Here is a 40,439-nt window from a genome sequence, read left to right as displayed (position 1 = left end):
GTGCGCTCGGCCGGGTGATCGGGGTCCAGCGGCACGTAGGCGCCACCGGCCACGCTCACCGCGTACATGCCGATCACCAGATCGAGCGAGCGGCGCATGCCGAGCGCGACCATGGTGTCCGGGCCGACGCCCTGGGCGATGAGGTGGCGGGCCAGGCGGTTCACCTGCGCGGTGAACTCGCGGTAGGACAGACTTGTCCCCTCGAACGTCACGGCGGTCGCGTTCGGGCTGGTCGCGGCCTGTGCTTCGAACATCGACACCAGCGTGGCGGCTTGGTCGACCGGGTGCTCGGTGGCGTTCCAGTCGGTGACCACCTGGCGGTATTCGGCCGGGGCCAGCAGGTCGACCTCGCCGATCGCGCGGGCGGGCTTGGCCACGACCGCGGTCAGCATCCGCACCAGGCGCTGCGCGAGGGCGGCGATGGTGTCGGCGTCGAACATATCGGTGGCGTAGGCGAATTCGGCGGTCATGCCGTCGGCGGAACCGTCGGCACGGTGACGATCGGCCAGATTCAGGTGCAGATCGAACTTGGCGGTGACCACATCCAGCGGCACGCCCGCGACCTCGAGGCCGGGCAGTTCGAAGGACGCCTCACCGGTGTTCTGGAACGACAGCATCACCTGGAACAGCGGGTGGCGGGCCTGCGAACGAGCCGGGTTGAGGATCTCCACGAGCCGCTCGAACGGCAGATCGGCGTGGCCGAAGGCCGCGAGGTCGTTCTCCCTGGTCTGCGCGAGCAGCTCGGTGAACGGCTGGGCCGGGTCGACGGCGCTGCGCAGGACCAGGGTGTTGACGAACATGCCGATGGCGTCGTCGAGCACCGCTTCACCACGACCGGCGACGGCGGTGCCGATGGCGATGTCGTCGCTGCCCGACAGGCGGGCCAGCAGTGCGGCGAACGCGGCGTGCACGACCATGAACAGGCTGGCGCTGTGTTCGCGGGCGAGCGCGTTGAGTCCGGCCGACAGGGCCGGGTCGATGGAGAACTCGTGCACGCCACCGCGGTTGGACGCGACAGCGGGGCGGGCCCGGTCGGCGGGCAGGTCGAGCTGGTCGGGCAGCCCGGCCAGGTTCTGCGACCAGTAGGCCACCTGCTGGGCGATCATCGACGACGAATCCGCTTCGGAGCCCAGCGTTTCGCGCTGCCACAGGGCGAAGTCGGCGTACTGCACGGGCAGCGGGGTCCAGCCGGGCGCCTCACCGCGCGAGCGGGCGGCGTAGGCGATCATCACGTCGCGGGCCAGCGGGCGCACCGACCAGCCGTCGCCGGAGATGTGGTGCACGACGAAGACCAGCACGTGGGTGTCGGGGTGCGAGCCGTCCATGGAGCCCGCGATGCGCAGCAGTTCGGCACGCACCGGGACCTCGGCGGTCACGTCGAATCCGGCGAGCACGAGTTCGCTGATGCGATCGCGGATCTCGTCCTCGCCGACGGTGATCGGGTGCAGCGAGATCGGCAACTGCCCGGCGGGCAGCACGACCTGCACACCCTGGCCGTCGGCGGTCTCCGGGTAGACGGTGCGCAGCACCTCGTGCCGGTCGACCACGTCGGCGACGGCCTGGCGCAGGGCATCGATGTCGAGGTCGCCGGTCAGGCGGACTGCGAGGGGGATGTTGTTGACGCCGGTCGCGCTGTCGAAGCGGTTGAGGAACCACATGCGCTGCTGAGCGAGCGAGAGCGGGATCTGGTCCGGACGCGCACCGGCGACGAGCTCGCGACGGCTGCCGCTGCCCGCGTGGACCTCGACCTTGGTGGCCAGCGCGGCCACCGAGGGCGCCTCGAACAGAGCGCGCACGGGGACGCGGGTGTCGAGGGCGGCACCGAGGCGGGCGACCACCTGGGTGGCGATGAGCGAGTTGCCGCCCAGATCGAAGAAGTCGTCGTCGAGGCCGACCGCGCGGTCGCCGGTCAGGCCGAGCACCTCGGCGAAGGTGGCGGCGACGATCTCCTCGATCGGCGTGCGCGGCGCACGGAACTCGCGCGCCTCGAACACCGGCTCGGGCAGGGCGCGCCGGTCGAGCTTGCCGTTGGCGCTCAGCGGCATCTCGTCGATCACGACGAACGCGGCCGGAACCATGTAGGACGGCAGCTGCGCCGCGAGATGCGCGCGCAGAACGTCGATGTCGACGGTCTCGCCCACGGCGGGGACGACATAGCCGACGAGCTGGTCACCGGTGCGAGCGTCCGAACGCACGACCACCACGGCCTGCGTCACGGTGTTGTGCGCGGTGAGCGCGGCTTCGATCTCGCCGAGCTCGATCCGCAGACCACGCAGCTTGACCTGGAAGTCGGTGCGGCCGAGATAGGTGATGACGCCGTTCCCGTCGCGGCGGACGAGGTCACCGGTGCGGTACATGCGCTCGCCGTCGATCCCGAACGGATCGGCGACGAAGCGGTCGGCGGTGAGATCCGGCCGACCGAAGTAACCGCGTGCCAGCTGGGCACCAGCCAGGTACAGCTCACCGGCGACACCGGCGGCCACGGGGTGCAGGCGCGAATCCAGGACGTAGGCCTGCGAGTTCCAGACCGGCGCACCGATCGGGACGGCGCCGTCGACCTGGTCGGCGACCGGGCCGTGCGTCGCGTGGACGGTGAACTCGGTGGGGCCGTACAGGTTGAACAGCGCCGCGTCGCTCACCTTGCGGAATGCGACGACCGTATCGGCGGTGAATGCCTCACCCGCGATCAGCAGGGTGCGCAGCGAGGACAGAGCTCCGCCCTCGACCGCGGCCTGGTCGATGCTGCCCGCGAACACGGTGAGCATCGACGGCACGAACGAGGTCATCGTGACCCGTTGCGCGGCGATGACATCCGCGAGGTACTGCGGGTCGCGGTGACCATCGGGGCTCGCCACGACGATCCGGCCGCCGGTGCTCAGCGGGCCGAACAGCTCCCACACCGACACGTCGAAGGTGGCGGGCGTCTTGAACAGCACCACATCGTCGGCGCCGATGCCGTATTCGCCGGTGATCCAGCGGATCTGGTTCACCACGGCCGAGTGCGGCACGGCCACACCCTTCGGGCGACCGGTCGAGCCGGAGGTGAAGATGACGTAGGCCGGGTGCCGCGGGAGCAGCGGAACGATCCGCTCGGCATCGCTGACCGGAGTCTGCGGGTACGCCGTGAGGTCGATCGCGTCGATGACCAGCGTCGTCGGGGCGGCGTCCACGGCCGCGTCGTCGTCGAGTCCGAACCCGTCGCGGGTAGTGGTGAGGACGGCGACCGGGGCTGCCGTCTCCAGGACGTAGGCGATGCGGTCGGCGGGCTGGTCCAGGTCGAGCGGCACGTAGCCACCGCCTGCTTCCTGCACCGCGTAGGCCGCGACGACCAGGTCGATGCTGCGGCGAAGGCCGAGCGCGACGAGGGATTCCGGGCCGACGCCCGCTTCGATCAGGCGATGCGCCAAACGGTGCACGCGAGCGGCGAATTCGGCGTAGGTCAGGGTCTCGCCGGTGGCGGGGTCGACCATCGCGACCGCAGCGGGGGTGGCCAGCGCCTGGCGGGCGAACTCGTCCACCAGGGTGCCCGCGCCGGGCAGCTCGTGCGCGGTGTCGTTCCAACCACGCACGGCCAGTGCGGTTTCGGCGGAGTCGAGCAGGGCGATATCGCCGACAGCGCGGTTCGGAGCAGTCGCGATCTCGGCGAGCAGACGGGCGAAGCGGGCGCCGAAGCGGTCCATGGTGGCCGCGTCGAACAGGTCGGTGGCGTAGATCAGCTCGGCGACGATGCCGGACGCGTCACCCGGCTTCTCGGTGAGCACGACCTGCAGGTCGAACTTGGCCACGTCGATCGGCAGATCGACGCCGCTCACGGTGAGGCCGGGCAGTTCCAGGCTGGTCTGGCCGGTGTTCTGGAAGGCCAGCATGACCTGGAACAGCGGGTGGCGGGCCTGCGAGCGGGCAGGGTTGATGATCTCGACGAGACGTTCGAACGGCAGATCGGCGTGACCGAAGGCGGCGATGTCGCTCGCGCGGACCGCACCGAGCAGGTCGGTGAAGCTCGCGTCGCTGTCGATCTCGGTGCGCAGCACCAGGGTGTTGACGAACATGCCGATCAGGTCGTCGAGCGCGCGCTCACCACGGCCCGCGATGGGGGTGCCGATGGCGATGTCGTTCTCGCCGGACAGGCGCGAGAGCAGCAGTGCCAGCGCCGCGTGGGAGACCATGAACAGCGTCGCGCCGCGGGTGCGGGCCAGCTCGGTCAGGGCCGCATGGGTTTTCGCGTCGATCTCGAAGGTGTGGGTGGCGCCGCGTCCGCTGGCGACCGCGGGGCGCGGCCGGTCGGCGGGCAGGTCGAGCTGCTCGGGCAGGCCGCGCAGGGTCGAACCCCAGAACGAGATCTGCTGGGCGATCACCGATTTCGCGTCGTCCTCGTCACCGAGCACGGCGCGCTGCCACAGCGCGAAGTCGGCGTACTGGACTTCCAGCGGGCGCCAGGCCGGTTCGGCGCCTTCGACGCGGGCGCTGTAGGCGGTCATCACGTCGCGGGTCAGCGGGCCCATGGAGAAGCCGTCGGCCGAGATGTGGTGCACGACAAGGGCGAGCACGTGTTCGGTGGGGCTCACCTCGAACAGGGCCGCGCGGAACGGCACCTCGGCGGTGACGTCGAACGCGGTGCGTACGAGCTCCGAAAGCCGTTGCGGCAGTTCGGCGGCGGTGGTCTCGATCGGCGCGAGGTCGGGGATGACCTTGCCGGTCGGCACGATCACCTGGTAGCCGGCGCCGGAAACCTCCGGGTAGTAGCTGCGCAGGGACTCGTGGCGGGCGAGCACGTCGGCCACGGCCACCTGCAGCGCCTGGCGGTCGAGCAGGCCCGACAGCCGGACGGCGGCGGGGATGTTGTCCACCGCGGACTCGGGGTCGAAGCGGTTGAGGAACCACATGCGCTGCTGGGCCAGTGACAGCGGCACCCGCTCGGGGCGCTGCTGCGGCACCAGCGGCGCGCGGCGTTCGGCACCGGAGTGCGTCTCGGCCCGCGCGGCCAGCCCGGCGACGGTGGAGGACTCGAACAGTTCGCGCACGCCGATATCGGTGTCGAGCGCGGCCGACAGGCGGGCGGCGACCTGGGTGGCGGTCAGCGAGTTGCCGCCGAGCGCGAAGAAGTCGTCGTCCAGCCCGACCCGATCCACACCGAGCACACCGGCGAAGGTGGCGGCGACGATTTCCTCGACGGGGGTGGTCGGGGCGCGGAACACCGCGGCCTCGAACACCGGCGCGGGCAGCGCCTTGCGGTCGAGCTTGCCGGAGGCGTTGAGCGGGAACTCGTCGAGCACGACGATGACCGAGGGCACCATGTACGCGGGCAGGTTGCTGCCCAGTTCCTCGCGAGCGTCCTCGATGTCGACGGTGCGGCCGGTCGCGGGGATGACGTAGGCGACCAGCTGGTCGCCGGTGTGCTGATCGCCGCGCACGACGACCACCGACTGGGCGACCTCGTCGAGGCCGGTCAGCGCGGACTCGATCTCGCCGAGCTCGATGCGCAGACCACGCAGCTTCACCTGGAAGTCGGTGCGGCCCAGATACTCCAGCTCGCCCTGTTCGGTCCAGGCGACGAGGTCACCGGTGCGGTACATGCGCTCGCCGTCGTCGCCGAACGGGTCTGCGACGAAGCGATCGGAAGTCAGGTCCGGACGGGCGACATAGCCACGCGCCAGCTGGACACCGGCGAGATAGAGCTCACCCGCGACACCGACCGGGACGGGGCGCAGGCGCGCGTCGAGGACGTAGACCTGGGTGTTGAAGACCGGGGCACCGATCGGCACCGTGTCCACGTCGGTGTCGACGACCTCGTGGAAGGTGACGTCGACAGCGGCCTCGGTGGGGCCGTACAGGTTGTGCAGGGCGGCGCCGGTCAGCTCGCGCAAACGGTGGGCGGGCTTGGGCGGCAACGCTTCACCGGAGGCGAACACCATCCGCAGCGACGCGCAGCGCGCGGCCGCGGCGTCGGCGACGAACACGGCCAGCATCGACGGCACGAAGTGGGTGACCGTGACGCCCTCGGTGTGAACGATCTCGGCGAGGTACGCCGGATCACGATGACCGTCCGGCTTCGCGACGACCAGCTTCGCACCGATCTGCAAGGGCCAGAAGAACTCCCACACCGACACGTCGAACGTCGCCGGAGTCTTCTGCAAGACCACATCGGCCTCGGTCAGACCGTAGGCCTCCTGCATCCACACCAAACGGTTGACGATCGCACCATGGCTGACCGCCACACCCTTCGGACGACCCGTCGAACCCGACGTGAAGATCACATACGCCGTGTTCTCCGGACGCAGCGGCGCGATGCGCTGGGCATCGGTGACGCGGGTATCGGCGTAGCCGTCCAGGTCGAGCAGATCGATGCGGACCTGCGCGGTGTCGATCTCCAGATCGGTGCCCGAGGTGAGCACACACACCGGATCCGCCGTCGCCAGAATGTATTCCGTGCGCTCGGCCGGGTGATCGGGGTCCAGCGGCACGTAGGCGCCACCGGCCACGCTCACCGCGTACATGCCGATCACCAGATCGAGCGAGCGGCGCATGCCCAGTGCCACATAGGTTTCCGGGCCCACGCCGCGATCGATCAGCCAGCGCGACAGGCGGTAGACCCGCTGGGCGAACTCGGAATAGTTCAGCGTCTCGGAGAGACTCCGTGGGGGGCGGTGGTCGGGCGACGGGTGGGCCGGATTCGTGCCCTCGAAGGACAGGGCGGTGGCCTGCGGCGTGCGGGCAACCTGGGCCTCGAACATCGAGACGAGGGTGGCCCGCTGATCGACCTCGTGCGCGGTGGCGTTCCACTCGCGCACGACGAGTTCGCGTTCGGCGGCATCGAGCAGTTCGATATCGCCCACCGCGACAGCCGGTTCCGTGGTGATCGCGGTGAGCACCCGGATCAGGCGATCGGCGATGCGGTGCACGGTGGCCGCGTCGAACAGGTCGTTCAGATAACCGGCGCGGATGCGCAGCTGGGTGTCGAGCTGGGCGATCAGCGACAGCGGGTAGTGGGTGGCGTCGGCGGCGTCCAGGCCGGTGACGGCCATGCCGTCGATGTCGGCGGCCTGGGCCTTGATGCCCTCGGCGTCGACCGGGTAGGACTCGAAGACGACCAGCGAGTCGAACAGGCCACCGATTCCGGCCGCCGACTGGATCTCGGCGAGGCCGATGTAGTGGTGGTCGAGCAGGTCGGCCTGCTCGCCCTGGGTGCGGGTGAGCACCTCGCGCACCGATTCGGCGGCGTCGAAACGCACGCGCACCGGGACGGTGTTGATGAACAGGCCGACCATGGATTCCACGCCGGACAGCTGCGCGGGACGACCCGAGACGGTGGTGCCGAAGAGCACGTCGTCGCGGCCGGTCATCCGGCCGAGCACGATCGACCAGGCCACCTGCAGGACGGTGTTCGGGGTGACGCCGAGGTCGGCGGCCAGCGCCACGAGCCGCGCCGTGGTGGGCTCGTCGAGGTCGAACAGGTACTCGTCGGACAGGGCGGCGATCTCGCGGCTCGCGTCGGGGCGGGCCAGCATGGTCGGCTCGGTGACGCCGCGCAGCGCATGCGACCAGGCTTCGACCGAGACCGAATGGTCCTGACGGCCGACCCATTCCAGGAAGTGCCGGTAGGAGCGGACGGCGGGCAGCGCGCTCGCGTCGCCGTGCAGGGCGTAGAGGGCGAGCAGGTCGCGCATGACCAGCGGCGTCGACCAGCCGTCCAGCAGGATGTGGTGGTTGGACACCACGAAACGCCATTCGTGCTCGGCGATCTGGATCAGCGTGAAGCGGATCAGTGGCGGGTTCGCCAGGTCGAAGCGGGCGGTGCGGTCGGCTTCGACGAGATCGGCGTATTCGCCGGTCTCGATGCGGTCGTGTTCGGCCCAGGCCACGCGGGTGGTGTCGAGGACGACCTGCACGGCGTTGCCGTCGTGGTCGGTGACGAACGCGGTGCGCAGGGTTTCGTGGCGGTCGAGCAGCGCCTGGGCGGCGGCACGCAGACGGGTGGCGTCGACGCGACCGGTGAGCGTGAGGACGGCCTGGGCGGTGTAGACGTCGACCGAGGTGGCGGCCAGACGGGCGTGGAAGAACAGACCTGCCTGCAGCGCGGCGAGCGGCCACACCTGGGTCAGCTCGGGGTAGCGCTTCTCCCAGGTGTCGATATCGCGCTGGGTGGAGCGAACCAGGGCGAAGTCGGACGGCGTGTGACCGCCCGCATCGGCCGAATTGGCATGCCGGGCGACAGCTTCCAGCGCGGTGATCCACAGGTCGGCGAATTCGCGGACCTCGGCCTCGGCGAGCAGGGTGCTCGGGTAGCCGATATTGGCGCTGAGCTTGTCGCCGACGACGATCGCGTTGACATCGAGGGGCGCCATCGCGGGCATGTCGGCGTCGTAGGCGCCACCGAGGGCGGCCAGCTCGGGCGCGGGAATCCAGCCGAAGCCGCGCAGGGCGTCGGGGACGTCGCTGTCGGCGACGCGGCCGAGGTAGTTGAAGCTGATCTGGCCGGGCAGCTGCGTGGGCAGTTCGACGGCGGTCTCGGCGTTCATGTACCGCAGCAGGCCGTAACCGATGCCCTTGTCGGGCACCGCGAGCAGCTGTTCCTTGACCGCCTTGACGGCCTGTCCCAGCGCTGGACCACCGGCGAGCGCGGCATCGATGTCGATGCCGGCCAGGTCGAGGCGGACGGGGAAGATGGCGGTGAACCAGCCGACGGTGCGCGACAGGTCGGCGCCGGGCGCGACCTCTTCCTCGCGACCGTGGCCTTCCAGGCGTACGAGCAGCGCGTCAGTGTTCGGGTCGGCGCGGTGGCCGTTGCCGAGCGCGCCGGGACCGGTGCGGGTGGAACGCCACTTGGCGGCGGCCAGCGCCAGCGCGGTGAGCAGACCGTCGTTGACGCCACCGTGGAACAACGCGGGGACGGTGGTGAGCAGGGCCTTGGTGACCTCGGCGGACACCTCGACCGGCAGCTTCTCGATGACGCCGGAGACGTCGAGGGCCGGGTCCATGGGCCGCGCGGTGAGCAGCGGGTCCGGGGTGGCGACGACCTCACGCCAGAAGTCGAGTTCGGCGGCGCGGTCGGCGCTCTTCGCCTCGTCGGCGAGAGCATGCGCCCAGGCCCGCATGGAGGTGGCGGGGGCACCGAGTTCCGGCTGCTGACCCGAGGAGAGCTGACCCCACGCGGAAACGAAGTCGGGCACCAGGATGCGCCACGAGACACCGTCGACGACGAGGTGGTGAGCGACAACGATCAGTCGACCCGCGCGACGGGCATTCGACGCACCGGTCGCGGCCGCAGCGGATTCGCTGGCGCCCTCGACCTTTTCAGCGGCAGCGTCGCTCGCCGCAGCAGCGTCGGTGTGAGGGTTGTTCAGGTCCGGCTCGAGCCACACGAAGCGCACGACGACGCCGTTGGCCGGGTCGAGCCGATCGAGGCTGGTGTCCAGCGCGGCGGAGGCGATTTCGACAAGTTCGGCGTCCGAGACGTTCGGGTCGAACGTGGTGTGGTCGATCAGCGCGGTCGCGTCGACAGTGCCGGTGGGGGCGGTGTCGACGACCCAGCGGCCGTCGACCTGATGCAGACGCGAGCGCAGCATGTCGTGGCGGTCGATGACCGCGCCGACGGTGGCGGCGATGCCCGCGCGGTCGATGCCGACCGGCAGTTCCAGCGCCATGGTCTGGTTGAACCGGTCGAACGAACCGGGACGCTCGGCCATGAACCGCACGACCGGGGTCAGCGGCATCTCGCCGACGCCACCGCCCGGCAGCTCGGCGAGAGTGATCGCGGAAGCCGCTGCAACATCGGCGGTCTCGGCGACCGAGGCCAGCCCGGCGACGGTGCGCTGTTCGAACACGTTGCGCGGGGAGAACAGCACGCCGCGCGCCTTGGCCCGGGAGACGAGCTGGATGGAGACGATCGAGTCGCCGCCGAGGGCGAAGAACGAATCGTCCACACCCACGCGTTCCACACCGAGCACCTCGGCGAAGACCTCGGCGATGGTCTGCTCGATCGGGTTGCGCGCGGCCCGGAAGGTGACCTCGGTGGCGAACACCGGCTCCGGCAACGCCTTTCGGTCGAGCTTGCCGACCGGGGTGAGCGGCACGTGGTCGATCACCATGATCGACGACGGCACCATGTACGCGGGCAGACGATCCTCGACGTGCGCGGTCAGCGCCGCGACATCGATCGAATGGCCCGGCGCGGCAACCACATACGCGACCAGCGAGACGGCGCCCGCGGTGCTCTTGTGGCCGACGGTGGTGGCGAAGTCGACGGTCTCGTGCGAGGCGAGGGCGGAGTCGATCTCGCCCAGTTCGATCCGGAAGCCACGGATCTTGACCTGGAAGTCGGACCGGCCGACGTACTCGACGGTGCGCTCGGCGGTCCAGCGCACCACGTCACCGGTGCGGTACATCCGCTCGCCCGGGATGAACGGGTCGGCGACGAAACGGTCGGCGGTGAGCCCGGCACGGGCGTGGTACCCACGGGCCAGCTGGATGCCCGACAGATACAGCTCACCCGCGACACCCACCGGTACCGGCTGGAGCTGGGCGTCCAGGATCAGTGAACGCATGCCGCGAGTCGGCCCACCGATGGTGACCAGCTCGCCCGGCACCAGCGCGGCGCTGATGTTCGTCATGATCGTGGTCTCGGTGGGGCCGTAACCGTTGTGGAAGGCGCGAGTCGTGCCGTCCGCCAAAGGAACTGCCCACTTCGACACCAGGTCGGCGGGCACCGCTTCGCCACCGGCGACCAGCACGCGCAGCGAGTCGAGCCCGCTGGGGTCGAAGGTCGCCAGGGCGGCGGGGGTGATGAAGGCGTGCGTGACCCGCTCGGTGCGGATCAGCTCGGACAGCTCGTCGCCGCCGTAGACGCCGGGCGGGACGACGACCAGCGCACCGCCGCGGGCCAGCGCCAGCAGCAGTTCGAGGATCGACGCGTCGAACGAGGGCGAGGCGAAATGCAGTGCGCGCGTGTCGGAATCGAGGGCATAGCGCTGGGCCTGCTCCTCACCGAAGTTGGCGAGACCGGCATGGGTGACGACGACGCCCTTGGGCACGCCGGTCGAACCGGAGGTGTAGATGACGTAGGCGGGCTGCTCGGGCGTGGTCGCGCGGACCAGTTCGGTGTCGGCGATCGGCCCGCCGTCGAAACGAGCGAGGTCCAGCTCGTCGAGTACCAGCCAGCCGGCGGCAGAAGCATCCGCGGCAGCGCTGTCGAGTGTCGGCGCGGTCGCTGCCTGGCCGTCCGGCGCCGTTGCGGATTCCTGCGCACCAGCCGTTGCGTGCGGCGTGGATTCGATACCGGCCGCATCGCGCGGCGCGATGTCCGGAAGTCCGCCCAGCACAGAGGCGACGGTGATGCCCAGCGGCGAACCGGAGTCGGTGACCATGTGGGCGATGCGGTCGGCGGGGTAGGTCGGGTCGACCGGGACGAAAGCCGCGCCGGTCTTGGCGACGGCCCACGCTGCCAGCACCGAGTCGGCCGAGCGGGGGACGCCGATCGCGACGAGGTCCTCGGCGCCGATCCCCTCGGCGATCAGCAAGCGCGCCAGGCGGTTCGAGCGTTCGTCGAGCTCGGCGTAGGACACACTCGTCCCCTGGAACACCACGGCCGGGCCCGTCGGGTTCTGAGCGACGGCCTCGGACAGCAAGCTGCGCAGGGTGCGGGCGGGTACCGGCGGTTCGCCGACCCGGAACACGAGGTCGGCCCGCTCGGCGGCGTCGAGCACATCGATCGCGCCGACCGTGATCGAGGCATCGGCGGCGATCGCTTCGAGCACTCGCTGCCAGCGCACGGCGATGCCGGCGACGGTGTCCTCATCGAACAGTTCGGTGGCGTAGTTCAGTGCCAGCGCCATCCCGCCGTGGCCGGGTTCGCCCAGCTCGGAGAGGGTGAACTGCAGGTCGAAGCGGGCGACGCTCTCGTCGAGGTCGAGCGCCGACACTGCCAGGCCGGGCAGTTCCAGGGTGGTGCGGTCCAGGTTCTGGAAGGCCAGCATCACCTGGAACAGCGGGTTGCGCGACTGCGAGCGCTCCGGTGCGAGGAGTTCGACAAGGCGCTCGAAGGGCACATCGGCGTTGCCGTAGGCGTCGAGGTCGGTCTTGCGGGCCTGCTCGAGCAGGTCGGTGAACGTCTCGGCCGGGCGCACGCCGGTGCGCAGCACCAGGGTGTTGACGAACATGCCGACCAGGTCGTCGAGGGCCTGCTCACCGCGGCCCGCGATGGGGGTGCCGATGGCGACGTCGTCGGAGCCGGACAGCCGGGCCAGCAGCACCGCGAGGGCGGTGTGCATGACCATGAACAGCGACGCGCCCTGGCGACGGGCGATCTCGTCGAGCGCGGCGACGAGTTCGGGCGAGAGTTCGCGGTGCACGGTGGCACCGCGCAGCGAGGCGATGGCCGGACGCGGGCGGTCGAACGGCAGGGTCAGTTCGTCGGGGACACCGGCGAGCTGGGACTGCCAGTAACCGACCTGGCGCGACATGAGCGAGTCGGCGTCGTCCTCGGTGCCGAGTACTGCGCGCTGCCAGATCGCGAAATCGGCGTACTGGACGGGCAGCGGTGCCCAACCGGGGGCAGTGCCCTGGGCACGGGCCGTGTACGCGCGCATCACATCTCGGGTCAGCGGCGCGATCGAGAAACCGTCGGCGGCGATGTGGTGCACGACCACGACCAAGACGTGCTCGGCACCCGCAGCCTGTTCGTTGTCAGCGGTGCGACCTGTGTGGCCTGCGGAGGCGACCCGGAAGAGGCGGGCGCGCATCGGAACCTGTTCGGCCACATCGAAACCGGTGGAGACGAACTCGGTGACGGTCTCGAACAGCTCGTCCTGAGCGATCGCGATCGGGCGAAGGTCCAGCGAAATGCGTTCCGCCGCGACGATCTGCTGCACCGGGGTGCCGCCGTGCTCGGGGTAGCGGGTGCGCAGCGATTCGTGCCTGCGGACCAGGTCGGCCAGCGCGAGTGCCAGTGCCTCGGTGTCGAGTTCACCGGTGAGCCGGATCGCGACGGGCAGGTTGTAGGCGGCCGAGGTGGTGTCGTACTTGTTGAGGAACCACATCCGCTGCTGCGCGAACGACAGCGGAACCAGTTCCCCTTCGGCGCGCTCACGGGCGACCAGCGCCGCGCGAGCGGTACCGCCGGTGTGCGATTCCACCCGTGCCGCGAGGGCTTCCACGGTGGACGCTTCGAACAGCGCGCGCACCGGCACCGTGGCGCCGAGCGCCGCACCGATGCGGGCGACGACGCGGGTGGCGATGAGCGAGTTGCCGCCGAGGTCGAAGAAGTCGTCGTCGACACCGACGCGATCCAAGCCGAGCACATCGGCGAAGACCGCGGCCACGGCTTCCTGCACCGGTGTGACCGGTGCGCGGAAGGCCCGCGCCTGCACCGCGGGAGCAGGCAGCGCGCGGCGGTCCAGCTTGCCGTTGACCGTCAGCGGGATCCACTCGAGGCGCACGAGCGCCGCCGGAACCATGTAGGCGGGCAACTGTTCGGCCGCACCGCTACGGATGGTCTCGAGGTCGGGTTCGAGGTCGCCCTCGGCGACCACGTAGGCGACGATCCGCTGGTCACCCGGCTGATCCTCACGCACGATGACCGCGGCCTGGGCGATGCCCGGCTGCGCGAGCACGGCGGCTTCGATCTCACCGAGCTCGATGCGGAAGCCGCGAACCTTCACCTGGTCGTCGGCGCGGCCGAGATATTCGAGTTCGCCGAAACGGTTCCAGCGCGCGAGGTCGCCCGAGCGGTACAGGCGCGAGCCACCCTGGTTCGGGCCCGCGAGCGGGTTGGCGACGAAGCGGGTGGCGGTCAGGTCCGGGCGACCGAGGTAGCCACGCGCCAGCTGCGGTCCGGCGACATACATTTCGCCCGCGACACCCACCGGCACCGGCCGCAACCGGTTGTCGAGGACGTACACGCCCAGACCCGCGATCGCCCGGCCGACCACCGAACCGGCAGCGGCGGCAATGGTTTTCGCGTCGAGCGCACGGAACGACACGTGCACCGTGGTCTCGGTGATGCCGTACATGTTGACCAGCGTCGGCGAGCTGTCACCGTGGCGCGCGACCCAATCCGACAGGCGGCGCAGCTCGAGGGCCTCGCCACCGAACACCACGTAGCGCAGGGCCAGCGGCTCCAGGCCCGGTCCGGCGTTGCGGTCGGCCTCGGCCAGCTGGTAGAACGCCGACGGTGTCTGGTTGAGGACCGTCACCTGCTCCACGCGCAGCAGTTCCAGGAACTGTTCGGGCGAACGCGAGGTGTAGTAGTCGACGACGATCAGCGAGCCGCCGAACAGCAGCGGCCCCCACAGCTCCCACACCGAGAAGTCGAAGGCGTAGGAGTGGAACAGCGTCCACACATCACGCGGGCCGAAGCCGAAGTCGCGATCGGTGTTGGCGAACAGGCGCACCACATTGCGGTGCGCGACCGCGACACCCTTGGGGCGGCCGGTCGAGCCGGAGGTGTAGATGACGTAGGCGACATTGTCCGGCGAGAGCGGGGCGAGCCGGTCGGCGTCGGTGATCGGGGCGTCGTCGGCGTCTTCGATATTGCCGGTTTCCACGGCGAACCCGTCGAGCACCACCGAGGGCAGGTGCTCGGGCACCCGCACCTGGACGGTGGAATCGAGGACGACGCTGGTGGGGCGAGAGTCCTCGAGCACGTAGGCGATGCGCTCGGCCGGGTACGTCGGATCGACCGGCACGTAGCCCGCACCGGTCTTGACGACGGCGAGCAGCGCGACCACGAGATCGAGCGAACGCGGCAAGATCACCGCGACCAGCGATTCCGGGCCTGCGCCGTCGTCGATCAACCTGCGCGCCAGCACATTCGCACGGCGATCGAGCTCGGCGTAGGTCAGCGACTCGACGCCGAACTTGGCGGCGATCCGGTCGGGGTAGGCGGCGGCCGCGGCGTCGAACAGGTCGACCAGGGTCGTGTGCTTGTTGCCGAACAGGCCACGCCGGTAGCCGGCGGGGGTGCTGGCGTCGTGGATGACCGGCAGACCGATGGCATCGACACCGGAGGACACCCAGCGCTGCGCGACATCACGCTGTTCGGCCTCGCCGAGCAGGTCGATGTCGCCGACGATCACGTCGGGGTTCTCGGCCACGCTGCGCAGGATGCGGACCAAGCGGTCGCCGAAGGCGGCGACGGTTTCGGCGTCGAACAGATCGGTGGCGTAGTTCCACGACAGCGCGAGCGAGCCGTCGGCGGCCTCGCCCACGGTGAGCTGCACGTCGAATTTCGCCGTGCCCGGATCGAAGTCGACGACCTCGAGATCGAGGCCGGGCAGTGCGATGGTGCCCGCGTCGGCGGCGGTGGCCGCCTCGAAGGTGAGCGCCACCTGGAACAGCGGGTGATGCGCCTGTGAACGGGTGGGGCTGAGCACGTCGACGAGGCGCTCGAACGGCACATCGGCGTTGGCGAAGGCGGACAGGTCGACCTTGCGGACCTGATCCAGGAGGTCGCTGAAGCTCGCGCTCGAGTCGACCTCGCTGCGCAGCACCAGGGTGTTGACGAACATGCCGACCAAGTCGTCGAGCGTGCGCTCGCCGCGACCGGCGATGGGGGTGCCGATGGCGATGTCGGTGCTGTTGGACAGGCGCGCGGCCCAGGTGGCCAGTGCCGCGTGCATCACCATGAACAGGGTGACGCCGCGGGCGCGGGCGATCTCGGTCAGCGCGTGGTGCAGTTGCGCGTCGACCGAGAAGCGGTGCAGGTCACCGGCATTGGTGGCGACCTCGGGGCGCGGCCGATCGGCGGGCAGCTCGAGCTGATCGGGCAGATCGCGCAGTTGCTCGGTCCAGTAGGCGAGCTGGCTCGCGGCGACCGATTCGGGATCGGACTCCTCACCGAGGACCTCACGCTGCCACAGGGTGTAGTCGGCGTACTGGACCTCCAGCGGCGCCCAGGCGGGGTTCTCGCCGCGGGTGCGCTCGGTGTAGGCGATCACGACGTCGCGCAGCAGCGGACGCAACGAGAAACCGTCACCGCTGATGTGGTGCATGACCAGCACGGCCACGTGGTTCCGGTCGTCGACGCGCAGCAGGCTCGCGCGGAACGGGACTTCGCGGGTCACGTCGAAGTGCACGCTCGCCAGTTCGATCACCCTGGCCACCACGTCGCTCGCGGCGACCGGCTGGGCGGCCAGCGCGACACGGACCTCGTCGGCGGGCCGGATCTGCTGGTAGCCCGCGCCTTCCTCGACCGCACCCGCGGCCACATCGGCCGCCGGGTAGAAGGTGCGCAGGGACTCGTGCCGGGCGACCACGTCGGCGATGGCCGCCTCCAGCGCGGCGACATCGAGGTCACCGGTGAGACGGATCGCGACGGGGATGTTGTTGACCGCGGTGCGGTTGTCGAAGCGGTTGAGGAACCACATCCGCTGCTGTGCCTGCGACAGCGGCACCAGCTCGGGCCGCGGGCGGGGGGCCAACGGGATGCGGCCACCACGACCGGTGTGCGTTTCGACCCGAGCCGCCAGCGCGGCCACCGTCGACGCCTCGAACAGCGCGCGCAGCGGCACCTGGGTATCGAGCGCCTCCGACAGCCGGGCCGCGACCCTGGTGGCGACCAGCGAGTTGCCGCCGAGCTCGAAGAAGTCGTCGTCGAGGCCGACCTGACCGGCGCCGAGCACCTCGGCGAAGGTGGCGGCGACGATCTGCTGCACCGGGGTGACCGGCGCCTGGAAGGTGCGCGCGGCGAACACCGGCGACGGCAGCGCCTTGCGATCGAGCTTGCCGGAAGCGTTGAGCGGGAACGCGTTCAGCACCACGTACGCGGCGGGCACCATGTAGACGGGCAGCTCCGCGCCGAGTGCGTCCTTCACCGCGTCGGTGTCCACGGTGGCGCCGGTCTGCGGGACGACGTAGGCGACCAGCTGATCGCCGGTGTGCTCGTCGGCACGGACCACGACCACCGACTGGGCGATCTCCGGCAGCGCCGTGAGCGCCGCCTCGATCTCGCCGAGCTCGATGCGCAGACCACGCAGCTTCACCTGGAAGTCGGTGCGGCCCAGGTACTCCAGCTCGCCGGTCGGCGTCCAGGTGACGAGGTCGCCGGTGCGGTACATGCGCTCGCCGGGCTCGAACGGGTCGGCGACGAAACGGTCCATCGTCAGGTCGGCACGGCCCACATACCCGTGGGCCAGCTGCACGCCCGCGAGATAGAGCTCACCCGCGACACCCACCGGAACCGGTCGCAGCCGCGAATCCAGCACGTACAGACGGGTGTTGAACACCGGGGCGCCGATCGGCACCGTCTCGATGTCGGCATCGGTGACCTCGTGATAGGTCACGTCGACCGCGGCCTCGGTGGGGCCGTAGAGGTTGTGCAGCGCGGCGCCGGTCAATTCGCGCAGACGCTGCGCGGTCGGCGCGGGCAGACCCTCGCCGGAGGCGAACACATTGCGCAGCGAAACACACTCGGCGGCGAGCGGTTCGGTGACGAACACGGCCATCATCGACGGCACGAAGTGCGCCGTGGTGACCTGTTCGGCCACGATCAGCCGGGCCAGGTAGGCCGGGTCGCGATGCCCGTCCGGCTTGGCGACGACCAGGCGCGCGCCGACCTGCAAGGGCCAGAAGAACTCCCACACCGACACGTCGAACGTGGCGGGGGTCTTCTGCAGCACCACGTCGTCGGCGGCGAGGCCGTAGGCGGCGTGCATCCACACCAGGCGGTTGACGATCGCCGCGTGGCTCACGGCCACGCCCTTGGGACGGCCGGTCGAGCCGGAGGTGAAGATGACGTAGGCGGTGTTGTCCGAGCGCAGCGGGCGGTGCCGGTCGGCGTCGGTGACCGGCGCGGCCGAGTGGCCGGACAGGTCGAGCTGGTCGATGCGCACCTCGCGACCGGCGGCCGCGGGCAGGCTCTCGCCGGAGGTGAGCACGCAGACCGGTTGCGCGGTCTCGAGGATGTGCTCGATGCGCTCGGCCGGGTGATCGGGGTCCAGCGGTACGTACGCGCCACCGGCGGCGGACACGGCGTACATGCCGACCAGCAGATCGATCGAGCGCCGCATACCGAGTGCCACATACGATTCCGGGCCGACGCCGGCGTCCTTGAGCCAGCGCGCCAGCTGACGCACGCGACCCGCGAACTCGGCGTAGGACAGACTCGTCCCCTCGAACGTGAGCGCGACCGCGTCGGGGGTCCGGGCGACCTGAGCCTCGAACAGCGCGTGCAGCGTGGCCGGCTCGTCGTCGCTCGGGGTGCTCAGCGCGGCGTCGACGGCGAATTCGGTGTCGTTCCAGCGATCGAGCACCAGGGCGCGCTCGGCGGAGTCGAGAAGTTCGATGTCACCCACGGGAGCCGAGGGGTCGACCACGACGGCGGTGAGCACGCGCAGCAGGCGAGCGCCGAACGTCGCGGCGAAGCCCGCGTCGAAAAGATCTGTCGCGTAGACGAGTTCGGCATCCATGTGGCTGTCGTCGTCGGCGGGGACCTCGCTGAGCGCGAGCTGCAGATCGAACTTGGCCATGTGCTGGTCGATGCCCAGCTCGGAAACCGTGAGGCCGGGCAGTTCCAGGGTGGTGCGGCCCAGGTTCTGGAACGAGAGCATCACCTGGAACAGCGGGTGGCGCGACTGCGAGCGCGCCGGGTTGAGCACCTCGACCAGGCGCTCGAACGGCACGTCGGCGTGCGCGAAGGCGGCCAGATCGTGCTCGCGGACCTGACCGAGCAACTCGGCGAAGGTGGCGCCCGGATCGACCTGCGCGCGCAACACCAGGGTGTTGACGAACATGCCGACCAGGTCGTCGAGCGCCTGCTGACCACGGCCCGCGACCGGGGTGCCGATGGCGATGTCGGGGGTGCCCGACAGACGCGACAGCAGGACGGCGAAAGCGCTGTGCACCACCATGAACAGGGTGGTGCTGTGCTCGTGGGCGACCCGGTTCAATGCCTCGACGAGCTCGCCCGGCACTTCGAAACGGTGCGTGCCCGCCTGGTAGCTGGCCTGCGCGGGCCGCGACTTGTGGCCGAGGCGCAGCTCGTCGGGCAGATCGGCGAGCGCCCCGCGCCAGTGCTCGAGCTGCTCGGAGATCAGCGAGGTGGGATCGGTTTCGTCGCCGAGGACCTCGCGCTGCCACAGCGCGTAGTCGACGTACTGGATGTTCAGGGGCGGCCAGCCGGGTTCGGTGTTCGCGGTGCGGGCCACGTAGGCGGTCATCAAGTCGCGCACCAGCGGACGCAGCGAGAAACCGTCGGCGGCGATGTGGTGGACCACCATCACCAGCACGTGTTCGCGCTCGCTGAGCTCGTAGACCCGAAGGCGCACCGGCGCGTTCGCGGTGACGTCGAACCCGCGACGGGCGAACTCGTAGAGCGAGGTCGCCATGTCGGTCTCGTCGGCCTCGATCAGCTCGACGTCCGGAATCGAGCCCGCGGCGGCGAGCACCTTCTGGTAGGCGGTGCCGTCGGCCATGGCGGCGCGCCCCGACTCGGGGGCGACGTACACGGGGTACACCGTGCGCAGGGTTTCGTGGCGGGCGACCACGTCGGCGACCGCGCCGCGCAGCGCGGGCAGGTCGAGCAGGCCCTGCAGGCGGACCGCGACCGGGATGTTGTAGGTGCCGGTGTCGGCGACGTCGAAACGGTTCAGGAACCACATGCGCTGCTGTGCGAGCGACAGCGGCGGATACTCGGGGCGCTGACGGGCCGTGAGCTCGGCGCGCAGACCGGTGCCCGCGTGCGATTCCACGCGGGCGGCCAACGCGCCGACGGTGGGCGCCTCGAACAGCGTGCGCACGCCGACCTCGGTGTCGAGCGCCGTGCTCAGGCGTGCCGCGACCTGGGTGGCCACGAGCGAGTTGCCGCCGAGGGCGAAGAAGTCGTCGTCCACGCCGACGCGTTCGGCGCCGAGCAGGTCGGCGAAGATCTCGGCGACGATCTCCTCGATCGGGGTCGAGGGCGCACGGAACACCTTCGCCTCGAACACGGGCGCCGGCAACGCTTTACGGTCGAGCTTGCCGGACGCGTTGAGCGGGAAGGCCTCCAGCACGACCAGGGCCGACGGCACCATGTAGGCGGGCAGTTCGGTGGTGATGCCCGCCTTCACCGCGGCCACGTCGAGAGCCGAGCCCGCCTCTGGCACCAGGTAACCGACGAGCTGGTCACCGGCGTGCGCGTCGGAGCGCACGACGACGACCGACTGCGCGACACCCGGCTGAGCCAGCAGGGTCGCCTCGATCTCACCGAGTTCGATGCGCAGACCGCGCAGCTTCACCTGGAAGTCGGTGCGGCCCAGGTAGTTCAGTTCGCCGTAGGTGAGACCGTTCTCGCCCGACACCGCGGTCCAGGTGACGAGGTCACCGGTGCGGTACATGCGCGAGCCCGCCGCGCCGTACGGATTGGCGACGAAGCGGTCGGCGGTGAGGTCGGCCCGGTTGAGGTAGCCGACAGCCAGCTGATCGCCCGCCAGATAGAGCTCTCCCGCAACGCCGGGGGCCACGGGGTGCAGGCGCGAATCCAGCACGAACACCCGGGTGTTCCACACCGGGCGCCCGATCGGCACCGACTCCACATCGGCGTCGACGACCTCGTGATAGGTGACGTCGACCGCGGCCTCGGTGGGACCGTACAGGTTGTGCAGCCGGGCGCCGGTGAGCTCGCGCAGGCGCTGCGCGGTGGGCGCGGGCAGCGCCTCGCCGGAGGCGAACACCTGACGCAGGCGCACCGCGTCACCGTTGCCGTTGCTGCCGAGGGTCGAGACGAACACCGACAGCATCGAGGGCACGAAGTGCGCGGTGGTGATGTCGCGTTCGGCGATGATCTGGGCCAGGTACACCGGGTCGCGGTGGCCGTCGGGCTTGGCGACGACCAGGCGAGCGCCGGTCTGCAAGGGCCAGAAGAACTCCCACACCGACACGTCGAAGGTGGCCGGGGTCTTCTGCAGGACGGCGTCGGCGGCGTCGATCGGGTACTCGTGCTGCATCCACAGCAGGCGGTTGACGATCGCCGCGTGATCCACCGCGACGCCCTTGGGGCGGCCGGTCGAGCCGGATGTGAAGATCACGTAGGCGGTATTGGTGGCCCGAATCGGTTGCACGCGTTCGGCATCGGTGATCGGCGCACCGCTGAAGTCGGCGGGCGAGAAGATGTTCTCGACCGCGTGCACGGTGACGCCGTCGGCCTCGAACGCGTCGCGGCGGCTGGTGAGCACCAGTCGCGGCTGCGCGGTCTCGATGATGTGGCCGATGCGGTCGGCGGGCTGATCCGGGTCGAGCGGTACGTAGGCGGCGCCGGTCTGCAGCACCGCGTACATGGCGACGACGAGCTCCGTGGAGCGCCGGATCGCCAGTGCCACATTGTCACCGGGGCCCACGCCGTCGGAGATCAAGCGGCGGGCGATGCGGTTGGCCCGCTCCTGCAGCTCGCGGTAGGACAGCTCCTGCTGCTCGAAGACCAGGGCGACGGCGTCCGGGGTCCGCTCCACCTGCGCGTCGAACAGCGACATCAGCGTCGCGTGCGGGACGGCGTGCGCGGTGTCGTTCCAGTCGACGAGGACCTGCGCGTGCTCCTCGGGTGCGAGCAGATCGATGTCGCCGACGAACACCTCGGGATCGGCGACCACCGCGGCGAAGATGTTGTCGAGCCTGCGGGCGAACGCGGCGACCGTCGATTCGTCGAAGAGATCGAGCGCGTACGAGAACTCGGCCGCCATACCGCCGACGTCACCGTCGGTGTCCTGGACCTCGGTGAGCGTGAGCTGCAGGTCGAACTTGGCCAGCTGCGGGTCGTAGTCGATTCCGCTCACCGCGAGACCGGGCAGCTGCAGCGAGGCCTGCTTGTTGTTCTGGAACGACAGCATCACCTGGAACAGCGGGTGGCGCGACTGCGAACGGGCCGGGTTGAGCACCTCGACCAGGCGCTCGAACGGCACGTCGGCGTGCGCGAAGGCCTGCAGGTCGGTCTCGCGGGCCTGGGCGAGCAGGGTGGCGAACGGGGTGGCGCCGTCGACCTGCGAGCGCAGCACCAGGGTGTTGACGAACATGCCGACCAGGTCGTCGAGCGCCTGATCGCCACGGCCCGCCACCGGGGTACCGATCGCGATATCGCTGGAGCCGCTGGCCCTGGCCAGCAGCACCGCGAGGGCGCTGTGCATGACCATGAACAGCGAGGCGTTGTAGCGGCGGCCCAATTCGACCAGGGCACGCTGGGTTTCGCTCGCGATGACGAAGCTGTACGTGCCGCCCCGGTAGGACGCGGCAGGCGGGCGCGGGTGATCGGCCGGAAGCACCAGCTCGTCGGGCAGGTCCGCGAGTTCCTTTGTCCAGTAGGCGATCTCGGACGAGATCAACGACTGCGGATCGTCCTCGGAGCCGAGGACCTCACGCTGCCAGAGCGAGTAGTCGGCGTACTGGACCGGCAGCTCGGCCCAGGTCGGCGCCTCCCACGAGGTGCGGGCCGCGTACGCCATGATCACATCGCGCGAGAGCGGCGCCATCGACCAGCCGTCGGCGGAGATGTGGTGCACCACCATGCCGAGCACGTACTCGGACTCGGACACCTCGAAAAGCCGTGCGTGCAGCGGCACTTCGCTGGTCACGTCGAACGCCATCGACGCCAGATCGATCAGGTGATCGATGAGGTTGTCCTCGGTCACCCGGTACGGGGTGAGGTCGGGAACGATCTGCGCGGCGTCCAGGATCACCTGCACGGGGCCGGTGCCGGAGTCGGGGAACACGGTGCGCAGCGACTCGTGGCGGTCGATCACGTCGATGACCGCGACCTGCAGGGCTGCCACGTCGAGGTCACCGGACAGCCGGATCGCGACAGGGATGTTGTTGACCGCCGACGCGGTGTCGAAGCGGTTGAGGAACCACATGCGCTGCTGCGCCAGCGACAGCGGCACCCGGTCGGGGCGTTCGCGGGCGACCAGGGCCTTGCGCGCGCCGTCACCGGCCTGCGACTCCACCCGGGCGGCCAGCGCCGCCACCGTGGGGGCCTCGAACAGCATGCGGACCGGGACACGGGTGTCCAGGGCGATGCCGATGCGGGACGCGACCTGGGTGGCGATCAGCGAGTTGCCGCCCAGTTCGAAGAAGTCGTCCTCGACACCGACCCGGCCGAGTTCGAGCACGTCGGCGAAGACCTGCGCGACGATCTGCTCGATCGGGGTGGTCGGCGCGCGGAACTCGCGCACCTCGAACACCGGCGCGGGCAGCGCGCGCCGATCGAGCTTGCCGTTGACGGTCAGCGGGACCGCGGCGAGCACCATGATCGACGAGGGCACCATGTACGCGGGCAGACGCTGTGCGACATGGTCGGTCAGTTCGGCGATATCGATCGAACTGCCCGGCACCGCCACGACATAGGACACCAGCGAGGTGCTGCCGCCCTTGTTCTTGTGGCCGATGCTGACCGCGAAGTCGACTGTCTCGTGCGAGGCGAGCGCGGAGTCGATCTCGCCCAGTTCGATACGGAAACCGCGGACCTTGACCTGGAAGTCGGAGCGGCCGACGTACTCCACGTTGCGGTCGGCGGTCCAGCGCACCACGTCACCGGTGCGGTACATCCGCGCACCGGGGGCGTAGGGGTTGGCGACGAAACGGTCGGCGGTGAGCGAGGCGCGCGCGTGGTACCCCCGCGCCATGCCGACGCCGCCGATGTAGAGCTCACCCGCGACACCGACCGGCACGGGGCGAAGGCGGTCGTCGAGGATCAGGGTGTGGACGCCGCGGATGGGGCCGCCGATGACGACCCGCTCCCCCGGGATCAGCCCTTCGCTGAGGTTGGACGCGATGGTGGTCTCGGTGGGTCCGTAGACATTGCCCAGCATGCGGCGCGAGCCGTCGGGCAGGCGCACGGCCCACTTGGCGACCAGTTCCGGCGGGACCGCTTCACCACCCGCGGCGAGCACCCGCAGGTGATCGAGGCCGCGGGCGTCGAAGGTGGCCAGCGCGGCCGGGGTCACGAACGCGTGGGTGACCTGTTCGGTGATGAGGATGTCGCGCAGTTCCTCACCGCCGTACACACCCGGCGGGACGACGACGAGCGTGCCGCCGCGACCGATCGCGAGCAGCATTTCCAGCACCGACGCGTCGAATGAGGGCGAGGCGAAATGCAGTGCGCGCGTGGTGGAGTCGAGCGAGTAGAGGTCGATCTGCTCGGCGCAGAAGTTGGCGACGGAGGCGTGGGTGACCACGACGCCCTTGGGCACACCGGTGGAACCGGAGGTGTAGATCAGGTACGCGGGCTGCGCGGGATCGGTCTGGCGGACCAGTTCACGCGGTGCGAGGGCGGCATCGGAGATACCGGTGAGGTCGATGTCGTCGACCACCACCCAGCTCACCGAATCAGGGAGGTCGTCGGCTTCACCGGTGACCGTGATGCCAACGGACACACCGGCGTCGGCGATCATGTGGGCGATGCGGTCGGCCGGGTAGTTCGGGTCGACGGGCACGAACGCGGCACCGGTCTTGGTGACCGCCCACACGGCGAGCACCGATTCCAGCGAACGCGGCACGGCGACGGCGACGAAGTCCTCGGCGCCCAGACCCTGCTGGATCAGCAAGCGCGCCAGCTGGTTCGAGCGACGATCGAGTTCGCCGTAGGAGACAGCGGTCCCCTCGAACACCACGGCGGTCGCCTCGGTGTCGCGGGCGGCCTGCGCGATCAGCTGCGGCAGGGTGCGCGCCACCGCGGCGGGAGCGCCGAAACGGGTGACCAGGTCGGCGCGCTCGGCGTCGTCGAGCACGTCGATCGCACCGACGGTGACGGCCGGGTCGGCCAGGATCGCGTCGAGCACGCGGCGCCAGCGCAGCAGCAGCTCTTCGACGGTCGACTGATCGAACAGGTCGATGGCGTAGGTGAGCACGCCGGTCATGCCCGACAGCGAGCCGGTGCCGGTGTGTTCCTCGGTGAGGGTCCACTGCAGGTCGAACTTGGCCATGTCGACCTCGACCTCGTCGGCCGTGACCGTGAGACCGGGCAGCTCCAGGGTGCCGTGCGACATCTCCTGGAACGACAGCACCACCTGGAACAGCGGATGGCGGGCCTGCGAACGCGACGGGTTGAGCACGTCGACGAGCCGCTCGAACGGCACATCCGCGTTGGCGAACGCGCTCAGGTCGGTTTCGCGGGTGCGGGTGAGGAATTCGGTGAACGGCTGGGTGGGATCGACGTCGGAACGCAACACCAGGGTGTTGACGAACATGCCGATCAGGTCATCGAGGGCCTGCTCACCACGACCGGCGATGGGGGTACCGACGGCGATGTCGGTGGTGCCCGACAGGCGCGCGAGCAGCACCGCGAGGGAGGCGTGCACCACCATGAACAGGGTGACGCCGTTGGCGCGGGCCACGGCGGCGAGCTGTTCGTGGGTGTCGGCGTCGATCTCGAAACCGACGCGCGCGCCACGGAAGCTCTGCTGCTGCGGGCGCGGGCGGTCGCTGGGCAGGTCGAGCTGGTCGGGCAGGCCTTCGAGGGCGCTCTTCCAGTAGTCGAGCTGACGCGCGGCCATCGAGGCCGGGTCGGATTCGGCGCCGAGCAGTTCGTGCTGCCACAGGGTGTAGTCGCGGTACTGGACCGGCAGCGGCAGCCAGGCCGGAGCCTGGCCCGCGGCGCGAGCCAGGTAGGCGGTGGCGACATCGCGGGCCAGCGGGCCGAAGGAGAAACCGTCGGCCGCGATGTGGTGCACGACGAAGGCGACCGCGTATTCCGGTGTGCCCGCACCGTGACCGTTGGACTCGGCGGTCCCACCGGCCACCTTGAAGATCTGCACACGGATCGGCAGTTCCAGGGTGACATCGAAGCCGGTGGAGGCGAAGTCGATCAGCTCGTCGCGCAGCCGCGACTGGTCGATCGGGGTCACCGCGATGCCGAGGTCGAACTCGTCGGCGCCAAGGACGTGCTGGAAACCGCCGTCGGCGTCGGGGAAGATCGTGCGCAGCGATTCCTGGCGCACCACAACATCATTGAGCGCGGCGATCAGGGCATCGACGTCGACGCTGCCCTTCATCTGCACCACGAACGGCAGGTTGTAGGTGGGTGCGGTGGGGTCGAACTGGTTGATGAACCACATCCGCTGCTGGGCCAGCGACAGCGGCACCTGTTCGGGACGCGGCTGCGCGACCAGCGGCGGACGCGCGGCGGAAACATCGGCGGGCGTGACGGATTCGGCCCGCGCGGCGAGTCCGGCCACGGTCGGGGTCTCGAACAGCGCGCGCACACCCAGCTGGATACCGAAGGCGGCGCCGATGCGGGCGACGACCTGCGTGGCGACCAGGGAGTTGCCGCCCAGTTCGAAGAAGTTGTCGTCGGCGCCGACGCGTTCCTGGCTCAGCACATCGCCGAAGATGCCGGCCACGATCTGCTCGGCCGGGGTACGCGGTGCGCGGAAATCGCCTGCGGCAGCGGTGAAGACGGGTTCAGGCAGCGCCTTGCGGTCCAGCTTGCCGGAGGTGTTGAGCGGGAACGCGTCGAGCACCATGATCGACGCGGGCACCATGTAGGCGGGCAGCTTCTCGGACACGAAACGAGTCAGCGTCGCCGGGTCGGCGGACTGGCCCGGCGCGGGCACGATGTAGGCCACGAGCTGCTGGCCGGTCGCGGTGTCGACCACGAGCACCGCGGCCTGGCTGACGGTCGGGTGCGCGAGCAGGTCGGTCTCGATCTCGCCGAGCTCGATGCGCTGACCGCGGAACTTCACCTGGAAGTCGGTGCGGCCGATGTACTCCAGCACGCCCTCGGCGTTCCAGCGCACGAGGTCGCCGGTGCGGTACATGCGCTCGCCGGGGGCGCCGACGGGGTTGGCGACGAATCGGTCCGAGGTCAGGTCGGGGCGGCCGCGGTAGCAGCGGGCCAGCTGCCGACCGGCCAGGTACAGCTCACCGGGGGCGCCGATCGCAGCCGGGCGCAGCCGCGAATCCAGTACGTAGACTTCGACATTCCACTCGGGGATACCGATCGGCACCTGTGTGGTGTCGGCTTCGGTGGCCTCCCAGTAGGTGACCGAGACCGCGGCCTCCGTGGGTCCGTACAGGTTGTGCAGGCCGGCGTCGGAGATCGCGCGCAGACCCGCGGCGGTCTCCGGGGGCAGCGCTTCACCGATGACGAAAACCGCACGCAGCGAGGCGCATTGAACCTGCGTGGCGTGCGAGACGAAGACGGTGAGCATCGACGGGACGAAGTCGGTCACGGTCACGCCGTGACGTTCGATCATGTCCGCGACATACAGCGGGTCGCGGTGGCCGTCGGGGCTCGCGATGATCAGTTTCGCGCCGACCATCAGCGGCAGGAAGTAGCCCCACAGCGACACGTCGAAGGTGGTGGCGGTCTTCTGTAAGTAGACGTCGTCGGCGGTCAACCGGTACTCGTCGAGCATCCACAGCTCTTGGTTGACGATCGCGTGGTGGGTGACCGCGACGCCCTTGGGGCGACCGGTCGAACCCGAGGTGTAGATGACGTAGGCGGTGTTGTCCGGACGCAGCGGGGACAGGCGGTCGGCGTCGGTGAGAGCTGTGGCGTCGAAACCGGTCGTGTCGAGTCGATCGATCTCGACGCGGGCGACGGTGTCGGGCAGGTCGAGGTCGTCGCCGGTGGTGGTCAGGACGCAGACCGGTGCCGCGGACTCGAGGATGTAGGCGGTGCGGTCGGCCGGGTGATCCGGGTCGATCGGCACGTACGCGCCACCGGCCCGCAGCACGGCGTGCATGCCGATGACGAGATCGAGCGAGCGGCGCATGCCGAGCGCTACGAGCGATTCCGGGCCGACGCCGTCGGCGATCAGGAAGCGGGCCAGCCGGTTCACCTTCGCGCCGAATTCGGCGTAGGTGAGGGTTTCGCCCTCGAAGTCCAGGGCGATGTTGTCCGGGGTCAGCGGGATCTGCGCGTCGAGCAGTGCGGGCAGGGTGGTCGCGGGGACCTCGTGTGCCGCGTCGTTCCACTCGGTGAGCGAGCGTTCCAGCTCGGCCGTGCCGGTGACCGGCAGGTTCCACACCGGCAGCTCGGCGTCGGCGGCCAGGAAACGGTCGAAGAACTCCAGGAACCGGCCGTGATGGGTCTGCGCGTCGGCGGCCGAGTACAGGTTCGGGTTGGTCTCGAAGTCGATGTGGGAGCGGGTGCCACCGTGCGACTGATAGAAGTTGACGCCCAGGTCTTCGATGCTGCCCGTGGACAGCACGTTGAGCGTGCCCTCCATGCCGCCGAAGCTCAGGTGGTTGTCGAACAGCATGATGTTGACCCACGGGCCGAAGAACTCCGTGGAGACCATGCCCTCGCCCGCCGAATCACGGCGGATGTCCTCGTGGCGGTAGCGCTGGTGGCGCAGGGCGCCGGAGACCTCGGTGGTCACCGAACGCAGCAGCTGCGCGACCGTGGTGTCGTGGCCGACGCGCAGGCGCAGCGGGACGATGTTCGAGGTCACACCGCCCGAGCGACGCATCACCGCGGTGGTCCGGGCGGTGACCGGGAGGCTGAGGATGACGTCTTCGGTGCCGGTGATCTGGGCCAGATAGGCCGCGAAACCGGCGATCAGCAGGGGTGCGGCGGTGCTGTCGTGGCGGGCGATCGCCGCGGTGAGCAGCTCGTCCTGGGCGGTGCTCAGCGCCGCGCTGGTGACGTCGTTGACCGGCGAGGGCGGGGCCGAGCGGCCGGTGAGGCTGCTGCCCTCTTCCAGGCCCGCTACCCGCTGAGCCCAATGCTCTTTGTCGGACTGGAAGCGGGTGCTGTCGCGGTAGACGAGCTCGGACTCGTAGAGCGCGCGCAGATCGGTGGCTTTGTTCGGCGGGGCCGGGGTGCCGGTGACCTCGGCGGTATAGAGCTGTGCCGTGCGGTTGACGAAATTGTTGGCGCCGAAACCGTCGAGCACGATGTGGTGGACGCGGGCATACCAGTACCAGCGGTCATCGCTGAGCTGCAGCGCGGCGGCCTGGACGAGGCGGTCGTTGACGATGTCGAGCGGGCGGCTGTACTCGGCCCGCATCCAGGCGGCGGCGGCCGCTTCGGGGTCGGCCTCGCCACGCAGATCGACATAGATCAGCGTCGCGTCCTGGGTGGGGTCGATGGTCTGCATCGGCTCACCGTCGACCTCGACGATGCGCAGCCAGCCCGATTCGAGGTCGGTGGCCGCGTCGGCGCTCGCGCGCTCGAGCACGGCGACATCCAGGCGTCCACGCAGGTCGACGTACTGGGCGATGTTGATCGGCACCTGTGGGTCGACGTGCTGCGCGTACCAGATACCCAGCTGTGCGGGCGAGAGCGGGAAGTACTCCGAAGAGCCTCCACGTCCGTCACCAGTTTCGCCGTTTCCGCCGAAATCCAGCCGGTCCAACCCAAACCTCGCTTCCGGAACACCCGGTCAGGCGCTCCCCGACGACACCGGAACGCGAGCGCCCACCTGAATAAGCGTGGCGCCCGCGTCTCGGGTTCAGTTCTCGAATCAATCAGGCAAAAATGTCCATTGGCACTATCTGTCACCCAGGCTGGTCTCGTTACACGGCCGAGACCATGCACCTGACCGTCCGGCCGCCAGCGCCGGTCTACTCGTCGCAAACCATCGCACCAATCTACCGGTGCGCTCGCCCCGCAACCAACCACCTCCATAGCCGCCGAGCATCGGCCCAGGTAAAGCCTGCGACCCACGTTTGCTGACGCTTGTCTGCGTTCTCACATCCCCGCTGGATGACCTGTGCACCGCGGCGACTGAGTGATGGATCACACCGATTGGTCTGCTGTGCTGAAGTGGGTGTTACCGGGCCCTGGCCGGGTCGTAGAGGTGCGACTGGGCGCAGTCGATGGACGTGGCCAGCGCGCGGCCGACCAGGATCACCGCGGCTTGACGAAGGCCTGCCGCCTCCACCTGGTCGGCGATATCGGACAGGGTGCCGCGCAGGACGAGCTGTTCGGGTTGGCTGGCGCGATAGACGACGGCGACGGGGCAGTCCGCGCCGTACTCGGCGACCAGCTCGTGTGCCAGCACTCTGATCCGGGTGATCGCGAGATGCAGGACGAGCGTGGCACCGGTGGCGGAGAAGTTCGCCAGCGCCTCACCGTGCGGCATCGCGGTGGAGCGCGCCTGGGTCCGGGTGAGGACTACCGACTGGACGACCTCGGGAACGGTCAGTTCGGTGCCGAGGGCGGCCGCCGCGGCCGCGTAGGCGGGGACGCCGGGGGTGATGTCCCACGCCACGTTGCGGGCGTCGAGCCTGCGGGTCTGCTCCGTGAGAGCCGAATAGAGCGAGGGATCGCCCGAACACAGCCGGGCCACGTCCTTGCCCGCCTCGGTGGCGCGCACGAGGTGGTCGATGATCTGGTCCAGGTTCAGGTGCTGGGTGTCGATCAGTTCGGCGCCGGGCGCGCAGTGGGCGAGGACCTCGGGGTCGAGGTAGGTGCCCGCGTAGAGGCAGACGGGGCTGTCGCGCAGGAGGTTGACCGCTCGCACCGTGAGCAGGTCGGCGGCGCCGGGGCCTGCCCCGATGAAGTGCACAGTCATAGTCGGGAGTCTAGGAGTGCCCCCGGCGCGGGCAGACAAGTAGGTTCTGTGTCGGACGGCAGGTGTCGGCGACGAGGAGACGGGGGTCCGCGATGCGGGTTTCGAGTAGGTCCGGTGGGGTGCGCGGCGCAGGCGCTTGCGCGGTCGTGGTCGTGGCCGCCACGCTGGCGACCGGGTGCTCGGGTGAGAAGGTCGCCGGTCAGGCGACCGCCACCGCGGACAGCTTCGCCCCGTCCTCGGACAACCGTGACCCCTCGCTGCAGATTCGCGGCGTCGTCGTCACCGAGATCGCGCCCGGCCAGCAGCACGTTCGGCCGAACCAGCGAGTCGCCTACCCGGCGATCCCCCCGGTGGGCGGACCGCACGACGCGCAGTGGGCCGCCTGCACCGGCGTCGTCTATTCGAAGGCCCTGCGCACCGAGAACGCGGTCCACTCGCTCGAACACGGCGCGGTGTGGATCGCCTACGACCCCGCGAAGGTGAGCGCGCAGGATCAGGCGGCGCTGAGCGCCAGGGTCACCGACCGCCAGTACACCCTGATGTCGCCCATCCCCGACATGAACCACCCGATCTCACTGCAGTCGTGGGGCCACCAGCTCGCCGTCGACTCCGCCACCGACGAACGCATCGACCAGTTCATCGTCGCCCTCCGCGAAAACCCGTACACCACCCCGGAAGTCGGCGCGACCTGCTCGTCTCCACTCTTCGACCGCACCGATCCCCCGCCGTACGACCCGACCCCGCCCGGCCCCGACGCGGTCCCGATGACCGGCGCCCGCTAGCCCGTCATATCGAACTGCGCGATGATCTTCGTCGGCCGCACCCGCACCACCAGTTCGCCCGCGACCCCGTTGCGCTGACCGAATTCGTCCGCCTTGTCCGGGCCCATGTACCGGGCGGCGATGGCGGTAGCGGTTCGCACGAGCTCATCGAGGTCTTCGGACAGCGTGACCGTCCCCTGCACCTCCACCAGCGCGTACGGCGGCTCCTCGAGGTCGACGCACACCGCGACACGCGGATCACGCGCGAAAGCCCGCCCCTTGGCCGTGTTCTTACCCGTATTGAAAACCAGCTCGTCACCTTCGACGACGAACCACACCGGCGTCACCAGCGGACGCCCGTCCGCCGCCGCGAACGCCACCTTGCCCGTTCGCGTTCCGTGGGAAAGAAATTCGCGCACCTTGGGATCAGACAGAGAGGCCATGCGCCCAGGGTAAATCACCACAACGGCCTCCCCCGGTACCTGCGGGCGGCCTGTCAGCGGCGCTGCGCACGCACCGTTCATGCCGCACGAACGCTCATCTCTACATGCATCCCCGCCGCGACAACCATATTCACCAGCGCGTCCAAACTGAACAAACTGATCTTTCCCCGCATCAGATCCGAAACTCGAGGCTGGGTCACGCCGAGCCGCTCAGCAGCCGACACCTGCGTCCAGCCGGAATTCTCGATGTGCTCGGTCAACGCGATCATCAGCCGCGACCGCAGCCGCATGTTGGAGGCATCGGGCAAAAATCTCGATGCTGGCCTTTCCAAGGTAGATCCACACTGGGACGGCAAGGCCAGGCAGTCGTATGGCGATTGGTCCGTCGCACAGGCGGCCGCAATGAAGTGGGAAGGCCCTGTAGGAAGAATTATCTGCGACATACTCGGGATTGTTGCAGATAAGATTCGCGAGGCCGTTAAGTGGGTCCTTGAAAAGATCTGGGAACTACTTGAGTCCCGCATCAAAATAACCAGCCTAGAAGGTCTCATCAAATTTGTCGCCAACAAGATCCCTGTTGTCGGTACGGCGAATGAGATCCGCGAGATTGGCACACGTCTTTATGAAATAATTAAGGGTACCGTGAATATGGTTTTGGAGATAGTTAACCTCAGGGATCAAGTCATCCATCTACTAGAGGTGATCAAGGATCCGGCCGCGGCAGGTAAAGCCAAACTCACCGAGGTGCTGGAACAGAAGATCCAGCCACATTTGAAGAGAGCGGCCGTTGCGACAGATACAGCCAAGATTGCGGACCTGAACAGTACGTTGAATCGACCGAAAAACGACTTCGAAGCCGGTTCCGGCAAAGACCCGTGGGCGGACGCATGAAACCGGAATGGCCAAGCGATCGAGAACCGAACCTCGACCCGGCAGTAGAAGAAGCCGTCCGCGGGGTAATGGCAGCGATTGCCGATCTGGATACAGCGGTGATAAGGGCCCAGAATCTCGATATCCAGGCAGTCCTCGACGAACTAGCCGAGGTGAACGAAGGATACTTGCTCAGTCTGTCCACTTTGTCGGATGCATCGCCCGAACTCAAGGCGTACGCGAGCCGTGTACAGCGCGGGGAATGCCAGTGGTCCGATATCGAACTTGCACAACCTGTGCCGCCCGAGGTGTTCGAACTGAAGAACTCTCCAATGTTTGAATGGCGGCTTTTCCCGACGCCACCTCCGCTGGAGGTCGACCCGACACCCGCACGTCCACAGGCGTCTCAACACTTGTACGACGACTACGACGAGGACGATCAGACTCCCGAAAGCTGGCTCGAATAGGGCTGCACCGCTTGGCCATGTTGCTGAATTATTAAGCGGCAGTGGCTGTTTCAGTCGATCAACTCAGCCTATGCTTGCTCACCAGATGTCGGTCCACGTGGGGCGCTCATGTAAGTCAAACCCGGCGCGCCGCCCGCGCACAAGTATGGGCATCGAGGCGCCTTGAGGAAACCTCGAGTGGAACGCCATCGCACGGCGGCGCAGGAAGTCGGTGAATTTGTAGTCCTTCCGTAGTCGATAGTCACTGCCGGTCTCCGGATGCGCGAACTGCACCTCGATTCGGACACGGTGTTGGCCGAAAATGCTGGCCCTGTTCAGCCGCCGGTAGCTCGAATCAACCACCGACGCTGCAATCTTCGTTCCTGATCGCCGTAGATAAGATCGCCGCCACCGCCAGGCTATGCCGAGTAGCTGGATCCACAGAATCATCCCGATCAGCACGCTCGTCGGCAACGCCAAAGTCACGGCGACATCGTGATCCGACCGTATCGCGAGCCAGGCGCCGAGGTTGACGAACGCGGCGACGAAGAGCACCGCCGACAGTCCCGCTACGGCCACCCAAATGAATTGCGCGACACCGATTGAACTGCGCCTGTCCCCCACCTAAGGTTTCCTTTCTCTACTGTGCCTAATAATCATTCGGATATAGAGGTGATCTCTTCAGAGCTTACGATGCAAACCTCGTCGGGCATAACAGTGCGGTGCCGATCCGGGGTCAGGTTCACATGCTGTCGCGGGCGCGGCTACGCGACATTTACGGGCGTTAACCTCGATCTTTCGTCGAGCTGACGTGTCGGCCTGACGGGTTTCGGATTGCCGATTCGATCGTAAGATTCCGGGTTGTGGGCAGGTCAGACAGCCCGCGCAGCGGGCTGTCTGCCGGGTTCCACGAGTCCGGATAGTTCGATTTCCTCGGTCGAAGGGACAGGTTTCGGTGCTCAGCCAGGCTGCAACCGGGCAGCGGCGGTAGTGAGCAACTCGGTCCAAGGTGCGTGCCTGGCCAGGTGGAGCGGGGTTATGCGGGCATGCCGGGCGATTCGTCCGGCAGCGGAAAACAACCGCAGCCGAAGCGTTTTCGGTTCCCACCGACGAGCCCGATGATCATGCAGGGCCAACGTTTGGCACCATGCGGTCAGATCCATCGCGAGCGCGATCAACGCGAGCCAGATCCGGTTGGCATCGAACCCGTGGAACGGCAGATTACGCAGGCCGGTGTCTTTCGCGTTGCGGATCCGGTCCTCACAACGGGCCCGCTGGCGGTGCCGTAGTTCCAGGTCAGGCAGCTGACCGCGGGTGGTGTTGGTGACGAACGCAGTCAACCGCAACCCGTCACAGTCGGTGAACCGCAACTACGCACCTGGATGTGGGCGTTCTTTTCCGACGATCAGCCGCATCCCTTCCGGCCAACCGGTCAGCTCGGTGATGCCGGTGACCTCGACGACCCAAGCCCCGTGACGAACTTGGCTGTCGGCGTCGTAGGCCGGGGTCCAATCAGTGGCCCTCAAGTGGGTGCCCATGTCGGTGACGATGTCGTCGGTGAGGGTGAAACCGATCGAGTACTGCAGCCGGCGACAGTGGCAGTAGTCGAGGAACTCGTGGGTGCCGCCACCAGAATCGGTGCGCACCAACACGTTCCGGCCAACATGCCAAGACAGTTGCCCTGGTAGCTGGGCGATGGCCTCGCGAAGGACGTGTTTGTGATCAGCGGCGGTATTGGACCCGGCGTTGCCCGGGCGCAGCATCGCCGCGGCAGGTTCCCCGGTCCCGGCGGGTCCGTGGTCGATGAACGACGATAAAGGGTGGAATCCAAAGCCGCGCTTGAATGTTGGTGCCGCGTGCTCCTTCTCCGAGTGTGCGTCGGTCAGCGATGCGTCGAGATCGATGATCAACGGATTAGCGTCGCTGACGCCATGGTCAGGGGCGTTGATCCCGGCCACCGCCCAGGCCCTCGCTCGTGCATCCGTGCGGGCAGAATCGATGGCGGCCAACGCTTTCGGTGCATCAACGGCCAAAGCGTTGATCGTTCGCGAGACTGTCGGGTCCGAGGCGACCAACCCGAACACGCCGGGCTCGGCCCGCAACAACGCCAGATCTGATGCGCAATCACCACCGACCGCGAGCATGACGGCCAGATCCAACACGATCTTGCCGGGGTCGTGGACGGCCAGTGGTTTCCGTCACGGACGTAGTTGTTCGGATAAACTGCTGGTCAACCCGGTTTTCTCGGCTGTGCGGAGTAGCAGTGTCGTGCCGGCGTCTGACACCAGTCCTGATCCGTCACCGTCGATGACCGTCCGCGGGTAGGGCGATATAGACTGTTTCACCAGAAGGGTGCTCCCCGAACTCGATATTCTTTCCTTCGCAAGAAGAATTATCGTAGGTCAGAGCACCTTTCGCCATTTCAGCGGGGTATTGCCACCTGGCTCGATGAATTCACGAGGTTAAGCGAGGCCGAGACAATTCGGCGCCGCAGGAGTGGGAGTTTTACGGGCGTTGGACCGGAACGATCGTGACGACTCCTTCGCTGCCCTTGAAATCGTCGGGATTGGTGGTGAACAGGGGGAGCCGACGAGCGGCGGCGACTGCCGCGATCATCAGATCCGCTTCTCGGCGTCGGGGTTTGCGGCCGTAGGCGATCACGCCCGCGGCGATCAGTCCGTACTGTCGTGCGGCCTCCGCATCGAATGGCAAGGGGTCGAACACTGCCTCTGTCCGCTGCAGGCGAGCGATGCGCTGCGCCCGCTCTATCGCGTCGTCGGTCTGGTGGACACCGGCGGACAGCTCGGCAAGGGTGACGGTGCTGGTAAGCAGCTCACCGGGCAGCGACTCTCTTGGCAACTGCTCCAGGTAGATCAGGATGTTGGTGTCGGCAAGTCCACGCAGGTGCTTGGCGGTCACTCAGCTTCTCCGGACCGCGGTGCGCGGAGGTAGGCGTCGAAGTGGGCAGACCCATCGATGTGCTCGTCCTGGTCTGCCCTGAATCGTTCGAGATCCATCGGCGGTAGGTCTCCGAAAGCAGCGAGCAGCTCATCGACCGGCACGGCGCGACGCCGCCCCAGCTCGGTAGGTTGATTGATGTAGTCGTCGATAGCCGCCAGGGCAATCTGCTGCATCGACGTGTGTTCGGCCTCCGCACGACGGCGCAGTGCGGCCGTCTGCTCCTCAGACAATCGCAGAGTCATAGCCATACAGCCATGATACCGCCAGGTATCATGGCTGTCGATCGAACAGCTGGTCTCGCCGGTAGCGACTGCACTGTCCGATCAGATCGCGCCCTGAGCACGTGCGGTGGCGACGGCGGAGGTGCGGGACTTCACGCCGAGTTTGGCGTAGATGTGGACGAGGTGGGACTTCACGGTGGTTTCGCTGAGGAAGAGTTGTTTGGCGATGTCACGGTTGGAGAGGCCGGCGGCTACCAGGCGCAGGACTTCTACTTCGCGGGGGCTCAGGGTGGTGTCAGCTCGGCGGACTCGGGTCATCAGGCGGGAGGCGACGGTTGGGGAGAGGACGCTTTCGCCTGCCGAGGCGGCGCGGACCGCGGTCAGGAGTTCGGTGGGTGGGGTGTCCTTGAGGAGGTAGCCGACGGCGCCTGCTTCGATGGCGCCGAGGATGTCGGCGTCGGTGTCGTAGTTGGTGACGACGAGGACGTTCGGCGGGGTGGGCAGGGCGCGCAGGTCGGCGGTGGCGGCGGCACCGGAGCGGCCGTCGCCGAAGCGCAGGTCCATCAGGACCAGGTCGACGGGGGTGGCGGCGCAAAAGGCCACTGCCGCATCGGCATCCGCGACATCGCCGACAACGGTGATGTCGGCGGCGGAGTCGAGGAGAGCGCGCAGGCCCGCACGGACGATGGCGTGATCGTCGGCGAGGAGGAGGCGGATCATGAGGCCGCGCCGAGCGGGAAGGTCACCGACACGGCGGTGTGGCCCGGTTCGGATTCGACGGTCATCGCACCGCCCTGTTGCTCGACGCGGCTGCGCATGGCGGCGAGGCCGAACGCACCGGATCGGCGGTGGCGCAATATATCCGGCTCGATGCCGATGCCGTCGTCGACGATGTCCAGGTGCGCGTCGGTGTCGTCGTAGGTGAGGGTGACCCGCATGCGCTCGGCCTGCGCGTGCTGCACCACATTGGCCACCGCGCTCTGCGCGATCCGCACCAGTGCCGCCTCGACCGGCATCGGCAGTCGCTCCGGCAGGCCCTCGACGAGCAGCTGCGTGGTCAGGGCCGGTGACTGTGCGCGAAGGCAGATGCGTTCCAGCGCCTCGGCGAGTGACTGACCGTCCAGCGCGGCGGGTGACAATTCGTCGATGAGCCTTCGGGTTTCGGCCAGGTCCTCGGCGGCCGTCTCACGCGCGAGCCGAATGCGATCCAGCGCGGGATGATCCGGCGCGGCCTGCTCGGCGGCGTGCAGGAGCAATTGGATACTGCTCAGACCCTGGGCGACGGTGTCGTGGATTTCCTTGGCGAGGCGTTCGCGCTCGGCGAGCTTGCCCGCCGTGCGTTCCTGTTCCGCGAGAATCGCTCTGGTGCCGATCAATTCGTCGATCAGCCGCTCGCGCTCGACCGCCTCACGACGCAGGGCCTGGTAGCCGAGCCCGATCCCGATCGCCACCAGCGCGCCGAGAACAGGCCCCACCACCGCACCCGCGGACCAACCACGATGCGCCGCGAACCCGATCACACCGACCGCGGTCGCCGACACCACCGCGACCAGATTCCACGGCCGTGGCAGCAGGCGCAGGTAGACGAAGAACAGCCCGAACGCCAGGTAGACCGCATCAGGGGTGAGCGCGAGCAGGACCAGCCACAACACGGTCAGCGCCGACAGCCACACCCACACCGCCGCCCCATCGGGATAGGCATGCGAACGCGAGCGAGGGAACTCGGTCCCCGCGAAATACACCAGCAACCACATCACCGTCAGCGCGACCACCGCGACACCGTGACCGCCGCCGCCGGGCAGCAGCGCGCGCACCGCGACCACCACCGCCAGCACCGTCACCAGCACATGCAGGCCGAGGCGCAGGGTGGTGACCACCGGGGTCAGGGGGGACGAGTGCACGTCGACCAGCTTATGTGCGGCAACCACACGGGCATCCATCGAAAGATGTAAACGCCGCCAGACCTTGGATGGACGGCGTTTCGTGCGCCGGTGCGATGGCGTCGACCGACGAGAACGACAGAGTGGAGTCATGTTCGTCGCACTCCGAGATCTGCGAGCCGCCCGTGGCCGCTTCCTGCTCATCACCACTGTCGTGCTGTTGGTGGCGGTGCTGGTGAGCTTCCTCAGTGGCCTCACCGCTGGGCTGGCGCACCAGAACATCTCCGCCGTCCAGGGGATCGATGCCGACCGGGTCGTTTTCGCCGAGACCGGGGCCGACCCGTCTTTCGACTCGTCGGTGCTCACCGAGCAGCAGATCGCGCAGTGGAAATCGGCGGACGCGACCCCGATCGGGATCTCGCGCACGAGGGCCGAGCACGCTGGTGCCAGCCCGACGCAGGTCGCGTTGTTCGGCGGCGACCCGTCGGCGTTCAGCAATCGCCCTGCTACCGAACCCGGTGCGGTGGTGCTGAGTTCGGCGGCGGCTCGTGAACTGTCCGCGGGCGCCGGCGATGTCGTCCTGCTGGCGGGCCACGAGTTCACCGTCGCCGACGTAGCCGGTGACGAGTGGTACAGCCACACCCCCGTGATCTGGACGAGCATGCAGGACTGGCAGGCCGCCAGCCCGCGCGCCGGCGCCGCGACCGCGCTCGCGGTGACCGGCGATGTCCCCGGCGGCCTCGACGCCGAAGCCGGAACACACTCGCTGCCCGCGAAGGATGCCGTCCAGGCGATCGGCTCCTACCAGGCCGAGAACAGCTCACTCACCCTGATGACCGTGCTGCTGTTCGCCATCTCGGCGCTGGTGATCGGCGCCTTCTTCACGGTCTGGACCGTGCAGCGCCAACCCGACATCGCCACCTTGAAGGCTCTCGGCGCGACCACCGGCTCCCTGGTTCGCGATGCCCTCGCCCAAGCCGCGATCGTCCTGACCGCGGGCGTCACGGCGGGCCTCGCGATCACCGCCCTGGCCTCACTGTTCCTGGGCGAGGCGATGCCTTTCGTGCTCAGCCCCGCGACGACCCTGGTCCCCGCGCTGGCCTTGATCGTCCTCGGTCTCGCCGGCGCCGCTGTCGCCCTGCGCTTCCTGTTCACCACCGACCCGCTGACCGCGCTCGGCGCGACCCGCTGACGAACCCATGACGACCGTCGCCCGCACCGATGCCGCAGTCGCGCCGCCGATCCGGTGCACCGCGCGACCAACCGAAGGATCCACCGTGGCAATCACTCTCACCGACGTCACCCTCACCTACCCCGACGGCACCGGCCGTCTCACCGCCCTCGACCGGGTGAACATGCACGTCCCCGGCGGCACCATCGCCGCGGTGACCGGCGCGTCCGGATCAGGGAAGTCGAGCCTGCTGGCCGTCGCCGCGACCCTGATCCGGCCCGACTCGGGCACGGTCGTGCTCGAAACCGAGTCGGCCACTACCGATCTGGCTACGCTGAGCCGCCGAGCGGCCGCCACAGCTCGCCGGAACTCGATGGGCATCGTCTTCCAGCAACCGAATCTCATCCCATCGCTCACCGCCGTCGAGCAGCTGGAAGTGACCGCCCACCTCGGCGGCCCGAAGCGGGCATCACGGGGTGCAACCACTACCCGCGCCAAGGAACTACTCGAAGCGGTAGGCCTGTCCGAACAGGCTCACAAACGTCCCGCCCAGCTCTCCGGCGGCCAGCGCCAGCGCGTCAACATCGCCCGAGCCCTGATGAACGACCCCGCCCTGCTCGTGGTCGACGAACCCACCAGCGCGCTGGATTCCGAACGCGGCGCCGCGATCATCGCCCTGATCACGACCATCGCCCGCGAACACCGCGCCGCCACCATCCTGGTCACCCATGTCCCGACCCACCTGCACCGCATGGACGCGGTCTACCGCATGGCCGACGGCCGCCTCACCGGCGTCCCCGTCCCCGCGCCTGCCTGACGCTGCTGCCACCGGGCAGACTGGGCCTATGAGCGATCCGAGGCATCTCATCGTGGTGGATGCGGCCAATGTCATCGGCTCGCGCCCCAACGGTTGGTGGAAGGACCGCGCGGGCGCCGCGCGCAGGCTTCTCGCCGACCTGGCGAACCTGACGACCCGCCTGCCCGAGACCACCGAGGTCACCGTCGTCCTCGAAGGCGCGGCCAAAGCCGCCGCCGACGGCGCCGAACCCTCCGCGCCGCGGATGAAGGTGGTCCTCGCCGAACGCTCGGGTGACGACAAGATCGTCGACGTGGTCGCCGAGTCCGATTCCCACGAGCAGATCACCGTCGTCACCGCCGACCGCGAACTCCGCACCAGAGTCGAAGCCCACGGCGCCGAAACCGTCGGCCCCGGCTGGCTCTGGAACCAGATCGAAGCTTCACCCGCTTCGGGTGAGGACAGGACCGAGTCGAG

The 40,439-nt window shown here is 68.7% G+C and carries 15 protein-coding genes and 1 pseudogene (1 of these 16 cut by a window edge); 6 read left to right on the top strand and 10 right to left on the bottom strand.

Translation table 11 applies throughout. The annotated features are described in order from the left end of the window. Both ACWF99_RS23415 and cobM read right to left on the bottom strand, forming a co-directional pair. On the bottom strand, positions 1-29,252 hold a 29,252-nt coding region (locus ACWF99_RS23415; protein WP_452537355.1), incomplete at its 3' end, for a non-ribosomal peptide synthase/polyketide synthase. A gap of 417 nt (positions 29,253-29,669) precedes the next feature. Next, positions 29,670-30,413: a precorrin-4 C(11)-methyltransferase gene (cobM, locus tag ACWF99_RS23410; protein WP_452537354.1), complete on the bottom strand. Its 744-nt coding sequence runs from the start codon at positions 30,411-30,413 to the stop codon at positions 29,670-29,672. 92 nt (positions 30,414-30,505) lie between these two features. Here cobM and ACWF99_RS23405 point away from each other — a divergent pair, with 92 nt between their 5' ends. Beyond that, positions 30,506-31,195 (top strand): DUF3105 domain-containing protein, encoded by a 690-nt coding sequence (locus tag ACWF99_RS23405; RefSeq protein WP_452537353.1) that lies wholly within the window; start codon positions 30,506-30,508, stop codon positions 31,193-31,195. Here ACWF99_RS23405 and ACWF99_RS23400 read toward each other — a convergent pair. Both ACWF99_RS23400 and ACWF99_RS23395 read right to left on the bottom strand, forming a co-directional pair. Beyond that, entirely contained in the window at positions 31,192-31,617 is a 426-nt protein-coding gene (locus tag ACWF99_RS23400) for a PPOX class F420-dependent oxidoreductase (RefSeq protein ID WP_378634433.1), read from the bottom strand. The two genes, ACWF99_RS23405 and ACWF99_RS23400, sit on opposite strands and share 4 nt — an antisense overlap. A 77-nt stretch (positions 31,618-31,694) precedes the next feature. Beyond that, positions 31,695-31,886, bottom strand: a complete 192-nt coding sequence (locus ACWF99_RS23395) for a helix-turn-helix domain-containing protein (protein ID WP_452537352.1) — start codon at positions 31,884-31,886, stop codon at positions 31,695-31,697. Here ACWF99_RS23395 and ACWF99_RS23390 point away from each other — a divergent pair. After that, entirely contained in the window at positions 31,864-32,508 is a 645-nt protein-coding gene (locus tag ACWF99_RS23390; protein WP_452537351.1) for a hypothetical protein, read from the top strand. The genes ACWF99_RS23395 and ACWF99_RS23390 overlap by 23 nt on opposite strands. Further along, the gene (locus tag ACWF99_RS23385; protein WP_452537350.1) at positions 32,505-32,954 is read left to right on the top strand and encodes a hypothetical protein; all 450 of its coding nucleotides are present in this window, start codon (positions 32,505-32,507) and stop codon (positions 32,952-32,954) included. Before ACWF99_RS23390 ends, ACWF99_RS23385 begins: the two co-directional genes overlap by 4 nt. Before the next feature lie 78 nt (positions 32,955-33,032). On the opposite strand, the gene ACWF99_RS23380 is transcribed toward ACWF99_RS23385, so the two are convergent. The 6 genes and pseudogenes from ACWF99_RS23380 to ACWF99_RS23355 all read right to left on the bottom strand — a co-directional run bounded on the left by ACWF99_RS23380 (position 33,033) and on the right by ACWF99_RS23355 (position 38,016). After that, the gene (locus tag ACWF99_RS23380; protein ID WP_452537349.1) at positions 33,033-33,557 is read right to left on the bottom strand and encodes a hypothetical protein; all 525 of its coding nucleotides are present in this window, start codon (positions 33,555-33,557) and stop codon (positions 33,033-33,035) included. A 335-nt stretch (positions 33,558-33,892) separates the two neighbouring features. Continuing rightward, a pseudogene (locus ACWF99_RS23375) lies at positions 33,893-35,278 on the bottom strand (IS1380 family transposase). 160 nt (positions 35,279-35,438) lie between these two features. Beyond that, positions 35,439-35,852, bottom strand: coding sequence for a PIN domain-containing protein (locus ACWF99_RS23370; protein WP_452537348.1), 414 nt, complete (start codon positions 35,850-35,852; stop codon positions 35,439-35,441). Further along, complete coding sequence (locus ACWF99_RS23365) at positions 35,849-36,142, bottom strand: hypothetical protein (protein ID WP_452537347.1); 294 nt, start codon at positions 36,140-36,142, stop codon at positions 35,849-35,851. Before ACWF99_RS23365 ends, ACWF99_RS23370 begins: the two co-directional genes overlap by 4 nt. Before the next feature lie 75 nt (positions 36,143-36,217). Continuing rightward, positions 36,218-36,835 (bottom strand): LuxR C-terminal-related transcriptional regulator, encoded by a 618-nt coding sequence (locus ACWF99_RS23360; RefSeq protein WP_452537346.1) that lies wholly within the window; start codon positions 36,833-36,835, stop codon positions 36,218-36,220. Continuing rightward, positions 36,832-38,016 carry a sensor histidine kinase gene (locus tag ACWF99_RS23355; protein ID WP_452537366.1) on the bottom strand — a complete coding sequence of 395 codons (1,185 nt, stop codon included), beginning with the start codon at positions 38,014-38,016 and terminating at the stop codon, positions 36,832-36,834. Before ACWF99_RS23355 ends, ACWF99_RS23360 begins: the two co-directional genes overlap by 4 nt. A gap of 130 nt (positions 38,017-38,146) precedes the next feature. On the opposite strand from ACWF99_RS23355, the gene ACWF99_RS23350 reads away from it, so the two are divergent. From ACWF99_RS23350 to ACWF99_RS23340, 3 genes are all read left to right on the top strand, one after another. Continuing rightward, positions 38,147-39,187 (top strand): ABC transporter permease, encoded by a 1,041-nt coding sequence (locus ACWF99_RS23350; protein ID WP_452537345.1) that lies wholly within the window; start codon positions 38,147-38,149, stop codon positions 39,185-39,187. Between the two features lie 85 nt (positions 39,188-39,272). Then, the gene (locus tag ACWF99_RS23345; protein WP_452537344.1) at positions 39,273-39,983 is read left to right on the top strand and encodes an ABC transporter ATP-binding protein; all 711 of its coding nucleotides are present in this window, start codon (positions 39,273-39,275) and stop codon (positions 39,981-39,983) included. A gap of 28 nt (positions 39,984-40,011) precedes the next feature. Further along, on the top strand, positions 40,012-40,439 hold the 5' portion of the coding sequence (locus ACWF99_RS23340; RefSeq protein ID WP_452537343.1) for an NYN domain-containing protein. It continues 4 nt past the right edge of the window; only the first 428 of its 432 coding nucleotides appear in the window; its start codon is at positions 40,012-40,014; the stop codon falls past the right edge of the window.

Source organism: Nocardia sp. NPDC055002 (assembly GCF_053608825.1).
Note: the sequence above shows the minus strand (reverse complement) of the source record. Positions and strands in the feature narration are given on the sequence as shown.

Excerpts from the sequence above, each read along its gene's own strand:
- cobM (WP_452537354.1), bottom strand. The coding sequence starts at position 30,413 with ATGACTGTGCACTTCATCGGGGCAGGCCCCGGCGCCGCCGACCTGCTC.
- ACWF99_RS23405 (WP_452537353.1), top strand. The coding sequence starts at position 30,506 with ATGCGGGTTTCGAGTAGGTCCGGTGGGGTGCGCGGCGCAGGCGCTTGC.
- ACWF99_RS23400 (WP_378634433.1), bottom strand. The coding sequence starts at position 31,617 with ATGGCCTCTCTGTCTGATCCCAAGGTGCGCGAATTTCTTTCCCACGGA.
- ACWF99_RS23390 (WP_452537351.1), top strand. The coding sequence starts at position 31,864 with ATGTGCTCGGTCAACGCGATCATCAGCCGCGACCGCAGCCGCATGTTG.
- ACWF99_RS23395 (WP_452537352.1), bottom strand. The coding sequence starts at position 31,886 with ATGATCGCGTTGACCGAGCACATCGAGAATTCCGGCTGGACGCAGGTG.
- ACWF99_RS23385 (WP_452537350.1), top strand. The coding sequence starts at position 32,505 with ATGAAACCGGAATGGCCAAGCGATCGAGAACCGAACCTCGACCCGGCA.
- ACWF99_RS23365 (WP_452537347.1), bottom strand. The coding sequence starts at position 36,142 with ATGGCTATGACTCTGCGATTGTCTGAGGAGCAGACGGCCGCACTGCGC.
- ACWF99_RS23360 (WP_452537346.1), bottom strand. The coding sequence starts at position 36,835 with ATGATCCGCCTCCTCCTCGCCGACGATCACGCCATCGTCCGTGCGGGC.
- ACWF99_RS23350 (WP_452537345.1), top strand. The coding sequence starts at position 38,147 with ATGTTCGTCGCACTCCGAGATCTGCGAGCCGCCCGTGGCCGCTTCCTG.